The organism is Pseudoalteromonas shioyasakiensis (assembly GCF_024518675.1).
Classification (GTDB): Bacteria; Pseudomonadota; Gammaproteobacteria; order Enterobacterales; family Alteromonadaceae; genus Pseudoalteromonas; species Pseudoalteromonas shioyasakiensis_B.
The window spans coordinates 57,672-115,342 of the sequence record NZ_JANIGL010000002.1 but is presented as its reverse complement, the minus strand read 5'-3'; the positions used below and the strand labels follow the sequence as shown (position 1 = coordinate 115,342).

The following is a 57,671-nucleotide window of genomic DNA, read 5'->3' as shown; positions in this document are numbered from 1 at the left end:
TTAATAATGACCTATTTGCCAATCCAGTGAGTTCATCGTGTAGCGCTCTATACTCAAGGGCTTGTCGGGAAAGTTGTCTATCGATAGCCATACTGATTTGGCGGCTGACATAAGTTAGTAAGTCTCTATCATGTTCGCTGTAGTGGTATTGCGCTTGATAACTCTGTACCACGATGACGCCCGTGGTATGATCATTGACATTAAATGGTACACCTAACCATGACTCAGAAGGTCTGCCGACCATTTTAAAGTGGCCAGCGTCAATATGCTGTTGATACTCGGTTTTATTAAGTAATAGAGATTGCTCAGCAGTGAGTAAATAATAAGAGGCGGTATGTTTTAGCTGTTCTTTAGAAATCTTTTTGTGGGCATTTGATCGAACGCCTTCTTCAATAATGTAAACAATTTCTAAGATATCGACATTTTTATCATACAAGCCAACTAAAAAGTTATCTGTTCGTAGTAAGTTGGTCATAATATTATGTAATGACTCTAAAAATGCGTCTAAGTCATTTGCTTGGTAGGTCAAGTTGGCTATTTGTAATAGGGTTGCTTCTAATTTTTGCGCATCATTGAGTTGATTGACCGTTTTTTGTAAATTATTAACAGTTCGAACCTGATTTATTTTGGCACTCAATAAATGGGCTACTGTGGTGAGTATTTCTAGGTGAGCATCGGTAAAATAATTACGCTTGGGGTGTTCACAGTCAATAACCCCTAGCACTTTGTGTTTATAAATAAGCGGCACACATAACTCTGACATGGCAGGGCGGGCATCAGCGATATAACGCACATCAGCACTGACATCACCAATAATAACTGCTTGGCCGGTTGTGGCAACATAGCCTGTAATACCTTGATTAAATGGAATGACATTACGCTCGATAAAGTAATCAGCGGCCTGTGCAGAGACGCCCATAGACGCGACTTCATTTAAAGTAGCTTGAGTGTGATCAGCAAGATAAATAACACAATCAACAAAACCTAAGCGCTTTACCACCTGAGTTGTGACGTATTCAAACAACTCGTCAAGCTCATCCAGCTGCAATAAACTGGATGAAAACTGGTTAATAATACTTAACTGCTCAGTTTTTAATTCTAGTGCTGTGGGGATATCTACTTTATTAGACATAGAAATTAGTCAGAAAACTGCTTCGTCATCATAATTATGCATACTACGTTAACTTAATATTAACGAAGGTACAAAGAAATAAGTCAAAATTACTGCTTATGAATGTAAATGCTCGTAAACAAAGCTTGCCTAGTTAATCTGGGAAGTATGTTTAAGGGTAAGTTAGTGATAAAGAGGTTTGGCTTTGGCCACTAAGCCAGCTCCGTCAAATTAATATCGCTTTTAATGTCATCAGGAGGAGGCTAATTAGTGAGAACAAAAAATATGAATTTTTACTACCAATAGTGCTTTACTCACATCAGCCATATGCCTATGATCAACTAAATTCAGCCGTGGAACAAAGTAATGTCAAATCAAGAAACTCAAAATACACCGACCTTAACTCTTACTCGTCCAGATGATTGGCACGTACATTTACGTGATGGCGATCAGTTAAAAGATACTGTACGTGATATTAGTCGCTACATGGGGCGCGCGATTATCATGCCAAATTTAGTGCCGCCAGCTGTGTGTACAGAAACAGCATTAGCGTATCGTGACCGTATTATGGCTGCGGGGCCGCAGGGAAATTTTGAACCTTTGATGGTATTGTATCTCACCGATAACACGTCTCCTGAAGAAATTAAAAAAGCACATGCGACGGGCCAAATCGTTGCGGCTAAAGTGTACCCTGCAGGGGCGACGACTAATTCTGATTCAGGGGTGACTTCGATGAAGAACATTTACCCTGTGCTTGCAGCGATGCAAGAAGTGGGTATGTTATTACTTATTCACGGTGAAGTGACTGATTCGTCAATTGATATTTTTGATCGTGAAAAAGTATTCCTAGACACCATTTTAGGTGATGTTGTTAGTGATTTTCCTGACTTAAAAATTGTGCTTGAACATATTACCACCAAAGATGCCGTGGATTTTGTTAATAATGCGTCTGATAATGTGGCTGCGACAATCACAGCTCATCACTTGTTATACAACCGTAACCACATGCTCGCGGGCGGTATTCGTCCACATTATTATTGCTTACCAATTTTAAAGCGTAATAGCCATCAACAAGCATTGATTGAAGCGGCTACCAGTGGCAGTAAAAAATTCTTTTTAGGCACGGATTCTGCGCCACACTATAAAGACAAAAAAGAGGCCGCATGTGGATGTGCCGGTGCATACACTGCTCACGCTGCGCTTGAACTGTACGCCGAGGCATTTGAAGATGCTGGCGCATTAGATAAGCTGGAAGGGTTTGCAAGTCACTTTGGACCTGATTTTTATGGCCTAGCTCGTAATACAGATACAGTCACGTTAATTAAACAGCCATGGACTGTACCGGCTAGTTACCCGTTAGGTGGCGATCATGTAGTGCCAATAAAAGCTGAGTCTATTATTGACTGGCAAGTAAAATAATTAACTATTATTTAATCAGTTGCTGGATTTTTTAGCCTTAAAATTAATCAGTTAAGCCATGTTTTGCCTATTGCTACATGGCATATAAAATATTTTTTAATTAATAGAGCTAAAACGTTTTTATTGTGTTAACCTTATCTTGCTTTGAGTTTTTGCGTATAGAATTTACGGATATTGTGCGGCGTGTAAGGTTACCGGTTAATGGTTTTGCTTCTTCCTGTACTATACCCCAAAGATTTTTGGGCATTCACTCAGGGAGGATATAGCCAATCTGGCTGAATTTTAATTATTGACTTACAGGAAAATTTAGTATGTCAAACACGGTTACTGGTAAAGTTAAGTTCTTCAACGAAGCTAAAGGCTTTGGTTTTATTGAACAAGAAAATGGTCCTGACGTATTCGTACATTTCAGCGCTATTACAGGCTCAGGTTTTCGCACTCTAAGCGAAGGCCAACAAGTGTCTTTCGGCATCAAGCAAGGTCAAAAAGGCCCTGAAGCTGAGAACGTAGAAGTAGCATAATTTAGATTATGTGAACCTAAGTTCATCTTGGTGAAACAGTCTTCTGTTTCACCATAATTTCCCCCTCTTATATTGTCGTACTAAATCATTATTTTAAAATTTTTTATCGCGCCTTCTTACTGAAAATCTTCTGCAAACCTGTTTAATTCTGTATCAAAGTAATTAAATTCGTTATCCTTGTATGTTCAACTAAACCAATAATTTAGAGCTGTAGTATTTGCTATTGAGCTAATACCGTATTAATAATTGCTACGCCAGCGGGCTTGCGTATTATTGAATTTGTGCCTGTAGTGCAAAATTAATAGCTAATTATTAGAATGAACTATTCACAATCATGGTTTACACTAGGTTTAGATAATAAGAAAATACTAAGTAAAGGTTTACTACTGAATGAATACAGCAAATGATGTACTAATTGTTGATGATCACCCTATGGTTTGTGCCGCTATTAAAACAGCGTTAAACAAGTCATCCCTAGTGAATGATATCTATGCAGTAGCAAGTCAAAAATCAGCAATAGAGCACATAAAAAAATATCATTTTGGTCTTATTATTCTTGATATCGAACTGGAAGAGTCAGACGGGTTTAGTATTTATAAGCGGGCTTTGCTGGACGGTTATAAAGGAAGGGCATTATTTCTTTCCGCTAAACAAGATAAACACATCATTAGAACGGCTGCTAAACTCGGAGCGCAAGGTTTTATAAATAAAGCTGAAAGCCTTGAAGATATTACCTCTGCAGTCGAGCTTATCCTTCGAGGATTTACATTTTTCCCGCAAGAAGATTTACTTATTAATGAAAAAGATATAGATCAAATCTTAACTGAGCGAGAGCTCACTGTGATGAGCTACTTGGTTGAGGGGCTATCAAATAAAGATATTGGTGAAAAACTATTTATTAGTAATAAAACGGTCAGTACCTATAAAACCAAGATTTTTGAAAAACTCGGTGTCGACTCGGTTATCTCTTTGGCTAAGCTGGTCAATGACGATCCTTATTAAGTTTAACTGTAAACTTCAATTCACGTTTGCATAAAAAGTGTAATTATAGCCATTAATCTATTGATGTTGCTGCATTGATTGCTGAATAAATACGCTTTTTTACTGAATGATTACGCTTTATTTAATTTTTTTTGAACTTTTTGTCCACGCTCTATACTCATCATAAAATGTTACATTTATGTTTTTCATTTAGACTCCAGCTATAAAACCGTTACTAATAGTGGGTTTGCATAAAGCGCATATTCAGTATTGTTACAAATGTGTTAACCCTCTGTTTTTTTGAATTTTAGTTTCTATTCTCAATTGTTATTTATTTACGTTTTATTCCAAACATCAAGTTGACAGCGTGCATTGCATTTAGCATTATTGGAGGGTTGATATCTATTAAAAGATATCAGGGTTGTCTCCTTCGGGAGGTAATTAAATTATAAAAGTAACATTACTTAATTGGTTGGGAACTATGTCTGTTAAAATCAGAAAGAGTCTTGTAGCAACTGCGTTGGTTGGCGCTTTTGCATTCGCAAGCAGCAATGTGATTGCAGATCCTTTGAATGACGTGCAAAAAGCAGGTCAACAAATTCAAACGGCTGCGGTTAAGTCTCAAACTAAAATTGACAACGTATACGGTCAAACTCAAGAGCTTATCGCTGAGTACCGTGGCATTGTTGATGAAACTGAGCTTTTGAAAGTATACAACGATCACGTTGCACGTTTGGTCGCAGACCAAAACGCACAAATTGAATCGTTTGATCGCCAAATTGCGACTATCGACAACACTAAACAAAACGTTGTGCCTTTGATGTATCGCATGATCGATACGCTTGAGCAATTCATCAAAGCGGACGTTCCGTTTAACATTGAGACTCGTTTAGCGCGTGTTGAAAGATTACGTGATACTATGGTTTCTTCTTCTGTAACTACTTCAGAGAAATTCCGTCAAGTACTAGAGTCATACACTATTGAAGCTGCATATAGCTCATTAGTTGCGGCTTCTCAAGGTACGCTTGAAATCGATGGCAAAAGCATCAATGTTGATTTCGGCCAGCTAGGTCGTATTACTTATGTTGCACAGTCTTTCGACTTAAAGCATGCGTGGGTTTGGGATAACAACACTAAACAGTGGAAAGAATTAGGTGAAGAATACCTAAAACCTGTTAAAGAAGTTATTCGTATGGCGCGTAAGCAAGCGACATTAGAACTTGTTAAACTACCTATCTTTGGCGCGGAGTAATCAATAATGAAGAAACTATTTAAAGGTTTTGCTGTTGCAGCAGTACTGTCTGTTTCTGCAGGTACCGCGTTAAATGCACATGCAAATACTGATGCTCTAGATAAAATTCTTGAGCAAGTAAAGCAAGAGCGTATCTCTGAAGGCAAAATCAATAAGCAACGTGAGCAAGAATTCCTTTCTGCTCGTGCTGACAAGCAAGCGTTACTTAACAAAGCTAAAAGCCAGTTATCAGCTGAAAAAACACGTGGCGATAACTTAACTAAGCAATACGCACAAAACGAAAATACTTTAGCGGAAAAAGAGCAAGCTCTTCAAAACGCGCAAGGTACTTTAGGTGAGATGTTTGGTGTTGTACGTCGTGCAGCACAAGATGCAATCGGTTCAATCGAAGCATCACTTGTATCTGCTGAAAAGCCAGGCCGTGCTGAAATCTTACGTTCACTTGCCGCTGCTAAAGAACTTCCAACAGTTCGTGAACTTGAAGAACTTTGGATTGCCCTACAAACTGAAATGACTGAGTCAGCTAAAGTTTCTACATTTGAAACTGAAGTAGCCGGTCTTGACGGTAACTCTTCTGTGAAGAAAGTAACGCGTATCGGTAACTTCAACTTAGTTACTGACGACGGTTACCTAATTTACTCACCAGAAACTAAATCAATCCAACCTCTAGGTAAGCAACCTGATGGTTTCATCCTTGCGGGTATCGATGATTTAGCAAATACTTCTGCTGATAGCTATGCAGGCGTATACGTGGATCCAACACGTGGTGCTATCTTACGTATCAACACGCAGAAGAAAGACCTAATGGAATACTACCATCAAGGTGACGTAGTTGGTTATATCATCACTGCTTTATTAGCATTTGGTCTACTAATCTTCTTAGTTCGTTTTGTTGATTTAACTATCACTACGGGCAAGATCAAGAGCCAGCTTAAAAATGTGTCTACACCAAATGGTAACAACCCACTGGGTCGTATCCTTAAAGTGTATCAAGAGAACAAAAACCAAGACGTTGAAAACCTTGAGCTTAAACTTGACGAAGCGATTCTTCGTGAAACGCCTCGCATCGAAGCTGGTATCAACATCATTAAAATCCTTGCTGCAATCGCGCCACTACTTGGTCTACTAGGTACGGTAATCGGTATGATCTTAACGTTCCAAACAATCACATTGTTCGGTACAGGTGATCCGAAGATCATGGCAGGTAACATCTCTCTAGCACTTGTAACTACTGCGCTAGGTCTAATTGCTGCATTACCACTTATCCTTCTTCACGCTGTTGTAGCGGGTCGCAGTAAGTCGGTATTACACATCCTTGATGAGCAAAGCGCGGGTATCGTTGCTACTCACGCGGAGAAGGAGAAAGCCTAATGCTAGTCCTGATGGAGATCTGGGAATCTATCAGGGATTTTGTTGGCACAGGCGGCCAGGTATTATACGTGGTCGCGATAGCACTCTTTCTTATGTGGGTTTTAATGATTGAGCGCTATTGGTTCTTACTTTCTGAGTTTCCTCGTATGACGAAGGAAATTGTAGCAAAGTGGGATGCCCGCCAAGACACTACGTCTTGGTACGCACACAGAATCCGTGAAGCATGGATTTCTGAAGCGTCTGAAAAATTAGATCAGCGTATGTTGTTGATTAAAACATTAGTAGCTATTTGTCCTTTAATCGGCTTACTAGGTACAGTAACGGGTATGATTTCGGTTTTTGAAACCATGGCTACCCAAGGTACAGGTAATGCACGTTTAATGGCATCTGGTATTTCAATGGCAACAATCCCAACAATGGCTGGAATGGTTGCGGCACTATCTGGAGTTTTCTTTAGCTCACGCCTTGAGGCAAGAGCGAGAATGGTGAAAGCCAAACTTATAGATAGCATGCCTCATCACTAGAGAGAGAATTAAATATGGCACGTAAACAACGTTTTCGTGAAGAAGAAGAAGCAGCGGTAGATATGACGCCGATGCTTGACATCGTATTTATCATGCTTATTTTCTTTATCGTAACTACATCGTTCGTTAAAGAGGCTGGTATCGAGGTCAATAAACCAAAAGCGGCCCAAGCTACGAAGCAAAAAAATGCTAACATTTTTATTGCTATTCGTAACAACGGCGAGATCTGGATTGATAAACAGCAAGTTGATGTTGAACGTGTTTCAGCAAAGATCGAAAGTTTATTAGCAGAACAACCTACTGATGTCATCATTTTGCAAGCTGATAAAGAAGCAAAACACGGCACAGTGGTTAAAGTTATGGACCAGATCAAAGCGACGGGTGACAACCTGAGAATTTCAATAGCTGGAGATCAGTAATGATTCGTTTTCTGTTTTCACTGATTGCAGGTGGGGCAGTTACTTTCGGCTTGTTCTACTTCATGGCTTTCCTCATCTCTGGTGGGGCTGACCGTAACACGGAGCAAAAAGAGCAGATCGTAGTCGAAATTATGACGAATCCGCCTGAATCTAAGGTGCAGGAGAGGAAGCGTGTTCCGCCTCCTCCTCCACCACCGCCAAAGCAGCCGCCTAAACCGCAGCCGCCTCAGCCGGAAAACAACAACCCGAATCCGGGCGCTATGTCATTTAACATGGGTAGCATCGATGTGGGAAGTTCGGCTGGTGGCCTAAGTGGTCCAGGTGCATTCGGACGTGATGGTGATGCGACACCTATCGTTCGAATTGAACCAAAATATCCAACACAAGCGGCACGTGATGGTAAAGAAGGTTGGGTACAACTTTCATTCTCAATCGATGAGTTGGGTGGGGTTACAGACGTTGAAGTAATTGACGCAGACCCTAAACGTATTTTCGATAGAGAAGCTAAACGTGCACTGCGTAAGTGGAAATACCGTCCTAAAATCATTGACGGCAAACCACAGAAGCAAGTTGGTTTACAAGTTCAGCTAGACTTTAAACTTAACCAAGGCAACTAAGGAGGCAAGTATGAGAAATTTATCTAAAGTAACAGCACTTGCAGTACTTATGTCTCTCTCAGGTGCAGTAATTACTGCACCGGTTTTAGCCGCGCCAGATTACGCCAAGATTGAAGAGCGTAAGAAAGCAAAAACTAAAATCATGGGTGAGCGCACTGGTAAAAAAGTAGTTAAAGCATTTGAATTGTACAATGAAGAGAAGCTCGATGAAGCAATCGCTATGCTTGAAGAGCTTGATCCTTCTGATGACTTTGACAAAGCGACAGTTAACCGCTACCTAGGTAGTATGTATGGTCAAAAAGAGCAGTATAAAACTGCGATTAAACACCTTGAATTAGCTGTTGCCCCTGATGTATTAAACTTTGCTGATCAACAGCAAGCTTTAAAAACATTAGGTGATATGTATGCTGGTACTGAGCAATTCAAAAAAGCCAAAGAAGCTTACGTTAGATGGATGGATTTTACTGGTGAAGAAGATGCAACGGTTTATACCCGTATTGCTCAAGCTAACTACCAGTTAGAACAATTCCGCGACGTTTTTGAGCCGGCAGATAAGGCTATTAAACTTCAAAAAGAGCCAAATAAAGGCCCTTATCAACTTAAATTAGGTTCGTATTTTGAACTTAAAGACTATAAAAATATGGTTAAAGTTGGCGAAGAAATTGTACGTATCTGGCCTGACGATAAAAAATCGTGGGTAAGCTTAGGTAAGTACTACTTACAAACGGAAGACTATAAAAAAGGTCTTGCGACAATGGAAGTAGCTTACAAAAATGGTTATTTTGAAGCTGAAGTTGACTATAAAGTTTTATCAAACTTCTATTCTTTGAATGAAATTCCTTTCAAGGCTGCAAAAATCCTTGAAGAGTCTATGAATGATAAGATTGTGAAGCGTAATAAACAAAACGTTAGCGCAGTAGCAAGTAACTATCATCGCTCTAAAGATATCGAAAAAGCTGCTAAGTTCTATGAAGAAGCTGCTAAGTTTGATGACGACGCTGAACTTTACCGTAAAGCAGGTTCATTATTACTTCAGTCGCAAAATTATAGTGCTGCCGTTGTTCGTTTGAACAAGGCTCTGGAGTTAGGTTCTGATAAAAAAGGAACTATTTACACAGATTTAGCTGAAGCTTATTACTATCAAGAAAAGTATAAGCAAGCTTATGCAGCGATTGTAAAAGCAATGGATGACCCACGCACACGTAAGTTTGCAAAAGGTTGGTCTACATACATTAAAGATAAAGCCGCTCGCAACGGTGTTAAAATCTAGTAGACATTGCTACACAGTTTAAAAAGCCCCTATGGGGCTTTTTTTATTGCTTGGAAATAAAACAAATTTTAAATCTAATCCTTCTTAGGAAGGAAATCATTGATTGGATAAAAAATGATTAAATATCTGGTGCTCGGCTCTCTTTTATTGTTAACCACTGCTTGCAGTGAACCTGAAATGAAGCAGTTAGATAGGCAGCAAGTTGCGCAACAGCTAAAGTTACACAATGAATTTTTACAACCATGTGAGTCGCAGGTTGCCATTAATGAAGACTTACTTGTTCAGTCTTTACCATTCACTGAGTCGTATTTGATAAAGCGTCATGCGATATATAACTCATTACGTGGCCTTGATTTATCACCAACAGAGCAAAAGCTAGCTGATTACTTAACTATTGCTGAGCGATTTCCAGCGCGTTATTTTCCATGGCCGGCTCATATTGATGTGGTTGAACATATGTTACATCGCGACATCAGCCAGCCAAAAATTGCTGAGTGGGTGGATTTTACTGCTGAGCAATTAACGCTGGGTCTACAAAGTAAGCTAAAACTGAATAAGATAGAGTTAGCGGCGTTAAAAGCGCAGCTTACAGCACTTGAAGACAGAGAAGGGTTCTCTTCTGTGTTAATAGAATCCCTCGATAGTTTAACGCGTTATCTTGAAGACTATACGCCGCGAGGCAGTATAGGTTTGCACGGCTTACCTAATGGCGGGCCTTGGTACCAAAGTAAACTAAATTACTTTGCTGGAACAACCGATGCACCACTGAATTGGTTGGTTAAAGTTCAAAACCAATTTACAAAGCTCGAGGCACAAACGTTAAAACTCCCTGTTGAACTTGAGCACAACCATTCACTAGTTGAGCAGTGGCTTGGCAAGCAATCAATGTCGTTAGCCAAAGGACTCGACTGGCAGCAAGGTTATTACAATTTACCGGTTACAGCATCACGACACATAAAGCAGATGAGTGAAAGCGATAAAGCCTTTTGGCTTACGATGATGGAAACCGATTTAGGTGTTCATTACCATGCTTGGACTAGTCAGCAAGCTAAAGTAAACTTAATAAAAAGATTAAATATTTCACCTCAGCAAGCACAGTTTTTAGTGGCAGATATTATTTTTTATCCCGCTTTTAGTTTTTCCTTTGCGCCGGTTTTAAAAATGACTAATTAACCTGAACTCTGGTTAATTAATCTGGCTCACATTTGCTACAGCGTTGGTTGGCTGGATCAGCGATGAGACGCTGTGCATCAATTTTTTCTTCGCAGTCGCAACAATACCCATATTGTCCAATTTCTATTTGGCATACAGCTGCCTCAAGCTTTTCTAAACGAGTTATTAATTCGTGGTATTCGGAGCCAAGTTGTTGCTCAGTTAACTCGAGCCAGTGTTCAGGATTACTCATTTTTAGGGTATGCAGCAATGAGTGGTGGGCGAGATTATTTGATTGAGCGAGGGCTGTTATTAATGCTGTTCGTTTTAATGTTAGCTCATTGTTTAAGCGTTCTAAAGTGCGTTGCGACTGTATCATGGTTAGTTTCCTCACCGATTAATGAACGTATTATCCATAAATTCGCTGAGGCTAATTATGATATGTATCAATTTAAGGCGCGATTGCGTATTTCTTTAATACATCCGCTACGTCTTCTTTTGTTTTTAAACGCCTGATCTCATCAAATAAGGTATGAGCTTGTTGATACTCGCGTTTTAAATAACCCAGCCATTGCTTTGTACGCGATGCAAAATACTTTTCATCTTTGCTTGGATCATGATGCATAGAAGAATGAATAATATGATAAAGAATATGCTCCCATTGCAGTCCTTGGTATTGCTCAGCATTGATGTGGGCTTTTATCTTTTTAGCTAAATCTGGGTGGGATAGAGCCCCTCGTCCTAGCATGAGATCAGTACAACCACTGCGTTGTTGACATAAAAGTGCATCAGGAACTTGCCATATTTCCCCATTGGCGACGACATCTATTTCTTTACCGGCAATGAGCGGGGGAATTTTCTCCCAATAAGCCGGTGGGTTATAGCCATCCCGTTTAGTGCGTGCGTGAATAGCTATACTGTTTGCACCAGCGCTGACAACGGCATCGACAATTTCTTGACTGTTGCTATCATCATCAAAGCCTAAACGGATTTTAGCACTGACTTGGTGCTCCTTTGGCACAGCTTCACGTACGGCTTTAATGATTTCATACATGTGCTCTGGATCTTTTAAAAGCACAGCGCCGCCTTTACTGCGGTTAACGGTTTTTGCTGGGCAGCCAAAGTTTAAGTCTACGCCATGGGAGCCAAGCTCAATCACTCTAACTGCATTTTCTGCTAGGGCGCTTGCAACTTGCCCCAGTAATTGAATGCGAACGGGTGTGCCTGCACGAGTAAAGCCATTATTTTGTAATTCAGGACAGTAGCGATTAAATACTTTATCAGGTAAGCAGGCATCAATAACTCTCACAAACTCGGTTACACACAAATCAAAACCACCAATGTCTGTAAGTAGTTGACGCATTTTAAAATCGACCACGCCTTCCATTGGTGCTAAAACTAATTTCATTGCTTATAACTATATCTGTAAAATTGGAGCGGTAGTGTACCCTGTAGAGCGGAATTGATAAATCATTTATAGTGTTGTGATGAGTTATAATTAAAAAATGAATATTGATGAAAGTTTTTCCCCTGAGCTAGGTCTATATAATTACACCCGTTGAGTAAAAGAGAGAATCAGACAATGAATACAGTAAAAAATAATTCAATCGCTTTAACATTAGGTGCCGTTGTTATCACTGGGGCAAGTTTAGTATCTACTGATGCACAGGCTAATCCATTTGAGTATCAAGAACTCGTTACAGGTTATCAAGTGGATGCCACTGAAGGTAAGTGTGGTGAAGGTAAATGTGGCGGCCATGCTAAATCAAAGGATGCTAAAACAAAGAAAGAAGGCAAGTGTGGCGAAGGTAAGTGCGGTGGCGATGCTAAAACAAAAGATGGCAAAGCTAAAATGGAAGGTAAATGTGGTGAAGGTAAGTGCGGTGGCCACGCCAAAACAAACGACAGTAAAACTAAAAAAGAAGGTAAATGCGGTGAAGGAAAGTGTGGTGGAAGCCTTTAATCTTCGCTATTGATACGATTATTTTTAATTATAAAAGGGCCTAGTATGGCCCTTTTAAATAAAGGAGTTGTAATGGGTGTTTCTAATAAAAGTGAATTTGGTATGGTAGGGCTTGGCTTACGCCGTGAGATGTTGGATGAATTACTCATTCAGGTACCAAAGCAAATTGACTTTATGGAGGTGGCACCCGAAAATTGGCTTAAATTAGGTGGGCGTTATAAAAAACAATTTAAAACGCTCACAGGTGCACATGATTTTCTTTGTCATGGTCTATCGTTATCTATTGGCGCGCCTCAGCCGCTGGATATTGATTTTGTAAAAGCATTAAAAGCTTTTTTTAAAGAGCATGGTATTAAACGCTACAGTGAGCACTTAAGTTATTGCTCTGGTACAGGCCATATGTATGATTTAATGCCAATTCCTTTCACAGAACCTGCCATAGACCATGTGGTTAAACGTATTAAGCAAGTGCAAGATATTTTAGAGCAGCAAATTACCATTGAAAATGTGTCGTATTATGCAGCGCCAGGTCAGGAATTGACTGAACTTGAATTTACTAACGAGATTTTAGCTCAGGCTGATTGTAAATTGCTGCTTGATGTAAACAATATTTATGTTAACTCAGTAAATCATGGCTATGATGCGCAAGAGTTTCTACAAGGCTTACCATCTGAGCGTATTGACTATGGTCATGTGGCTGGTCACTACAATGAGGCTGATGACTTAATAGTGGACACACATGGTGCTGATGTTATTGCCTCTGTCTGGGAGCTACTCGATAAAGCCTATGAAGTGCATGGCGTATTTCCTACCTTACTCGAGCGCGATTTTAATATTCCCACTATGAGTGAATTAACAAAAGAGTTAGATATCATCATCAAGCTACAAGCTAAGCACGGTGCTAGCAAGCAACAATTGAGCCCTGTTTTATGAGTTTTCAAGCTATTCAACACGATTTTATGGCACATATTCGCGACCCTGATAGCCAATCTGCGCCTCAGGGCATTGAAGATCGCCGCATGGCTATCTATCGTGATTTATTTTTTAATAATATAGCTGGGTTTATTTCATCAGGCTTCCCGGTATTAAAAACCTTTTATTCACAGCATGACTGGCATGCTTTGATACGTCGTTTTTTTATCGAACATGATTGTCAATCACCGTATTTTTTAGATATAGCAGGTGAGTTTATCCATTATCTGGCAACGACATACACTAAAACACCGGCTGATCCAATTTTTATCATTGAATTAGCCCATTATGAGTGGGTTGAACTTGATGTATCTGTTTGCCATCATAACGAAGATGAAATAATCATTAACCCTACTGATGAGCTGGCTTCAACGGCTTTATATTTTAGTGACACAGCGCGAAACTTGAGCTACCAGTTCGCTGTGCAACAAATAAGTGTAGATCACCAACCTACAGAGCCAAGTGTACAGCCTCATTACTATGTTGTTTATAGAGACTCTTCAGATGAAGTGCAATTTATGCTAACAAACCCGATGACTGCATTATTACTCTCACTAATAGAAGCTTCACCCGGTCTTTTTTTTGCGCAGCTTTGCGAACAGGTTACTCAGCGAGCTCCCCAATTTAGTGCTGAACAAATTCGTCAAGGAGCTTATCAAACTCTCGTAGCCATGGCGGATAAAGCTGTGATCGTGACAAAAAATCAAGGTTAAAGGCTTTATTGATTATTTTACATGGACTATTATGTGCGCTTTAAAATGTCGCGCTTAATAAAGGTAGTACCATGTCAGAAGATAAAGATTTTAAAGACCCGTTTAATGCAATGTATTTCCTCGCATTTTTAGCAATTTTTGTAGGAATAGGTTGTTTAAACGCAATTTTGGGCTGGATCACAACAGTATCTTAATGCGTTGATCGGATCTTAGGCTGCTATTTGCAGCCTTATCTTTTAATTCTCTAACTTCTTACCGACAACCGATATATCTAGTGTTATAATTGCTGGCTTTGTAATATAAACAATCTAACAGCTTAAATTATGACTACTCCTTCTATTATTAAAGACAGTATTACCACAATTGCAGATTACCCTAAAGCAGGCATTATGTTTCGTGATGTCACTACCTTGATGGCGAATCCTGCTGCATTTCAAGCAACCATTAATGCATTTATTGATGCTTACAAAGACCAAGGGTTTACTAAAATCATTGGTACTGAGTCTCGTGGTTTTATTTTTGGTGCTCCACTATCATACGCGTTAGGTATCCCGTTTATTCCTGTGCGCAAGCCAGGCAAATTACCACGCGAAGTGATCTCACAAGATTATCAATTAGAATACGGTGAAGACGTATTAGAGCTTCATACTGATGCCATTGTTGCTGGTGATAAAGTGTTATTAGTTGATGACTTATTAGCTACGGGTGGTACGATTGAAGCTACAGCAAAACTAGTCAACAAACTCGGTGGGAATGCAACTGATGCTGCATTTGTTGTCTCGTTACCAGAATTGGGTGGTGAGCAACGCATTGAGAAAATGGGAATTAACATCCTTAAATTGGTTGAATTCGAAGGCGAATAATTAATGAGTTACCAAGTCCTAGCGAGAAAATGGCGACCTCAGACCTTTCATGAATTGGTCGGTCAGTCACATGTGAAACAAGCGCTTGTCAATGCGTTAACACAGAACCGACTGCACCACGCTTATTTGTTCACTGGGACTCGCGGGGTGGGTAAAACCACCATCGCCCGTATTTTTGCAAAAAGCTTAAACTGTGATGAAGGCATCTCAGCGCAACCATGTGGCCAATGTAGCAGCTGTAAAGATATCGAGTCCGGTCGATACATCGATCTGTTAGAAATAGATGCTGCCTCGCGGACAAAAGTTGAAGATACCCGTGAAATTCTTGATAACGTTCAATATGCACCTACGCGCGGCCGTTACAAAGTATACCTTATCGATGAAGTCCATATGCTTTCTAAGCACAGCTTTAATGCACTATTAAAGACTTTAGAAGAGCCGCCAGAACATGTTAAATTTTTACTAGCCACCACAGATCCGCAAAAACTACCGGTGACTATTTTATCGCGTTGTTTACAGTTTAATTTAAATGCATTATCTCAAACCGAAATTTTACAACAGCTTGAATATGTATTAAATGAAGAGCAGTTGAGCTTTGACACCCAAGCATTACAGATAATAGCTAAAGCCGCAGATGGCAGTATGCGTGATGCGCTTAGTTTGACCGATCAAGCGATTGCCCAGACCAACGGCAATATACAGCATCAGTCAGTGCAAAATATGTTGGGTTTAATGGATAACCATTACAGTCAACATTTATTAGCGGCATTACTTGCGCAAGATGGGGCCTCGTTATTGGCTCAAATAGAACAAATTGCCAGCCAAAACCCGCAATATACAGCCTTGCTTGATGATCTAATTGCTTTAACGCACTTAATACAGTTAACACAATTAGTGCCGGATGCTGCCAAACTAGACGACTATAACAGCGAGTTTGTTCGAGAAGTAGCTCAAGCCAGTAATAGCAAACAAATTCAAATTTATTACCAGTTATTACTCAACGGTAAAAAAGATTTGCAATGGGCTCCAGAGCCGCGTTTAGGATTTGAAATGATTATGCTCAGGCTGCTTGCATTTGAACCGACAGGCACCACAGCAGAGCCAATGCCAAGCACTAATACACAGCCCGTGCAAAATAATCAGGGCCGTGCTAGTGCTTTGCGCGATATTATCAATAAAAATAAGCCAGTGCCTAACAGCTCGGTTAGCGCAAATACCGTGCAACCTGTGAAAAACGATGCTAAACCAGCTGAAAACACCCATGTTGAAAGCTCCAGTGCAGCATCGACTGAAGTAGCGAATAACCCCGCGGATGATGGGCTTGAGCAACCAGTACAACCCATCCCCACTGCTGAGGTTTCAGCAAAGTCGCATAACACTGAGCAAGTAAATATCGACGAGGCTCAACAACAAAGCCAAGACGACGCGTATCAGCAGTACAGTGACACAGAGCAAACGTTAGCGACTCAGTTTGATGATGTGATGAGCAGTGCGATAGAGCAAGGTTTTAGCGCTGAAGCCGCGAATACAAGTGAGCCAGAGGCACACAATTTAGCAACGGATGCGACAGTATCAATAGCTGAGCAAGAGTCACAAGCGCAGTCGGCGATAGCACGTATTTTACGTGACAGAAATATATCTGGCGCGGGCAAGTTATCGGGAGCTAATATCTCAGCCGAGCCAACGCCTAATCAGTCTGTGTCTCAGCCTGATGAAAATGAATCTAAGTCTGACACTTCACATACAACAACGACGCAAACATCGCCTGTAAGCATGGTTGAGCCACAGCAAATTGATGCGCCACCTTGGTCCAGTGAAACAGGCCAAAGTGCAAAAAAGCCAGCGCTCCCAGCGACGGGGAGCGAAACACGCGCAAATAGTCAGTTAGAGACAAAAAAGGTCGACTTTAAAGAAAAACATCAAACAATTACCGAAAATTTGGCCCCTGAGTTACTTGAGCAAATTAACCCACAAAAAAAGCCTGAAGTAATTGAACAAGAACCAAGTGTTCCGGTTCCTGATGACTTTCAAAGCCCGATTAGTGAGATCCGCTTTGCTCATCAGCAAGATGAATGGGCTTATTTAATTAAGCGAATGGGGCTAGGAGGCAGAATGCGCCAGTTTGCCTTACATTCTATTTTTAGCAAACAAGGCAATAATTTACACATCGATGTGGATGAGTCACAAAAGCATCTCGATACACCCATGCTAAGACAAAAACTCGATGCTGCACTGTCCAGCATTTATGAGCATAATGTCACACTCAGTATTAACTTTGCACAAGGTGTCATTGATTCACCTTATTTAATTCAGCAGAAAATCGATGCCGGGCGTCATCAGCAAGCAATTGATGTGATCACCAGTGATGAAAATATTGTGCAATTTCAGCAATTATTTTCTGCGATTATCGATGAAAACAGTATCCAGGCATTGTAATTAGTTACAATAGCCCTTATCTTCATGACAATTAAAGATTACACAAAGAGAGAGAATTATGTTTAAAGGTGGAATGGGTAATATGATGAAGCAAGCGCAGCAAATGCAAGAGCGCATGCAAAAAGCCCAAGATGAAATCGCTACTATGGAAGTAGTCGGTGAAGCCGGAGCAGGTCTTGTAAAAGTAACCATGCTTGGTAATCACAATGTTCGCCGTGTTGAGCTTGATGAAAGCCTAATGGAAGACGACAAAGACATGATTGAAGATTTACTTGCAGCAGCATGTAACGATGCAGTTCGCCGTGTAGCAGAAGAAACACAAGAGCGCATGAGCAAAGTAACTGGTGGCATGCAATTACCACCAGGTATGAAAATGCCGTTCTAAGGTAAATAATGCAACTTTCACAAAGTTTAAGCCAACTTATCGAAGCACTGCGCTGCCAGCCGGGTATTGGCCCAAAGTCCGCGCAGCGCATTGCGTTTCATTTACTTGAGCGCGACCGCAAGGGAGGGGCTCAACTTGGCAATGCGCTTACAAAAGCCATGAGTGCTGTAGGGCATTGTCAGTCATGCCGCACCTTTGCTGAACAACCGCAATGCGAAATTTGTTTAAGCCCTAAACGTCAAGATAGCGGCATTTTATGTGTGGTTGAATCGCCCACTGATGTGCTTGCCATTGAGCAAACAGGGCAATACAAAGGTTTATACTTTGTGTTAATGGGACACTTATCACCGATTGATGGTATTGGCCCCAATGAAATTGGCTTAGATATTCTAGAAAATAAGTTGAGCCAAGGTGGTATTAATGAAGTTATTTTAGCCACCAACCCAACAGTAGAAGGTGAGACCACAGCTCACTATATTGCACAGTTGTGCCATCGTTATAAAGTGGATGCCTCGCGAATCGCGCATGGCATTCCAGTTGGAGGCGAGCTTGATTTACTCGATGGCATGACCCTAATGCATGCATTTTCTGGTCGAAAAGCAGTTAGCCAAGAATAGAACTATTGCTTAACTAAAAAAGCCCGTGCTTATTAATTATGAGCGCGGGCTTTTTTATTTGCATTGTTTTGGTTTATTAAGAAACCTTTTTTAGTTTATCCCTTGAAGTTCTAACTGCGCGCCCCATATTAAGTGCATAACGCAGACAATTTGCTAATTGGAGATTTACACAATGACTGCAGCACAAAAAGAAACATTAGGCTTTCAAACAGAAGTTAAACAACTATTAAACCTAATGATCCATTCCATTTAATTTATCTCCACTATAAACTGATATATTCGGAAAATAACTTTTATTAATTCAAAATCAATGTCTTAATGTGTTTGTAATGCGCTGTGTCACCTTCTATCACCGAATAAGAAAGGCTGTTATCCGTGACAAATGTGTACCAAGCTGTGTACCATAGTTGTTTTACTTGATTGTTTGGTACACACTTGGAGCGCAAGGCCAATGAAAATAACAGCGGCTAAATTAAAAAGTCTTAATGGCAAGCCCTACAATGGCAAGCCTGAAATATCGGACGGCGACAACTTATCATTAAGGATCTCGCCAAAAGGGAAAATAACATTTCAGATCAGGTATAGGCTAAATGGTAAACCGGCGCGATATAAGATCGGCACTTACCCAGCAATGACACTTGCCAAAGCTAGAGAAGAATGCGAACGGCAAATGATCCAGATAAGGAAAAACTTAGATCCTAGAAAGATGAAGGCGGTAAACAACGTCAATTTATTAGGTAACGATAATCCTACTTTGATGGACGCTATAAATTTTTGGTATACGCAATATTGCTTGTTGAAGCGTGAGAGGCCAGATGAGATATTAAAAAGGATAACGTCTTGTATCACTGATGAATGGAAAGAACAGTATATCTCTGAAATTAGTCAGCACCACTTTTCAGCACTGTTTAAATCAATGAATGACGAGAGCATTAATTCAGGCAATGGCGTTGGCTTTTCATTTAACTCAATTATCGAGCTGCGTTCTGCGCTTAGGTTCTGTCTTAGGCTGGGTTATATAGCAAATTCAGATTTTGAAGCGCTGAGACCTAGCGACTTTGCGAGTGACTACGAGGAAAGAGAGCACTTTTTGTCTATTAAAGAATGTCGGTTAATCTGGAGTAGGATTGACCATCTAGCTTTGACAGATAGAAACAAAACTATTTTGCGTTGCGCTATGGTCTTTGGTTGCCGTATTAGAGAGCTATACACTGCACACAAAACTGATTTTGACTTAGATAATGCGTTATTTACGGTTAGAAGAGAAAATACAAAAGGTAAGACTCACTCGATAGTAAGGCCAATACCAAGCATATTGATTAATGATCTTTATCATTTAATGAAGCAAAGCCCAGGCTTTGTACACATGTTTCATAATCGAGGTGGTGATAAGCCAGCTAGCGGATCAAGTGTGAGTTTAATTGCCAAGGCATGTTATGAAAATATTGAAGATGTCAGGCCATTTAGAATGCACGATTTAAGACGGACGCTTTCAACTAATTTAACGGATGCTGGCTGCCCTTTGCAATTCACTGAAAAATTGCTAGGGCATAAAATGAAAGGCGTACTTGCGATATATAACAAGTCGCCCATGCTCGACGAACTCACTGAATGGCTTGATAAGTGGGTGAACATGCTGAATGGAGAGTAGCTTGCTCGTTTAATTTCTCATAGTAGCTATCTATAGTAGACTTTAACCAACGGTTTGGCTTCCCATAATGGGCTGGTGACATAAATTTCCCATTGGAGACTTGTTCTAGCAAATACCCTGGGGTAACGCCTTCCATAGCGGCTACTTCTTTTGTTGTGTAATACATACTGGATGGAAGGCTCATTTTTTTTCCTTAATAAACATGTAAGTTGTACTCTTTACTATCGGGTTATGGCCTATATTAAATTTTTTCTTTCATTTACCAAAGTAGTTTGTAGATTTGTGAAAATTTAAGAACAATTATCTATTATATATGCTTAATTTCGATTTGAAGGAGTCAATGTTTTTTCCTGTGGTTCTTTCTAATAAATTAAATAACTTTATAATCAACCTCTTATTAAATCCAATAAAAGAAAAGCTTCATATTAAGTTTTTAGTGTTCTTTAATTATTTATATTAATAAATGCTATTTATAGGCTACAAAATTTTTTCTTAAACCGAAAAAATTTGTGTTTGATGTTCCTAGTTAGTTCTGAGGTCAAAACTAACTAGGAAAAATATGAACGAGAAAAAATCACTATTCATTCGCCAATACGTACGAGCTAGCAAATCGCCATGGGATGATAGCTCAACACTATTGCTACTCGCTGATGTAATAGAGCAAAAAACATTAGAATTTTCATTCACCCGTTATATATATTGTCATCGTGATGCTGTAGGTAATGTGCTCGGGGTAAGTATCTCGAAAGCGCTGTTAGACGATAACCCAGAGTTTTCAGGGCGTTATTTAGAGGGGGTGGAGATGTTCGCATTTTTGATTTTGTATTTGGATGAAATAGCGAAATTTTGTGAATTGTTTGCAGAGGAGTTTGCATTAATTTTCATGTTACCACCGGCTGAGTTTTTTTCACTCGCAGAAGTCATGTGGTTAAAAATGATAGAATAAAAACACTGAGCGGCCCATTGGGTCGCTCTAATTTGCATTATGCGTGACTAATTAATATATGACATATTTTCGCTCATTCATTACTCCAAAAAATGCCACCCAACTTAGTCCTAGCTGAGTTAAAACGACTGAATGGCCTTATGGTTTTTCACTACACTATTATTGTTGTCAGGGTAGGGAGTGGACTGCCTAGAGAGCGGCTCCAGAGCAGGGAGATACGAATGCGATATTACCCCTCTAATGTACGGTAGAGCTTGTTAGGTCACATAGTCAAAACGATGTGTTTAACGTCGTTTTGGCTATGTCATTTTTATTGTTTAGTTATATCGTTCTCATTATGAATAAAATAGAGCGGTGATGTCATGGCAAAATTTAGTGCGGTATATAATAGACTCACGTAATAGCTCCACATCATCTATCGTTAACTGTGGCTGCTGTTTTCGCTTATTAAATTTAGACGGTAATTCGCCAAACAACTGGTTATGTAGCCGCTGAATATCATCAAATATGCGTTGTGATTGTGAAAACATGAATATTTTTTGGTAGTGGCCAGCTTGCAGAGACGCCAAGTATTTTAATAATACGGTTTCTCTGACCGCTTTTGTTTTAAATGAATTTTCAACCTCTATTGCCGCTGTGGTGCCATCGGCGAGTAAAACGACACCATCCACAGCACGCGTACTACTTTTAGTGTGCAATCGCTGAAATTCAGGCTCTGTGACAAATGCAGACCATAACTGTGCAGGTTTACCATCTCGATTGCTGTTGTGCACTCCACGCAACAGAATATATGCGTTAATGAGGTTGTGCATAATGTGGTTTTGATTCACCAGCAGGCTAGGATTTGATTGAGAGCGATAATGGACATTAATGCTCATCAGCTCTTCGGCATAGTGTATACCCGCACGAGTCGGGACATACACCCGATTATCGGGGCTGCGATGAGTGTGTACCATGGTTAGCAAACCTGCACTCACCAGTTTATTTAGATGCACAAGTGATTGATGCTGGCTCACCTGGTAGAGCCATCGGATAATAACCGGAGAGACGATTGAAAATCGTGTCGCTATAAGCACAGTTAAACGCGTTCTATTCACCGACTTTTGGAAATTATTCGCGCCTAACGTGTATTTCATATTAATATCAAAATACCGCTCATAATGAGTGGGTTCATTTGTCATTCTGCGAGCTATCCTTGTAGAAATATGGTGATGTATTACTAACTACCACCATACGAGACAAACTATCCGCATTAGAGACGATATTGCATAGAAAACCCGCCGTCATATCGCAAATCTCCAAAGGTGATTGACATAAAAGTCTCGCGACTCGGAGCATTACGGCTTTTTGTTTTTTTTAAATCGATAACAGTTTTATTGTGGGTACTCAGTGTCGTATCTTTTTTGGCAATAATGACATTATCTACTGCACGGGCAATTTCAGAATGGCCTCGGTATGAAATCCCATTTTTATCGGTATGATGCAATATCAGCACAGCTTTTCCTGCATGTCGCATTGTATCGATTGTGTGATTATAAATATTCCATGCATTTTGGGTCATCTCATCGGCAGATGGGCACAACGCTGAGAGGTTATCGATAATGACCACGTCAGCATTGTTAATATCAGTCGCAATCGATGAAAACCCATTGGCAGTTGCTAGGTCTGGTAGTGCACCGACTTGTTGCAGATGCTGTTTATGCATGATTTGTAATGTGTGAGTAGGGGTGGCGTATCCTAAATCTGAAAAAATAGCTCTAAACCGTTGTTGAATCTGATATGCCGATAGTTCTCCATCGATATATAAAACATTCAGCGGGCTAGAAGGGGGGGCACCGAAACATCCAGAGCCCGTAGAAACACATGCTGCAATATATTGCGAAATGAATGTTTTGGCCCCGCCAGCGTGGGCAGCTAGCATCGTTGCCTCGCCCTCGATTAACATATTGGGGATAATTACTTTTGGCGGCTCAATGTCTGCGTACAGAATATCAAAAACGCTTTCTGATAATGAAACACTGTAAGGCGGTGAGGTGTGTTGTGACTGGTTGTCTAATAGTGTGTCGTTCATTACTAACTCCTTTTATTATTTGAATTAGTAACTAAAAACAGCGGTGGCGAAGAGCCGCGATTATTAGTCTATTTTTTTATATATTTTTTATTTCTAATAAAAATGCGCACAGTTCGTATCCAGTATTCATATAAAAACAGAGGTCGCCCTAAAAAAGGGCGACCTCTGTTTTTATATGAATAAGCTAATGCTGCTAATAAATGCCAACAAAGATAAGAAGATTGTTTGAACAAACCCTCATCATGAAAAGTGCAATGATGAGCATAAACAAGCCGCTTTCAGCGGATGGCCTCGCCGCTGCGCAGCTTAACCATTGGGTCTAAAACGCCCGTCAGCTCTGGTGTTGCTCTGCAACGAGCTGACTCAACGCGCTATCGCGCTAGCGTTTTAGACCCAGCGCGAATGCACGAGCTACGCTGCGTACCAACCGCCATGATGCCGCGTCTGACAATGCAATGGGTGCCCCATAGTTTGCATTTTTCAGCGCTGTAATTTTCTAGCGAAAATAAGGGTTCGATGTCAATTTGTGCCAAATTCACACCGAATTTCGCTGAAGCGAAACATCATGGCGGTTGGTACGCAGCTGCGGTACATTCGCGCTGCTCCATACATTTACGGCTGCGCCTACAATGCATTACGCGAGCTATTGGTCTCATTCTGAGACGCTTTTTATGGCAGTTTTTCGTGCCGAAAAATGCGTTTTTAAGGTTCTTTCAGACGAGCAGAATTCAACTTTAGCGTTAAAAGAGTGTAATAAAATAAACTTGATTTCTTACCTTGAATCATTAATGTCAAATAGACTAATGAATATTCACTACGGTGATTACAAATTAAGGACAAAACTTCTGATGGGGTTTTATTTTGCAAAGTTGTGGAAAGTACGCGTGGAAATCATGTACAGCTCAATATCTATTTTTGCTGTGGGGTTTCTCGTTAGGCAATACTCAATAACAACCGATCATTTTTGGTTTGTGTGTCTGTTGTTTTGCTGTACAAAATTGATTACAGGGATTTATTTATATGAGGTATCACGCGCGAATGGCATACATAGCATTCGGAAAATGCTGCCGTTTCTGTTATTTCGATTTATTTAATTGTCAATGGCAAGGATAGACAACTATTTATAGGTTGCTGTTGCTTTATGAAAACGTTGATTTTACAGTGATAAAGGTCCTGCTAATAATGAAAAATCGCAATAATTGAATATACTGTTTGCTCAGCTAAACCAGAGGGAATGAAAAAATTGGTTATAGAACAAAAACTTCTAAATTAAGAATACTCCCCCGTCATAATAACGGAAGAAGCACCTAAACTTGGAGGATAAGTAACGATACTAACTTATAAGCGCAAGGTACTTCTTAAAAAATTTAATAAATTATTATTTACTGATTGTATAACATTAATACCTAACTATTTCTACTTACTCGTGCGATATAAATAAGTAGTAACGCAGCGATTAAAGCCATTCCGGTGTTAACTAAATATACGTTTCTGTACCCTAATAGTTGAGCAAAGAAAGTGATAGTTATAGCCCCTAAAATATTTCCCACATTAGTTGTATTCCAAAATAGAGCTGAAGCTGCTCCCGCTCTATCTGGCATAAGATCTTGAAACCAGGTCATACCTAGCCCTGCGACAAATCCAATCATTAATGCGTTGCAGATTTGAAGTGGAAACAAAACCCACAATTCAGTAGCATGCCAAAAGCCAAAATATAAAGTTATAGAGGCTACAGACCCTATACATATTAACGAAGGCAGAGAAAAGCGTGTGCCTAACCACCCAGCGAAGATCATGATAGGAATCTCTATAGCCGCTGCAGTTCCCATAAGCCAACCAGACCAACTAACATCAAGGTTCAGTACTTGAGTTATGTATAATGGTAAAGAAATTAAATACGATTGGTTGCATCCAAAAATAAGTGAAAAACCAATAAAAGCAATTGTAATTTGTTTATTTCGAGAGTTGTCTGATTTATGATTTTTTTTAGCTAATTTTTGTACTTTTGGTAGAGTCAAAAGGGTAGAGGTAGCACAAGCTAGATACATTAAAGCAACAATTAAATAATACTGCTTAAAATTAAAATAATCTATTAAGAGAAAGCCAATTGCAGGGCCGCCAACCCATGAAAAAGCTGAGCAAGCACGCAAAATAGTATTGAACATAATAAGGTTTTTTCGGTTGAATTTGTGTTCAGCATAGTCACGAGCATGTGCAAATGTTTGAGGTATACTTGCAAAAGATAAGCTAAAAAACGATACCCCTGAAATTAATGCTATTTCATAGCTAGATGATATTGAGAATAAATAACAGCTTGTTGAACCACATAGTATTCCTAAAAGAATCAAAGGGCGTCGATCATTTAACCTGTCTGAAAAATGTCCCATAAGCTGAGAAAACAAGATACTCGATAGTGATATCAAAATAAAAAAAAGACCAATATAAAATGCATCAGCTGAGAATTTTTCTGCTATGAAGTAGCTCAATGTAGGTAGTGTTAGCGCGAAAAGAAATGCCTGTAAACTTGAATTAAAGTAAATAAAAAAGATGGGGAAAGTTAAAATTTTTTGATTCTTCATTTCTTATACCGTTTTATCCGTTTTTAGTAAACGCTAAAAACATAGTGGAGATTAGAATATAAAGATTGTACAATTTAAATGAACCGGTTCACAGTGTTTTATCTTGATGATTATGGGCCTATTAAAAATCTGCAATTTAAGAACATTTAAATGCGATTGAATATAGATAATTAAAGTAGGAGAATTTAATATGCTTAATAATAAATTGCTTATCATTTTTTTGATACAGGCTACATTTATCAGTGGTTGTGCGCATCTTGATAAAAAGAATATAGAAGTTAGCTCCATTAAAGAAGATTTAGATGCGAAGCCAAACATACTACTAATACAGGTCGATGACTTTGGTTATGATGATTTAGGAGTTCATGGTAATAAATTACTCCAAACCCCAAAATTAGATGAATTGGCACAACAATCTATTAGGTTTGATAATTTTTATGTTTCTTCATTGTGCGCGCCAAGCCGTGCATCTTTGCTGACAGGAAGAAACTTTTTGAAAACGGGTGTGTCTGGTGTCCATGGAGGGCGTGATTATATAAACTTATCAGAAACCCTCCTTCCAGAAAAATTACAAAAAAATGGCTACGCTACGGGGATGTGGGGTAAGTGGCATAGTGGAAAAACCAATGGCTACTTCCCTTGGGATCGTGGTTTTGATCAAGCCTATTACGCAAGTTTATATAATTACTTTGATAATGTTGGTTTATTAAATGGGTATGAAGTTAAAACTAAAGGTTCGGCTACTCAAGTGATTACCGATTTTGCAATTGATTTTATTGAAGACAATAAGGATAAGCCGTTTTTTGCTTATGTGCCTTATATGGCACCGCATAACCCTTGGAGAGCCCCAGAGAATATTATTGAAAAATATAGAGAAAAAGGTTTGTCAAAAGCAATGGCATCTTTATATGCAATGATAGATAACCTAGATCAAAATATAGGACGATTACTAGCGTCACTCGAAAAAGCTAACCTAAGTGAAAATACTATAGTTGTTTTTATAAGTGATAATGGCCCTTGGATAAAGAGTTACCGGTTTGGTTTATCCGAAGATGAATGGGCCTTGAGAAACCCTAATAATAAAAAAGGTATGAAAGGGGATAACTGGGAAAATGGTATTCATTCGCCGCTATTTATCCGGTGGCCAGAAAAGTATGTAGCTAAAAACACAGAGCAACTTAGCCAAATTGAAGACTTATACCCTACAATTCTTACTTGGGCAGGGATTGAATTTGAGAGTGAAAAATTAGATGGTTCATCATTAGTCAACGTTTTAAATGGTGGCGAGTTGGATGAACGCTACATTGTGAGTGCTTACGCTTCACCTTCTACCCAAAAGGTGGATTATCACGAATTAGATCCTACAGGGTTCTACTATCCACTGTCTTCTGATTATCGAATAGATATATCTGATGCTACTGAGCAGAGACTTGCGGTTAGGCATGGTGATTTCAAATTAGTACAAAATGAAGGTAATCAAGAGAAGGTTGTGCTTTATAACCTAGCTAAAGACCCACTAGAAACAACAAATGTATTCGCTGAACATAAAGATATAGCTAAGGAAATGCAAGAATATCTAACTAAATGGTATAAAAAAGTATTAGATGAACCTAACTCTCTGAAAATGCCTACATTTCAAATTGGTTATAAAAATAGAAAATTTAGTCAAATTTATGCATCATCGCCTTCGGATATTAGCGGTGACTTAATGAATACAAATCACTTTCTAGCTAATTGGACTAACGAAGGCGCATGGGCTAAATATAATGTGAATGTTAATTCTAGTGGTACTTATCAAGCTAGATTAATTACAAGCATGCAAGATCCCACATCAAGAGCATTTACTCTTAGCTGCGGCGAGAACGTTATATCATCGAGCCTTAAAGTAAGTGACACTATCAATGAGTTTGGAACGTTGATCCAAAATGAAAGTGCTTACTGGAGCGACTTTGATAAACCGGAAACCTTTAAAGCAGAAATACATAATTTTATTCTTGGGGATATAAAGCTAGATGCCACTTGTTCAACACTAAAGTTAGAGCTTACAGACGTAAGCCTCGGGAGCAAAATTAATAAGCTCGATCAAGTTATAGCGATACAGTTAATAAAGCACTAGAACGCGAAGTAGGAGTTGGCCTATAAAAGTAGCTTTTAATAGGCCATATTTATTGAAATTCGTTGTAAGCCTTGTGTAATAAGAGGAATATTAAGCTTCATTTTATGAGCTAATTATCAAGTTGATTAAGGTAGATTTTTAATGCTTTTGCTAATGATTCAAAGCCAATCATGTCAAAATCTATTTTGCTTATTTCTATCCATTTAGCTTCTGATATTTCGCTTTTTTGTAGTTTGAAGTAAGGGTTACTTTTTAATTCATAATAAAAAACACTGTCTAAAGTATGGTAAGTGATATCGTTATACTTATAAGTGTTTGGGTATGATACAAGATATTGCCAAAGAGCACTGTCTATCTCTAAACCTAGCTCTTCTTGTATTTCTCGACTCAAAGCTTTTTCAAGACTTTCGTTGTGATCAACGAACCCCCCTGGTAAGTCTAACATTCCTTTACATGGGTGCTTTGCCCTAGTCGTAAATAGTATCTGATCTTTAAATTTAATTATTCCTGCAACTGCAGAGGCGGTATTATGATAATAAAGAAAATCACAATCTTTGCATTGCCAGTAGTGCTGGTTTATAAATTCAATATTAATGCTTTTACAATTAGGGCAAAATTTAAACATAACAGGGCCTATATACTCTTAATGAAATTCACTATTTCAGAGGTTTTTTGATTAAGTAAATTAATATCACCTCTTGTTTCTACGTTTACCCTAAGTAGCGGCTCTGTATTAGAGCACCGAACGTTAAAACGCCATGTATCAAAGGTAACTCCTAGGCCATCAATATGCTCGGTTTCAATAGCATCATGAGCGTATTCTGTATAAAGAGCCTCTAGTACAGTCGTTGCGTTACCAACAGTTAAGTTAATTTCGCCACTGCATGGGTATTGTTGTTGGTAATGCTCTACTAGAGAAGATAGCGGGGTGTCTATACTACTCAAAAATTGACATATTAATAACCAAGGAATTGTCCCATTATCACAATAGTAAAAGTCTCTAAAATAATGATGTGCACTCATTTCACCGCCATATAAAGCATGTTCTTCGCGCATGCGTTCCTTTATAAAGGCATGTCCCGTTTTACTTTTTATCCCTAGTGCATTCGTATCATTAATGATGGATTCTGTATTCCAATAAAGGCGAGGATCAAAAATAACTTTACCCTCAGGTTCTTTATCCAGCATCATTTTTGCAAAGAGTCCTACTAAGTAATAACCTTCAATAAAATCACCTTTTTCGTCAAAGAAAAAGCAACGGTCAAAATCACCATCCCAAGCAACCCCTAAATCAGCTTTATGCTGTTTAATAGCACTCTGGGTAGCAGCTCTATTTTCAATTAATAGGGGGTTTGGTACGCCATTTGGAAAGTGACCATCAGGCTCAAAATTTACTTTGATAAACTCAAAAGGTAAGTGTTTTTCAAGTGCATTTACCACTTCCCCAGCTCCACCATTGCCCGGATTGACAACTATTTTTAGTGGTTTCAGCTTATCAATATCAATAAACTCGAGTAATTTTTGCGTATATGCACTTCTTGGGTTTTGAAATGATAAGCTACCTTTTTCTTTAACGGGAGCAGGGAAGTTATTGTCTTCAATTATAGCTTTTATTTGAGCTAACCCCGTTTTTTCGCTTACAGGAACTGACTCTTTTCCAACAATTTTCATGCCGTTATAGTTTGCAGGGTTATGGCTAGCAGTAACACAAACTCCTCCGGCTGCATTAAAGTGTGGGACCGCAAAATAAATCTCTTCCGTACCACATTGGCCTATATGAATTACATCTTTACCGCTATCCATCAAACCTTGAGCCAGGGCTTCACAAATATCAGGGCCAGATAAACGTATATCATGACCAATTACCACTTTATTTCCAATAAGTATCTGTGCATAAGCTTGCCCAATTTTATAAGCAAGTAATGGATTTAATTGCTCTGGCACTATGCCGCGTATATCGTAAGCTTTAAAACAGTCGAGTGAATACATAGTGTTCTCCATTATTGTGGCATCTGTAATTCATTGTTTGAGATTTTGTAACCTTTAGGAACAAAGATAAGTCGTCGAAATCCTGATATTTCAGCCCAAGGCTTATAACTATTATTTTTAAGAACATTAAATAGAATTTTCTGGATGCCAGTTTTTAAACTAACACTGCCGATTTTCTGTAAGCTCAACTCTTCTAACTGATAAGTTATAGAGTTATCACCAATACTAAAATTTATTAATATACCTGCAGAATCGGTGTTATCTTGTTTAAAATATATATCGTAATTATCAGCTCTTTTTACATCTATCAGATAGCTAGCATTATCACCTTCTATTTTCATATTAGTCATGTGGTGCGCTTTACTGATAGTATTTCCGCTGGTAGAAGCTGCACCAAAACCGTTCACAACAGAAATGTTATCTCTCCCCCCGATAATGAATATAGGTGGGGCATAGCTTGTTTCAGATTTAAGTAGTTGGTGAAATTTTTCTTTTAGCTTCATCTTCATTTTGTTAGCAATAATAGGATGTTTTGAAATGACATTATGACGCTCCAATGGATCAGCGAGCATATCAATAAGAATGTACCTTTTTTCTGGTTGCGGGTAGCCGTCGCGGTCATTGGCTGGGTTTAAAATAAGCTTATATTGCTCATTTCTTAGACCTATTACTTGAGAGTGATAAGTCATTTGTGATCGAGCTTCATCGTCGATAGGCGTCCATTGATTAAAATGCTCTTTATTAGATTTAACGCTGTGTGATGCAATGTATGTTTCGCGATTGTTTGATCCTTCGGTATTACCATATAAATAATCGACAAAAGACTGCCCATCTATAGGCTTGTTTGCTTTTGGTAATTCAGTATCGGTTAATGACAAAAGAGTAGGGAAAATATCTTTCACGTCGACATAACGATTAACAATATTAGCTTTGAATTGCTCAGGCCAACGAATAAATAATGGTGACCTTATGCCATTCTGCCAACTTTGACCTTTGTTGCCATTCATTTTCGTTGGGTTACGTTCTTCCCATTCACTTTTTGTCATAGCACCTAAGTTAGTCGAATCCCACCAAGGTCCATTATCACTCATAAAAATAACGACAGTATTTTCAGCTAAGCCTTGCGTTTCTAAGTTTTGTAAAAGTCTGCCAATATGAAAGTCCATTTCTTCAATCATGCCATATAAGTTAGCAACTGCAGGTCGCATTCCTTGCTCTAAGAATCTTTTAGTGTAACGTTCTGGAGCAAGCCATGGTTCATGTGGTGCTAAATAACTAGTGTATGCGAAGAAAGGCTGGCTTTTGTTCTTTTTAATAAAGTTAATAGTATAGTCAGTAATAACTTTTGAAACCCAATTGTTATGTTTTACTGGCTTGCCATTTAGGAAACCAAAACTGTTCTCATGTTGATAAAGTTCAGCGTAATAAGCTTCATCAAAGCCTCTATCTGTAGGCATGTAGCCTTCTGTTTTTCCTAAGTGCCACTTTCCCCAAAGACCTGTAGTATAGCCATTATCGCTCAAAATATTAGAGATAAGAGTTTCAGATTTATTCATGTAATCACGACCACCATGAACACCTGAAACCCCTGTTTTGTAAAAATCTCTTCCTGTCAATAATGCAGCACGAGTTGTAGAGCAAACTGGAGTGACTGAGAAATCAGAAAACTGGACAGATTGCTTTGCTAAAGCATCTATATTTGGTGTTCTCAATTGTGGATGGCCATGTAATGATAAGTCATCAAACCCCAAGTCATCAGCTGTAATCAAAAGAATATTCGGGGGTTGGTTTGCCCATAGTGGAAAACTGAACAAAAAAATGAATAATAAACTAAGACGCATTGGTAAATTCCTTAATTAAGGGAGCAATTTCAACGCCTGCCATTACTAAATGGTAGAGTGTACTTGCTGGAGCACTATGGTTAATTATATGGTTATCTATATCGAGTTGGTCTATGTAACCCCCTTGTTCTTTGGAGCGAATGAAGTGCGTTAATAAACCTTTAGCTGCAAAATCAGCATCTTTAAGGTAGTTATAATCAGTGCATCGAGTGTATTCGGCTTGTGCTAAACTTGCTTTAAGCCACTCGGTCATTGGCCAGCAACGTTTAGTGCCGGAAGAGGTGTTTGTTTCTATGTTAATCTCATCAAGGAGAAGTTCATTGCGTGGATCTAAGCCAAACTTGAGTGCATTGTGATAAAATGTATCGCAAATTTTATCAACAGGTGCTTGGGTATACTTTTGATATTGGCGAAGTAGCCAAACCCACTCCATCATGTGACCAGGCTCGATAATATTTCCTTTTTCACCAGTCAACCTTTTCCAATCGTTACTAAAATATTCAAATAACACACCTTGTTTATGATCGACAAAGCAAGTCTCAAATAAACAAAATATTTCCCCCGCTTTTGCCAACCATTTTGCATTATTTGTGAATTTATATAAGGTTAAAAATGCTTCAAATAGGTGCATGTGAGGGTTCTGTCTACGGTATTCACTTTGATAGTCACCTTCTCGCCAACCACCTGGATGCTCTTTCAGTTGATTATCAATTTGGTTAAGTAGTTCGTTTGCAGAATTTAAAGCATTTAAATCATTAAATACATGGTATCGCCAACCGTACGCTAAAAGTAAAAATGCGACGTCATACAAGTCTTGATGTGCATTAATAATTTGGTGTTCGTGGTTAAGCAAATGCACATGTTGGTTAGTATTCGGATTTATTGCATGTTTTATGATGTATTGATCTAATTTCGCAACTAACGGAAATCCATTTGTTATCCACCCCATTTTTTGTGCGGCCGAAAAAACAAACATTTGCCTTGTTTGAACTCTTACGCGTCGGTTTGATTCATAATCAGGTCGTCCATCGCTGAGGATTTTTTCAAAGCTAGCACCTTTGTCATCTATACAAGAAGTACTCCAATAAGGAATAGCTACTTGTTTTAACCAGTCCACATATTCATATAAATTATTAGTCATTATTTTATACCTTAATTGTTTTATAAATAATTAAACTCACTGTGAACCGGTTCATTTTTTTGTAATTTTTTTTTACTTTGGAGGTCTAGTACTTTCACGAATTACAAATTCATAAGGTAATATATGTTCAGTAATTTTAGGTGTAGTATTTGAGAGTAGTTCGAAAAGTAGTTCAGCTGATTTCTCACCTATTTTTTCAGCAGGCTGTGCTACAGTCGTTAGTGTTGGAGTACAATAACGAGATACATTCATATCATCGAATCCTGTAACTGATATATCATCTGGTACCTTGAACCCATTATTGCTAAACCCTTTTATTGCAGCGATTGCCATTTGATCATTCATAGAAAATATGGCCGTAGGGACATTTTCCATACGCGTAAAGCTTTCTGCAGCATTAAGACCTGACCAGTAGTTAAAATCCCCTTCTATTACAAGGTTAGGGTCAAATACAATGCCCGCTTTTTCAAGTGCTTGTTTGTAACCACTCAATCGATCTATAGTATGTGGGTTATCAATCAGGCCACTGATCACACCAATTCGTTTATGACCTAGGTTGATTAGGTAATCTACTACTTTTTCTGCTGCTTGAACATTGTCTATTCGTACTGATGGCCCAGGTGTGTTTTCGCAACTACTAGCGTTAACTGAAACAATACCTTCTTTCGGTAAAAGTGCATCACCAGCCTTATAAGGCCGTAAGTTGATGATACCGTCCGCTAGTTTTGTTTCTACCATGGATACAAACTCTTTTTCCCTTTCAATAGTATCTTTTGTATCGCCTAGTAAAACACTAAATCCTTCTTTTTGTGCTACAGTTTCAATTCCCGAAATCACTTTAGCAAAAAATAAATTTGCAATATCTGGGACTAATACGACAATTGTATTTGAAGTTTTCTTCCTGAATTTTTGAGATAACATATTCGGCTTATAGTTAAGCTTTTTTATTGCAGCATTAACACGTGCTAAATTTTTTGGTGAGACCTTATCTGGCGTACTCAAAGCCTTAGAAATAGTACCGGTGCTAAGCCCAGATTCTCTTGAAACATCTCTAATTGTAGCCATAGGTTTTCCCCAAATAAAATATTAATCAACTGATAATAAAACAGTTAGAGTAATATTCACAGAAATTTTAAGATATCACTGGCAATCTTTATTGTTTAACGTTATCTTGTAAAATATGAACCGGTTCATTTGGTTCATTGTTAGATTAACACAAAAAAATAAATTATCCACAATCACGTGGTAAAAATTCGCAAAGTTAGGTTGTATATAAATGATCATGACAACATTAGACTTGGTAATTATTCTTAGTTATTTAGTAGGGATTGTCCTGCTAGGTCTTTGGATTTCAAGCCGAGCAAAAAAAAGCACGCAAGGCTATTTCTTAGGTGGAAATAGTCTCAAATGGCAGTATTTGGGGCTTTCAAATGCTTCAGGTATGTTTGATATTAGCGGAACTATGTGGATGGTATATTTATTGTTCATTTACGGAGCTAAAAGTATTTTTATTCCTTGGCTATGGCCTGCATTTAATCAAATATTTTTAATGGTTTTTCTTTCAATTTGGCTTAGGCGGTCTGGAGTTATGACTGGAGCTGAATGGATTCGCTTTAGATTTGGTGATAACCAAGGTGCGAAGTTAAGTCACTTAATCGTTGTTGGTTTTGCTTTGCTAAGTGTTCTTGGCTTCCTAGCTTATAGTTTTATCGGCATAGGTAAATTTGCTGTTGCATTTTTACCTTGGCAGCTGTCAGTAGATCCTCATACAAACGAAGTACTTTATGGATTAATATTAACCGCTTTTACAACTGCTTATGTTGTCAAAGGGGGAATGACTAGTGTGGTGTTTACTGAAGTTTTGCAGTTTATATTGATGACGATTGTATGCGTTGCAATTGGTGTTATTGCGATGAATCAAGTTTCAGCTGAAATGCTAGCAAAAGTGACGCCTGATGGCTGGGCTGAAATTGGCTTTGGATGGCACTTAGATATTGATTGGTCTGGTATTTTAGACAGCGCCAACCAAAAAATAATCGATGATGGCTGGTCGATGTTTTCAGTTTTTATCATGTTAGTCTTATTCAAAGGGATTTTACAAAGCCTAGCTGGGCCTGCTCCTAATTTTGACATGCAACGTGTTCTTTCGGCGAAAACTCCGACAGATGCAGCTAAAATGAGCTGGCTTGTTAATGTTGTTCTGTTATTTCCACGTTACATGATGATAGCTGGTCTAACAGTCTTAGCATTAGTATTTTATATGGATGATTTAAATGGCATGGGAGAAGCCGTTGATTTTGAAAAAATACTACCTTTTGCATTAGCTAACTATGTGCCAGCCGGTTTACTTGGATTAATGATTGCAGGCTTACTTGCAACATTTATGTCTACTTTTGCTGCAACGACAAATGCTGCTCCCGCATATGTAGTGAATGATATTTATCGTCGCTACATAAACCCTGAAGCATCTGAATCAACCTCGCTGAAATTAAGTTATTTTGTCTCAATTCTGTTTGTTGTTTTAGGTACAGCGATTGGCTTATTTGTTCCTTCATTAAATGACATTGTATTGTGGCTTGTATCAGCTCTATATGGTGGTTATACAGCGTCTAATGTTCTTAAGTGGTATTGGTGGCGCTTTAACGGAATGGGTTATTTTGCAGGTATGGCTGTTGGTATTCTTGCGGCAATTCCTATGATGTTTACGACTGTATCTCCATTATATGCCTTTCCATTTATGTTTGCTTTTTGTTTGTTGGCATGTGTTGTTGTGAGCTTAAAGACTAAGCCAGATGATATGGAAATTCTTAAAGCGTTTTACCTAAAAACACGTCCTTGGGGTTTTTGGAAACCTGTTTTAGAAGAAATTCACAAAGATAATTCATCTGTTTTACCTAACCAAGACTTTAAGCGTGACGCATTAAATGTGGTACTGGGTATTATTTGGCACACATCACTCACTGCTGCTCCTATCTTTATGGTTATCAAACATTGGGTTCCATTCACTATTGCGTTAACTGTTGCTGCTATTACCTCACTGATTCTCAAGTTTAATTGGTGGGATAAATTGGTTGATTACCCAGAGCATGCGCAAATAGCAAACGAAAAAATTTATAAATAAGTAAATCGATAAATATTAAGAGAATGATGATGAGTAAATTAACAATCACAGAATTTGAAGCAAAGCTTACAAAGTTACAGTCAGAGCACAAAGCATTAATTACTAAAAAAAATTCAGAAGTACATAAAAGTAATGGTATTTATACTCGCTGGTGCAATCCTATAGTGACCAATGAGCATACTCCATTAAATTGGCGTTATGACTTTAATCACAAAACAAATCCATTTTTAATGGAACGGATAGGAGTTAATGCTGCACTTAATTCGGGAGCAATAAAGTTTAATGGTAAATATACAATTGTTGTTCGGGTAGAAGGCATTGATAGAAAGTCTTATTTCGCAGTTGCTCAAAGCGATAATGGAGTTGATAACTTCGAATTTTGGGAACGTCCAATTACGATGCCTGAAACAAAAATCCCAGATACGAACATCTATGATATGCGCTTAGTAAAGCATGAAGATGGTTATATTTATGGTTTATTTTGTACTGAGAGAAAAGATAAGTCGAACCTTAAAGATACTAGTGCTGCAGAAGCACAGTGTGGTATTGCAAGAACAAAAGATTTAGTTAATTGGGAGCGTCTGCCCGACTTAGTTACATTTTCAGGTCAACAACGTAATGTAGTACTGCATCCTGAGTTTATTGATGGTAGATATGGACTTTACACAAGGCCTCAAGATGGTTTTATAAGTGTTGGAGGAGGCGGAGGTATTGGCTTTGGGTTATGTGACTCAATGGAGAAAGCAATAATTCATGAAGAAGTTATTATTGATGAAAAAGTCTACCACACAATAACCGAAGTGAAGAACGGGCAAGGTCCTGCGCCGATTAAGACGCCTCAAGGCTGGTTGCATTTAGCGCATGGTGTCCGCAACACAGCAGCAGGTTTACGCTATGTGTTGTACACATTCTTAACAGATCTAGAAAAGCCTTGGATTATTACCCACAAGCCTGCGGGTCACTTAATCGCACCTGAAGGTGAAGAGCGCGTCGGGGATGTATCTAACGTGGTATTTAGTAATGGTTGGATTGCTGATAGTAATGGTGATTTATTTATCTATTATGCGTCATCAGATACTCGTATGCATGTTGCAACCAGCACAATTGATAAACTAGTCGACCATTGCCTTAACTCTCCAAAAGATTGGCTGCGATCAGCAACATCAGTTGAATCAATTAATAAGTTAATTGATAGCAATTTAGCTCTTTAGTGTGAGGATTAAAGGATATGACTAAATTTAATCACTCTAGCATTTCACAAGAGCTTGAAAACATTGCTTCATGGTGGATCGATAATTCTATAGACAAAACCAATGGTGGTTTTATTGGTGAAATAGATGACAAAGGCAATCAAGTACATCAGGCAAGCAAAGGGATCGTTTTAAATAGTCGTATCCTTTGGTTTTTCAGTAAATTGGCTTTAAATACTCAAAAAGACACTCACATAGACGCTGCAAAGCGAGCCTTCAATTACATTATTAATTTTTTTGATGACTCTGAATTCGGAGGAGCTGTTTGGGAGCTTGATTACCAAGGTAACGTTCTCAACCCTAAAAAACAAACATATGCACAGTGTTTTTGTATTTATGCGTTTTCTGCTTATTTCGAGTTAACTGGCTCAAAATTAGCTTTAAGTAAGGCTGAGCAATATTTTCAGCTTGTTGAGACTCATGCATTAGATAAAAAGCACGGTGGTTATATTGAAGCCATGACTCAACACTGGGACTTAATCGAAGATTTTAGACTAAGTGAAAAAGATTTAAATTCGCCAAAATCGATGAATACCCACTTACATGTGCTTGAAGCCTATACTGCTTTCTATCAAATAAAAAAAGATGCAGTGACCAAGCAAGCTTTAACAGGTGTACTTGATACTTTCGCAGACAATATTGTTGATGCTGACAGAGGGCATCAAAAATTATTTTTCGATATGGAGTGGAATGACTTATCAGAAGCATTTTCCTATGGTCATGATATTGAGGCTAGCTGGTTATTAAATGAAGCTATTGAAGTGTTGGATAATCAAAGAATTAACGCAAAGATTTACCCAATAGTTATTAAGCTTGCCTCTTCATGTCTATCTGAAGCTATCGGTAATAAAGGGCAAGTTTGCGATGAGTTTGTTTTTTCAACTGAAACAAGGTTGGAACATAGTGATTGGTGGGTGCAGGCTGAAGCGCTAGTAGGCTTTTTAAATGCTTACACACTCACAAAAGATCAAAAGTATTATGATGCATGTATCCGGATATGGGATTACATAGATAAATATCATTTAGATAAAGAGTGCGGAGAATGGCATTGGGTATCTAAGAATGATCTCAATTTTGTTCAGCAACGCTATAAAGTCGGTTTTTGGAAAGCCCCTTATCATAATGGTAGAGCGATGATGGAGTTATCTCGATTGTTCACCGAATTAGATGAAGGAGATAAATAATGCGCTTATTGACACTTCTTACGGCAATTATCGCTACCCCTACATTGGCTTTTGATAATTATATTACAAGAACAGGTAGTGAGTTATACGATGGTAATACGCCTTTTCGTTTCGCAAGTTTAAATGCTCCAGAGTTACATCGAATTGAGGATGATGCATTAGGGGTTTGCAAGAATGATAGTCGAAGTTGGGGGCAATATTTTAAATGGCCAACGTCAGATGAACAAAAAAATTGGGTACAATCTTTTGTTAAATCAGGTCTAAATGTTACTCGCACATACGTCTTTTCAGTTGCGCAAAAAGATGATGAAAAATGTGCGAGGGAGACACATATATTACCTCCCGAAGAAAAAGATGGTATGCCAAGGCTTAATGAGAAAGCTATGCGAATCTTCGATCAACTTATCGCACATTCTGATAATGAAGGGTTACGCTTAATAATTCCATTCATTGACCACTGGGAGTGGTGGGGGGGACGTAAGCAGTTAGCCGCATTTTATGCAGAAACGGAAGATGACTTTTATAATACTAATTCAAAAACATATGCCGCTTACAAAAGTATTATTAAACAGGTGATTACCCGAAAAAATACGATTACAGGTCGATACTATTATGAAGAAAAAAGTATCATGGCATGGGAAACAGGTAATGAACTAGTAAAAAGTACAACAGACTTTGTTTCACAGACTGCAGCGTATATTAAGTCTTTAGCCACTAATCAATTGGTTATAGATGGTAACTATTTGTCAATTTTAGATTCTTCTTTGGAGGATCCGAATATAGACATCATTAGTAATCATTTTTATACGGTAAATGGTAATAATAAACCTCAAACAGTTAAAAATGACTTAAAAAAAATCGCAGGGAAAAAACCTTATATTGTAGGTGAATTTGGTTTACAGCCCATAGAGGGGCTTCGAGATATCATGGAGACGGTTGTAAATTATTCTTACAATGGAGTTAAAGCATCTGGCGCTATGATTTGGGGTTTCCGTGGGCGCAGACATAACGGTGGCTTTTATTGGCACGCAGAGGGCGATAGTGGTTACTATAGTTACCATTTACCAGGCTTTGATGCAGGCAAGGCTAATGAAGAGAAAAAAGTGATTCAATTAGTCAGAGAGTCACAGGCTAAAATGAATGGCCTAGAAAGTGCTCCTACTCTTCCTGTTCCACAAGCACCTATATTAAGAAATGTGACCAAAGATCTAAAGTTATCATGGCTAGGTTCCCCAGTTGGTGAACATTATTCAATAGAGCGTAAACTGTCAAACAGTGCAGACTGGGAACGAGTTGCTAGTGAAGTAACTGACGGTAAAAATAAGTTTAATCCTCAAAAAGATACATTGTTTCAAGATACTTGGCCAGCTGGATACTCAGGTGAAATAAGCTATAGGGTAATTGCTGAGAACGAGGCGGGGAAATCCGCGCCAAGTAATGTTGTGAATACAAATTCAAATAACAAAAATACTTTTATCAAGGTTGAAGGCTCCCAGTTCATAAAAAATGGAAAGCCTTATTACTATGTAGGTACAAACTATTGGTACGGCCCTCTTTTAGCCGCTCCCGATGGGGATAGGAAAAGGCTTATTAAGGAACTCGATAATTTAGCTAGTAATGGAATTAAAAACTTACGAATACTAGCTGGAGCAGATGGCGGGATAACAGACTCCTCAGTAAAACCAGCATTACAAATTAAACCTAATGAATATAATGAGAATTTATTAATTGGGTTAGATTATTTACTTGCCGAAATGTCAAAGCGAGACATGGAAGCGGTTTTATATCTAAATAATAATTGGATCTGGTCTGGGGGGATGTCACAGTACTTACAATGGATGGGGTATGGAGATGTGCCTAATCCATTTGAAGAGGGAGTGTCTTGGCAAGAATATATGGATTACACAGAACAGTTTTATAGCTGTGAGCCATGTAAGGCAAGCTACTATAAACACGTTAAATTTTTACTTGAGCGCACAAATAGTATTACAGGTGTGCTTTATAAAAATGATCCAACCATAATGAGTTGGCAGCTTGCTAATGAACCTCGTGTATTTTCAGAAAAGTCCAAAATACCATTCAGGCAGTGGGTTAATGAATCGGTCAACCTTATCAATGTTTTGGCACCAAATCAGTTAATAAGTACCGGTAATGAGGGCGCTGCTGGGAGTATGGGTAGTCTAGAGCTGTTTAGAGAAAACCATACCAATAAGCATATAGATTACTTAACTATGCATATGTGGCCAAAAAATTGGTCTTGGTACGATGTTAATAATGAAGCTGAGTCATTAGAAACAGCAATAGATGAAGCAAACCAATATATGAGCCAACATATTGAAATTGCCCAATCTATGAAAAAGCCAATCGTTATGTCTGAGTTTGGCTTCCCGCGTAATAAGGAAAGTAATTCACCTAAATCTCACACTGATTACCGCGATAAGTTTTACAAGGCGATGTTTAAAAACATAACTCATAGTCGTAATCATGATGGTGAGCTTGCGGGGTTTAACTTTTGGGCTTATGCCGGCTATGGCGTTGCTAATTCCAAGAACAATTATATTTGGCAAGAAGGGGATGACTACCTAGGCGATCCCGCACAAGAGCCCCAAGGTTTGAATAGTGTATTTGCAACCGATGTTAGTACCTTAAAAATCATCAAAAAAGTAAATGAGAATTTACGAGGAGTGAATCAATGAGAGCTATATTTTTACTAATTTTTTTAATGTGCTCTACAGCATTTGCTAGTGATAAAAGTTTCGATAATTTTATCACTGTTGATGGCACAAAGCTTATGGATGGCGATGAAGAGTTCAGATTTTTATCTTTTAATGTTCCTACATTAAATTATGTTGAAGATGAAATGGCATTTGAAAATGCAAATCCATATGCACTACCTTCAGAATTTGAATTACATGACTTATTTAAAACAGTGAATCAATTAGGGGGCAGAGTTATTCGCTCGTACACCATTCCTGTTAGGAATAATAATTTTCCGGACGAATCCATTACGTTTGTTGAGTCGCCTAGTGTTTTTAATGAAGAAGCATTTAAGGCTATGGATATGGCTATAGCTTTAGCAGGGGAATATAAAGTACGACTTGTTGTACCATTATTAAATAATTGGCCTTGGATGGGAGGACGTCCTAACTATGCTGATTTTAGAGGGAAAAAGTCTGAAGAGTTTTGGACAGACCGACAACTTATTGAAGACTTTAAAGCGACAGTTAATTATGTGCTTAACCGAACCAACACGATTACCGGAATAAAATACAAAGATGATCCAACCATCATGGCTTGGGAAACTGGAAATGAGTTAGAAAACCCAGCATCGTGGGCGATTGAAATTTCTAGGTATATAAAGAGTATTGACGATAATCACTTATTAATTGATGGTTTTAATGCAATTCACTTAGAAGAAGAAGATGTATGGGTGCAGCAATATTCAATTGATGAGCCAACTATCGACATGGTGAATACTCATCATTATGAAGGTAGCCCTGATAAAATGCTCAAAAATATTAAAAAAACAGTTGAGATGATTGGTGGTAAAAAGCCTGTTTTTTTGGGTGAGTTTGGTTTTATAAGTACTACAGGTGTTGAGAAGGTACTCGACTACGTAATATCTGAGCCCGCTATACCTGGGACTTTTTTATGGAGTCTTCGACGTCATCATCCTGAAGGTGGCTTCTACCAGCATTCTGAACCTGTTGGTTATGGGCTATACAGAGCTTATCACTGGCCTGGTTTTGATGATGGGCACATATACGATGAAAGAAATCTATTAAAGCTCTACCGAGAGAAGGCATTTGAAATTCAGGGCAAACAGACTCCGAATATAGTGGTTCCTGAGGCGCCAAAGCTACTACCATTTAAGGAATCTCCAAAGTTTAGCTGGCAGGGCTCAGCTGGCGCTTCAGGATATAATATACAAAGAAGTCCGTCAGGAAAAGGTGCATGGAGAACAATTGCATATAATGTAGAGGATTTAGATACTCCTGGCTTTGATTTATACAGTGATACAACAGCTGAGATTGGCAAAAGTTATTATTACCGAGTTGTTGCACTGAATCAGGCCGGAAACTCTGAACCTTCAAATATTGTAGGTCCCGTCGAAATTAAGTATTTAACCCAAGTGGATAAGGCGAGAAACTTTGCTGTATTGGATGAATCCAAAGGTATTGAGCTGCAAACTGGTGATTACAGGTCTTATAAAGAAGCATTTAGTCGCTTGTCAGGTAAGAAAGGCTCTTGGATAAAGTACGATGTTTCTGCACCAATTAAAAAGATAGAAGTGTTCACTTATGAGCGTTCTCGAGAAAATGCACTGAGCTTTGAATATGCTGATAACTCTTTAAGCTACCGCTCTGTTGAAGCAAAAGTGAGTGATTTTGGTTCAAAAGAGAAAAACTATGATTATTTAATACCTAAAAAATATACTTTATCAGCATTTGATACTGGGCGTATCAAAGTCATTTTTGCAAACAGTTCAGAAATTGTTCGTACAGAAATTGAATATATATCGGAAAATAATTAAATAATAGGCTTATTTTTATAATTATTTGTTAATAAATGATTGCAACTGGATAATATTTGTTATAACTTTTAATGCACCGGTTCATTTCTTGAAGTTGGAATGTGAACCGGTTTTTTATAAACAATAAAATGAACCGGTTCATTTGCCTTTGAGATAGTAGGCATTCGTTTTCGGCGTGGGGGAAAAGATGAAAAAGACAACATACACACACAAACATTCGAAATTAGCTATTTTGATAGCTTCTATTATGCTGGGTGGTTTAACTGGATGCGTAGAAGGGGAAACACTAAATACTGAAACTGCACAATACACACCAGAATCAAGGCCATTAGGTGTAATAGCTGGTAGTGATGGTGAGTTCGCACCTGGAACTGAAGTAGTCATTGAGGGTCGTTTAGTTGGTACTATAACCGATGAAAGTATACTTTGGAAACAAACTGAAGGTGCGCCAATTCAGATTGATGATCCTAAAAAGCCGACTTTAAGTTTTACTGCTCCACAAGTACAAGCAATTGAAGCATATACTTTTGAGATTACAGCAGTTGATAGCAATGGGAATATCATTGAAGATCAAGATGGCAATCAATTAACAGATGATGTAACTATTACAGTATTTGATCCCGAAAAATTGATAACATTAGAGGCCGAGGACAGCAACGTTGCAACATTAAATGGTACTGTAGTTATAGTGGATGAAACTGATGATATGTATATATCAGGCCACTCTGGCAGTGGGCATACATCAGATATCAACCCTGGTGACTCTGTGGTGTTTAATATCAGCCTTGAAGAAGCTGGTTACTATACAGTATATCTAAATTATGCAATAGGCACGGGTTATGGTGGGAAAGTTGGCCAAGTCAAGGTCAATGGCGTTGCAGCCGAGCTATCTTTATCTGAAACAGGTAAATTTGAGCAAATTCGTGTTGATGTTTTTAATATGAGTGAAGGTGAAAATACAATTGAAGTTGGTGGGGGTTGGAGTTACTATCGCGTTGATAGCATTCAACTACTTCCTGCTGCTGCACCAGCAGGCCCGCTAAGTGTAGAACCATCATTGGTTAACCCTGATGCAACAACCTCTGCTATAAATTTGATGGAATTCTTAACTCAAAATTATGGTTCATCTACCTTATCAGGGCAAACTGAGTTTCCCGCGAAAGTCGGTAATGAATTTCCTTTAACAAATTTTGACGCAATTGTGGATGCAACAGCAGATGATGCACCGGCAATCGTAGCATTCGATTACATGAATTACTCTGCCAGTTATAATGGTAGTGATATAGCTGGATTAACCGACTCAATCATAAAAGCCCACAAAGATAAAAATATAATTGTATCAGCATTATTTCATTGGCGCGCCCCAAGCGGTAACGAAACTGAACAAGGGTGTTTTTACAGTGATTGTACCTCATTTGATTTAACAGCTGCTCTATCTGATGAACAAAGTGATGACTATAAAGCGCTAATCAATGATATCGATACCGTAGCTCTAGAGTTAACTAAGCTTGCAAATGCTGACATCCCTGTTTTATGGCGCCCATTGCACGAAGCCGAAGGTGAGTGGTTTTGGTGGGGGGCTCATGGCTCTGATGCACTAAAACAATTATGGAAAATCATGTATGAGCGCATGACTAACCATCACCAACTGAATAATTTAATCTGGGTATTCACTCATACACAATCACTGAGTGCAGATTGGTATCCAGGTGATGAGTACGTAGATATTGTTGGCTATGATGGTTATGCAGAGCCGAAGAATGATGATGAAGTGACATTCAAGAGTCAATATTCAACATTAAAGGAAAGGCATAACGGTAAAAAATTAGTTGCACTGACTGAAACAGGTACCATTCCAAATGTTCAAACTATGCATGAACAGAATGCTTGGTGGTCTTTCTTTATTACTTGGAATAGCGAAACTTGGGATAGTAGTTCAGTTATAGGGCCCCAAGGTGCGGACAATTCAACCATCGATTCAAACTATGAATATGATGGAGTTATTAACTTACTTGATATACCAAATGTAGTTGAAAAAGTCGAAGCCGGTCTTTATGAAAACTTTGAAGCAAGCAGTAATGACTTTGATATTACTACTTGGGAGTTCCAAAATAATTGGTCACCAGTGGATGGTATTAATCTAAGCACGACATGGTTTGCTGATGGTATGCAGTCACTCGGAGGTGATGTTCAGTTAGTCGAGGGCGATGATAATGTAATTTTGCAAACTTATCCTGCTAACGGTCTTCAATTAGGTTCTGTTAGCACATTAAAAGTTACAGCCCATTCAATTAATGCTGGAAGTAATGTGCAAGTACAGCTATTCGCTAAAGACCAAGATGATGACTGGCGTGATAGTGGTGCCTTTGACATCGAAGAAGGAGGCGTTCAACTGTCTTTAGATATATCCGATTTAAGTGAATTGAGTGGTTTTGGTGTGCGCTTCATCGGAGCGCAAGGTGAACAAAACAGCCCAAGCCAATTTTTTATCGATTCAGTGATTTTTGAATAGTTTTCTTAATTGTTTTTGGCTGTTTTTCGCAGCCATTACAGCACACACTTATTACAGGATATGTTATGAATAATAATACTTTTAAATATAGCTTAGTTACGTCAGGTATCATTCTTAGCCTTTTAGCATCTACTCCTTTATATGCTCAAGAAGAATTAAATGAAGAGTCATCTGATGATATAGAAGTTATATATGTACGTGGCATTAAAAGCTCAATAGTTAAATCCATTAATAATAAACGTTTCTCTGACTCTGTCGTTGATTCAATTACAGCTACAGATATTGGTAAACTGCCAGATGTCACAATTGCTGACTCGTTACAACGAATAACTGGTGTTCAAATTTCTCGTTCAGGTGGCGAAGGGGCCCAGGTAAATATCCGCGGTTTACCACAAGTGTCTACAATGCTTAACGGCGAGCAAATGCTATCTGCTGGAGCTATTACAACCGTACAACCGAACTTCTCTGATATTCCTTCAACAATGGTTTCAGGTATTGATGTAATCAAATCTGCACAAGCAAAAAATGTAGTTAGTGGATTATCCGGTACTATTGATTTACAAACAGTCAGGCCGTTATTTTTAGATGATGGTGCAACTTTTGTTGCAAAAGCTGAAGCTGCGCAAGGCTCTATGGGAGATGATACAGATAGTAAATTTTCGTTATTTGGTGCTTATAATCTAGATGCTAAAACGGGGATTTCAGTTAACTTGAGTCATGATAATGTTAATTTGGCTGACTATTTAATCGGTTCTACAGGGAGTGATTGGGGCTTTAATGCGACGGAAGCTTCAAACTTTGTTACAAACGACGTTGATGCAAACTCTAACGGTACGACTGATGACGCTTATTATGCATTCCAAGGACATCAAGCATCAAATAGGTTTATCGAACGTGAGCGCACAGGTGCAAGTGTAACTATTCAGCACCAATTGACAGATAATTTTTTAGTCACAGGTGATGTATTTTATACACAGTTAGACGAGCAGCAATACCAAGCTGGCTTCGTTGCAAGTCAAGCCTGGCAAGGTGAAACTGGTTGGTTTACGCCTTCCGCTGATGGTTTCACAGCCCATGAGAATATTATCGATGGCTCAGTGGTTGGTGGTTCTTATAACTCGTTTAATGCAGGGACGTTACAAGCTCGCCGAACAATGGTCCATTCAGAGACTTATAAAGTAGAAAAAGAAGCTTTAAATACGAACCTTGAAATAGAATATGAGGGTGATGGCCCTTTTAGTGCAAAATTTAGATGGGTTCATGGTGAAGCAAAGAATGATCGAGCTGTAAGTTATGTTGACGCTTATGTTAACAGTGGTTCCCAAGTAGGTGCGACTCATAAAGGTGCTAATGGTGTTCCTACGGGAGACGTTAACCCATGGGGATATGATGGGAGTTTAGCGACTCTTCCAGATGGAACACCTGTAGATGGTTCATATACGCAAATACCAATAGGTATCGCGTATACAGGCGATAACCAACAATGGTCTTTACCAACAATGTCAGTAACAGAAGCTGATGGTAGTATTACAACAGAGCAGTTTGGTACAAATATTGATCGTTATAGCTTGACCTCTACTAACCTAGACGGCATTAATCAAAACGCTGATCTCGATGTTATTAGATTTGATGGTAAATGGTTGTTAGATGGTGACCATTTTGTTTCAGTAGACTTTGGTGCGCGTGTTGGTGTTAGAAATGTAGAGCAAGAAACATGGCGTGGGACAGTTGCTAGAACTAATGCGTATGGAGACCCATTTTTAGCACATTGGAAAGATGCTGCTTCTCAGTCACCTGAAACTCTAGAGTCTTATATTGATCTTATTCCATTTACAGATTCTAGACTCGATGGAAAAGTCACGCAAATTAGCGATTTTCAGGGGGCTTCAGGGTTGGGGTCACTTTATTTCATAGATCCTCGAGCGATGAAAGATCCTGTCGGATTCCATCAAGATACTTATGGAACAATAGTTCAAGTACCAAGATCTGAAGGAACATATGACCTTGAAGAAACCACTTCAACTTTATACGCACAAGCAAATTTTATCGGTGAAATAAGTGACTTTTCGTACTCAGCAAATATAGGCTTACGTTACGTAAAAACTGAGTATGATATTAATCAAACAGAGTCAGGCTCCGCTACAACAGCTATTTATAATGGTGTCGAATATATTGTAGAGGGAGCCTTGGGAACTCCTTCACCAGCAGCTGGAACAATTAATACGAAGCGAGAATATGAGGACTTTCTGCCTGCAGTAAATGTCAAAGTTGAGCTTAACGAAGATATGATCATGCGTTTTGCTTATACCAAAACATTAACTGTACACGATACTAATAATTTAGCTGGCGGAGTAACGGTTACACGTACTTTAGCTTGTGACGTACAAAAACCAAATGGCGCTGATGTTTTCTGTGCGACAGGGGGAAGCCAAACGGGTAGTCCATATTTAGACCCATGGCGTTCAAGTAATTTTGATGCATCTTATGAATGGTACTTTAGTGAAACAGGCATGTTTTCACTTGGAGCGTTCTATTTAGATATTGAGTCCTTCATTTCAAGGGAAACGGTTTACCTCCCAATTGCAGATAGTGACGGTGAAGTTCGTGGTTATGATTTAAATACTAATGAGTTTACAGGAACAACCCCAATCCAATCAATTACTAACAGCGATGGGGGAAGTATTAAAGGTCTGGAAGTTAGCTATCAACAAGGTCTAGGTGTACTTAGTGATATTCTGGATGGATTTGGCTTGACAGCTAATTACACTTATTCACCGAGTGAAAGTGGTTCAAAAGACTACTATGGCAAAGATACCCCAATGGCTGATAACTCTGAGCATCAATCAAACTTAGCGCTATGGTATGAGAAAGATGGTTTGCAAGCCCGTATTGCTCACAATTACCGTAGTAAAAAGTTTATGTGGATTGTTAATAAAGCGCCTTATCAATTTGCTAGGTATCAAGCGCCAACAAACTACATTGATGCCTCTGTAAGTTATGACTTGAATGAAAATATGAATGTTACGTTCCAAGCAACTAACCTTACCGAAGAGTCACAAGAGCAATACCTGCAGTGGGAAGACCTTGTTGATAAACGTTATATAAACGAACGTCGCTTATCATTAAGTTTCCAATACCGTTTATAAGTCTTAAGGGCAGGGGAAACCTGCCCTACCTTTTTATTTATGATATTTAAGTAGGTTATATGAAAAAAGTATTATTGCTATGTGCACTATTTTTCATCCCTTTTATAAGCTTTGCTGATGGGTTTGATTACTTTATTACAGCAGATAATGGCCGATTAAAAAATGGTGACGAAGATTATCGTTTTATTTCCTTTAATGTTCCCACATTAAATTTTCAAGAAGATGAAATGGCTTTTACGGTAAAGAACCCCTACCGTTTACCTAACGAATTTGAAATGCGAGATATCTTTTCTACTGTAAAAGAAATGGGTGGTCAAGTAATTCGTATTTATACAATTCCTGTTAAAAACAATAATTTCCCTAAAGATGCACCTACGTATGTTGAAGCACCTGGTAAATTTAATGAGGAGGCATTTAAAGTAACAGATATGATGTTAGCTTTAGCTAACGAATATGAAATTCGTATTATTTTTCCATTATTAAATAATCGTCAATGGATGGGTGGAAGACCTAATTATGCTGAATTTCGAGGTAAAACAGCTGAAGACTTTTGGGTCGATAAGCAGTTACGAGATGACTTTAAAAAAACCATTAAATACACGTTGAACAGAAAAAACACAATTACTGGTGAAAAGTACAAAGATGACAAAGCTATTTTGGCATGGGAAACAGGTAATGAACTAACAAGTCCAATTGAATGGACTGTTGATATTACACGTTATATTAAATCATTAGATAAAAATCACTTAGTAATGGATGGATGGTTCAGTGATGATCTTGATGAGCCAGTAGTGAGAGAAGAGTCATTAACAGAATGGTCTATAGATATTGTATCGTCTCACCATTATGAGCGCGATGCTTCTTTAATACCTCAAAATATTCAAAAAAATATCGATTTAGTCAAAGGCCGTAAAGTCTACATGGTTGGTGAATTTGGTTTTGCCAGTAGTTCTGCAATTGAATCTGCACTTGATAAAGTAATTGATGAGCCCTCGGTTGCTGGCGCGTTAATTTGGAGCCTAAGGCACAGAAGACGAGAAGGTGGGTTTTATTGGCATTCAGAGCCACTCGGTGCTGGCTTATTTAAAGCATTCAGATGGCCAGGGTTTGAGTCAGGTTTAGCTTATGATGAGCAACGCTTGATGACTATGTATCGAAATAAAGCATTCGAAATTCAAAACGCTAAACCAGCTGAAATATCAATACCTGCAGCACCAAAGTTATTACCAATTGAAAACTTACATTCAATTAATTGGCAGGGCTCTATGGGAGCGACTGGTTATAATGTTGAAAGGGCTAAAAGTGATAAGGGGCCTTGGACATTAGTTGGCTATAATGTATCTGATGCTGACGTGCCATATTTCCCTCTTTTTCATGATGAAACCGCCCAATTAAATACACCTTATTTTTACAGAGTTGCAGCCATTAATAGCGCTGGTAAATCAACTTATTCAAACGTAGTAGGGCCTGTTGAATCTCGTTACTATGCAAAAATAGATACAATGAAAAACCTGGGTGTTGTAGAAACCAGTAAAGCACTTTTTCCTACCACTGGTAATGATCGCAGCTTTAAAGAGATCCGCAATAGACTATTTGGTGATTATGGTTCAGAAGCTATCTATAAAGTGCCTGGAAAGTTAGCTGAATTTAAATTATTTGCGTTTGAAAAAACTCGCTTCAGTTATTTATCTTTAGAAGGTTCTAACGATAAAAAGAAATGGCTCGATTTAAATGTAAAACCAAGTGTTTATGCAAATAGTGAATCTAATTATGGCTATTGGAAACCTAAAATATATGCGTACAAAGCAGGTACCCCTTTTAAATATATCAAAGTTATATTTAAAGGTGGTGAGGCACATTTGGCACGCACTGAAATTTTATACACTGATAAATAGGCTTACATGTTGTTTAAAACACACTACACCAACATGATAGCACTAATTATTAGCTGTCTTTTATTATCCGTGGCGCCTGTTTGCGCTGCGGATAATAAAAGCAATATTTTAAATATTATTGTTGGCACTTATTCAAATACTTCTTTAGCAAAAGAAGAGCAAGGTGTTTTTTTACTGCAGTACGATACTGATAAGCATACTTTTAAAGAACCTATGCTTGTATCCAATGCGCAAAACACGTCTTACACGAATTACGATAAAACCACGAAAATTCTTTATAGTGTTATAGAGGAGGATGCTGGCAGAATTGTTAGTCACCAATGGTCCAAAAACACCTTGTCATTGGAACCGATTGATAGTATCTCAAGTTTTGGGGCTTACCCATGTTTTATAAATATAAATCCTTCCTTTAATCAGCTAGCCGTTGCAAACTACAATAGCGGTAATATCGCAATCGTTGATTATGATGCCCAAACTGGAAAGTTTAAACGCAATACACAAAACTATACATTTTTTGGTAATAGTGTTGATTTAAAAAGACAGCGTCGCTCCCACGCTCACTGGGTTAAATGGAGTAAAGATAATAAATATTTATACACTGTGAATTTAGGTATAGACAAAATCTTTATTAAATCAGTTGATGACACCAAACACACTCTCTCTGACTCAAAGGTGGCGCTCAGCCTTCCTCCAGGCTCAGGCCCAAGACACATGGCTTTTCATCCAAATATGAAAGTGGCCTATGTTATTAATGAGCTCAATAACACATTAACTGTTACAAAAGTTGAAAAATCAGGAAAGCTTAATCACACACAAACAGTTAGCACTTTACCCAAAGGATCTCAAAGTATTAGTCAAGCTGGCCATATGCAAATAAGCGAAGATGGTAAGTTCTTGTATGTAACTAATCGCGGGGACAACAGTATTGGCGTTTATGCAATAAAAAGCCAAGGCAACGTGGAGCTTATACAGCATATAGATACACAAGGAGAATGGCCCCGCTTTTTCCTTATAACGCCTGACGGAAAGTCTTTGTTAGTTGCTAACCAGCATACCAATAATATTAGCGCCTTTAGTATTAATAATGACGGGCTGCTTAGTTTCACCGGAAATGATGTATTAATTTCGCATCCGGTTTCTTTAATACCTGTAAATTAATTGGAATAGTCATGATATCAAGACGAAATATGCTCAAATTACTAGCATGTAGCGGAGTTGCTGCATGCACGCCTGCATTTTCAAGTAATAACACAGCAAATGATAAACGATTCGACATCTCTTTATCTCAATGGTCTTTTCATAGAGAGATTTTAGGGGGAAGTAAAAAAGATTACTCTCAATTTATAAAAACACTTCACTCAACTCCTGATGATGTACTTCAAGGAACAATGGATACCACAGACATAGTTATTGCTGCCCGCAAGCTTGGGGTTAGCCATGTCGACTTGGTCAATGTTTTATTCTTCGGCCACGCACAAGATAAAAAGTGGCTTAACGCATTTAAATCCAAAGCGAGAAATGAAGGCGTAGGTTTTAACTTATTAATGTGTGATGAGACAGGTAAAATTGGCCACGAAACTATATTAGGAAGAAAGCAAGCGATAGATAACCACTTACCTTGGCTCGAATGCGCTTCAGAGCTAGGTTGCAAACAGCTCCGTGTAAATGCCTATGGGGATGGGAATTATTTAGAGCAATTGCAGCGTTGTAGTGAGTCATTAAATAAATTAGCGGACATTTCTGCGCAATATAATATTGAATTGCTGGTAGAGAATCATGGCAATGCCTCTAACAATGGGGCGTGGCTTGCCATGCTAATGCAAATGACTGCCCATAAGAATGTTGGCGTTTTTACAGATTTAGACAATTTCTTTATGGGTGGGTGGAACCTGTCTCCAAAAAGACTTTACGATAGAACACAAGGGTTAATTGATTTGGCACCCTACACCAAAGGTATCAGCGCTAAAACACATAATTTTACTCTTGATGGAGAAGAAGTATCTATAAACTACCAGCATTGTTTAAACTTACTGGTGGATGAGGGTTTTAATGGTTTTGTAAGTGCTGAATATGAAGGCGACTCTAAAACTGAAATAGAAGGAAGTGACTTAACAGTGAAATTACTTAAAAAGTATCAATATCAGTCTAAGTATGAATAATAAATATTCGCTATTGCAGTATTAAAAATTTGAGAAAATATAATTTTTGGCTGCTAACATCTCTGAGTTAAGCCACTCATTTAGCCTTTATGTGTTAACGGCAGGTCTCTTCCTACCGCCTGAAAGTTGAGCTGCAATAGGTTTTCTAGTGACTATCTGTGATGCTTAAGTTTAGTGTAAAATGTTTAATCTATCGCAAGCTAAGTGCTATTTAGGCTAGGGCTTACTAAGAAAATTTTAAAAGGTTGAGAAACATGAATATAAAGGTAATAAACCAAGGTTTGTTGGTTACCGCTATAGCCGCGCTTTTTTCTGTTAATGCGGTAGCAAAAAACGTATTAACTTCTCAGGTTGAATTGGTTGGAGAAATTAAAGGAACGCAAATTACCGGTGTAACCGTTAGTGCCAACGGCCGAGTGTTCGTTAATGCGCCGAATTGGCGCGACGGTGTGCGTTTTTCTGTAGCGAATATCACTAGTAATGGTGAATTTGTAGCCTATCCTAATGAGCAAGTAAACGCATGTGTAGCACAAAGTGAGGTACGAAAAGACTGTTTTCTAGCGGTGCAGTCGGTAGTGGCGCACAAAGACAAGCTTTATGTACTTGATACTCGAAACCCGAAGTTTCAAGGTGTTGTAGATGCCCCGCGTTTATTTGTCATAGATTTAGAGTCAAACAAAATCGACGAGACACTGGTACTTAGCGATGATGCCTACCACCGAGATTCTTACATCAATGATTTACGCGTAGATGAAAAAACCAATCGTATCTTCATGACAGATTCGGGCCATGCTGGGCTTGTGGTGTATAATCTTGATGATAATACAAGTTATCGAATTCTAGATAACCATGAAACAACAAAAGCGGAAGTTGACTCATTAAGCGTTAAGGGTAAGCCATTCAACAATGTTGTTCACTCTGACGGTATAGCATTGGATAGATTAAACGGCACCCTCTATTTTCACGCTTTATCGGGTTATTCTCTTTACGCTATCGATACATCTGACATTAAGAAAGCGTCTAACGAGACGCTTTCCAAAGCTGTGCGTAAGGTTGCTACAACGGGCGCACCTGATGGCATGGTTTACCATCAAGGTAATGTCTATCTAGCAAACCTTGAAACGCAAGAAGTGCAGTATCTCACGCCAAGTCTTGACTTACGCACGCTTGTAAAAGGAGATGCTGTAAACTGGGCGGACACGTTTAGTATTCATAACAACACGCTTTACTATACCAATAGCAAAATACAGGACGCCGGAAGCGATGTAAGTAATATGACTTTCGAAGTTTACAAAACAATAATTTCAAGTCATTAGAATGCTAATCATAGGGTTTAATAGATTAGGCTGCCCACGTTTAGAGATAATAAAGTTAACTGAAAAAACTAAAATGACATACCGTAAAAAATATTCTACATAATTTAAACTGGAGGCCATCGCACTAATTGTTGAATAAAGCTAATGCGATGGCAGCAGGCCTTGAAATCTAGGGGTAAATTCGAATAAGACAGGTTGATGGAGAAAAGAATTTGTAAATGATGGCGGCACGCTCTCGGGAATGGCAATTTCTCCTCGAATAAGAAAAGGTAAGAGTGTAAGTTAAACGCTTTGAAATGGAGCATTGATTTAAAAAAGCTATGGTACCAATGTTTGCTAATAGCACTGAGCCGAACTGCTCAAAGAGCGGCAATTACTAAACTCGTTTTTGGACAGAAACGTGTTAGCGACGAAGGATAGCTTTGTGCCAACAGCAGACATAAAGCACCGTAGTCACGTGTATATTTTTATTGCTCAGGTCCCAGCTGAACTGCCTCTTCGTGGCCACAAGCATTACACCGCATAACTATAACTAATTCATTGTCTGTTCCATGAAACTCATAGTCTAGGCTTTTGCATTCACTACATTTAGGTTCTGAATCAAAACCTAGATGTTTTAAATACAAATTTTGGAAAATAGAAACTACCGAGCAGGTAAATAACAAACAAATCTTTGCATCTGGAACATTCCTGTTTGGTGAATGTACTATTTCAGATGAATGATCCCATGCTGCTTCAGAAATGGCGCGACATCTTTTTCTTAATTTAGCATTACTGCTACCTTTGGCATAAATGGCAATTACGGCATTAGAAATACCTTTAAAGTCGCTAGCTTTTAGAGCATTGTCTGTGAGAACAGTGGCATTATCATTTACCAAGACTCCTGCCAACTCAATTAGACTCTCTCTGCATGTAAGGCCTATACTTTGAATATCTTCGGGGCCATTAACATTATTTAGTTCTTGTGACGCAAGATTTAGACGACGACTAATTGATTTAACATGATCAATATCTAATGGAAGTTCATCAATGATATGCTTAAATTCTTGGTGGTGCTTAGCTTGCAGCCTCTGGGTGATTCCCATATGAAATGAATAAGCTTCATCAGCCGAAAAATAATTTGCATCTTGTGAGTATAAATTCATTGGCGCACCTTCACCTTCTACCACCCACCATGAACTATCAGCAAACTTAACGTTCCAAACATTGATTTCTAGACCGAGGTCATCAAAAGTCTGTTCAACCTGCATATATTTAATATTTTCTAAATCGTTATCCTTTAGATATTCCGTGATTTGTTTTTCAGTTTCGATTCTATACTCTGGAGTCATTGAAAATGCCTAAAATTGATGATGGTTCGGCGAAAAAATATAACGCTGCATTAAGGTGTGAACAACGCTACCACGAAACCTAACTTTACCACCGTAAATACAAAACCCAACCTTAAACTGAAAATGCCAAGCGTTAGGAATCACTCTTAAATGCTTTGTTATGACTTGGTTTTATGCAGCGATGCTAGCGGTGGCGGTGGTATTATTCGTTGCTGACTTGTAAAGTGCACTTCTTTCAAATGCTGACACAAACCATCAAAGTCTGGGAACAAAGTCATGTCATTTATTCCCATAGAATTAAGCTCTCGCATTACCATCGTTCGCTCACTAGCTGGCATATCATAACGCCATAAATATGTTTGATTGCTTTCAGTGCCTTTGCTTATGATGAAGCCCTCAATATCGACGACATTCGTTGAAGTAGTAACACCCATCTGCCTAACCATTCGTTGATTACCTGTTGCGTATGGGACGAAGTTACTTACAAAATACTCTGCACCTAAAAAATTAGTTTGTGAGCCAAATGCTTTATTCCAACCTTCAATATCGAAGATATACACTGTGACTTTATCTGTTGGTTCTGGCTCTAATGGAGCATTTTTAAATGCGAAATATGCTGCGACATACCCGGAAAGAGTCCAATCTAATAATGGAGTCGGGAATCCATGATGCTGCAACTTTCCTAACAAAGAGCAATATTCGATGCTGTTTTCAAGATTGACCGGAGATTCAAAAGCAGCCAGTTGGTAGTTAACGTCATTAATTATCGACCCAAAATAGTCGGAAAGAGAAATACTCTTGAACTTAGCACTGCGATGGAATGTAGTTTCAAGCCTCCACTTACTATCGCTTTGGCCCCTATAATAATGCTTTAGATTGTTACGAGTTGCCTCGGCAATCCATTGTTTATAAGAAGCCCAATTCTGTTGCATATAATCTCCGAATATACCGAATTAAAGAGGCATAACATTTTAGTATTTATGCGACACGCAGTTTGTGTTGCATAATCGCTTGTTGGACTGAGCCGCTACCTGCTCGGTGTGTCAGAGTTGGTGTTGTTTATGCTATGGGAGTTTACTTTTTGGAGTCTCTCACTTTCCTAGCTAATTTAATCAGCCTAGCTAGTGTAATTTAAGCTTCCCTGCATTGCACAGCGTTTATTATGTATTCATTACACCTAAATTTGCTTTAATAAGCAATTATATTTTTACACACACAGAGGCAGCTAGCCCGAGTAATTAAGCAGGTTAAATAATTGATTTAAGCAGCTACCTAGCAGCTCACCTGTTCTGCTTTGGGTAACTACAGTAGTTCGGTAAAAGTCGACTCTAGGGCTATTACTTTAACTTGTTTTGGGGCAGAAACGAGTTATGCTTGAATACTCGCTCATTGCACTTTCTAGCCACTCGATAACATAAAGTGTTGATAATAATTGGCAAGGTATTTTACTGTGTCGGATGTCGCTTAGCTTATCCGACCTACACTGCTACAAAAGTGACGACCAAGCATGATGAAGCCAATTCATCACACTCAGCCATTTTAAATAAACCTTATATATTTTGCCTATTTAGGCTATTAGCACTTACTTTTTCAATTCTTTTAGTATCTCTTTTGCTAAAAGTGATGATGATTGAGGGTTCTGGCCTGTAATGATATTGCCGTCTACTTTGACAAAAGCAGTGAAATTTTCGCCAGAATCGTACTTAGCACCTTGTGTTTCGAGTGCATCTTGCAACATGAATGGAACCGTTTTTTCTAGGTTAATCGCGCGCTCTTCACTGTTACTAAAACCCGCTATCTCTTTTCCTTTTATAATAGGGTTGTTTTCTAAATTTTTAATGCTTAACAACGCTGATACACCATGACATACAGCTGCAATTACTCCATTATTTATCTGCATTTGCGTGCCAATACGTGCAATATCTGTATTCGGGTAAAAGTCCCATACGCTGCCATGTCCACCACTAAAGATTACACCTATGTAATCATTAGCAGATACATCTTTTAATGCTAAAGAGTTACTCAGTTTATTCGCAGACTCAGGTGTATTTAAAAATGACTGGTTAATCTCGTCATGTTCTTTTGTGCTATTTGGATCTATAGGAATTCTACCTCCCTTAACACTCGCAATATCAACTTCGTATCCTGCATCAGTTAAAATAGTATACGGATGTGAAGCCTCTGAAAGCCAGAGCCCTGTTTTCTCACCGGTATTTCCTAGTTTTGAGTAACTTGTACTTACAATTAAAATCTTATCGGCAGCAACTGCCAGTGAACTCCATGTAAAAAATAGAAATATCCAA

General features: G+C 38.5%; 47 protein-coding genes (2 of these 47 cut by a window edge). 32 read left to right on the top strand and 15 right to left on the bottom strand.

The window, feature by feature from the left end:
* Window positions 1-1,132, bottom strand: the 5' end (the start) of a protein-coding gene (locus NQT69_RS06220; protein WP_256826830.1) for a GGDEF domain-containing protein. Its footprint begins 1,238 nt before the window's first position; the window shows 1,132 of its 2,370 coding nt (coding positions 1-1,132); the start codon lies at window positions 1,130-1,132; its stop codon lies beyond the left edge, outside the window.
* A 345-nt stretch (window positions 1,133-1,477) separates the two neighbouring features.
* Between NQT69_RS06220 and pyrC the strand changes: the two genes are divergently transcribed.
* From pyrC to NQT69_RS06170, 10 genes are all read left to right on the top strand, one after another.
* Window positions 1,478-2,530 carry a dihydroorotase gene (gene pyrC, locus NQT69_RS06215; protein ID WP_256826829.1) on the top strand — a complete coding sequence of 351 codons (1,053 nt, stop codon included), beginning with the start codon at window positions 1,478-1,480 and terminating at the stop codon, window positions 2,528-2,530.
* Between the two features lie 311 nt (window positions 2,531-2,841).
* Window positions 2,842-3,051, top strand: coding sequence for a cold-shock protein (locus tag NQT69_RS06210; protein ID WP_016707789.1), 210 nt, complete (start codon window positions 2,842-2,844; stop codon window positions 3,049-3,051).
* 390 nt (window positions 3,052-3,441) lie between these two features.
* The gene (locus NQT69_RS06205; protein WP_256826828.1) at window positions 3,442-4,053 is read left to right on the top strand and encodes a response regulator transcription factor; all 612 of its coding nucleotides are present in this window, start codon (window positions 3,442-3,444) and stop codon (window positions 4,051-4,053) included.
* A gap of 460 nt (window positions 4,054-4,513) precedes the next feature.
* Window positions 4,514-5,284, top strand: a complete 771-nt coding sequence (locus tag NQT69_RS06200; RefSeq protein WP_256826827.1) for a DUF3450 domain-containing protein — start codon at window positions 4,514-4,516, stop codon at window positions 5,282-5,284.
* A 6-nt stretch (window positions 5,285-5,290) separates the two neighbouring features.
* Window positions 5,291-6,655 carry a MotA/TolQ/ExbB proton channel family protein gene (locus NQT69_RS06195; protein WP_256826826.1) on the top strand — a complete coding sequence of 455 codons (1,365 nt, stop codon included), beginning with the start codon at window positions 5,291-5,293 and terminating at the stop codon, window positions 6,653-6,655.
* Complete coding sequence (locus NQT69_RS06190; protein ID WP_256826825.1) at window positions 6,655-7,179, top strand: MotA/TolQ/ExbB proton channel family protein; 525 nt, start codon at window positions 6,655-6,657, stop codon at window positions 7,177-7,179. The genes NQT69_RS06195 and NQT69_RS06190 overlap by 1 nt, the downstream gene beginning before the upstream one ends.
* Before the next feature lie 14 nt (window positions 7,180-7,193).
* Window positions 7,194-7,598, top strand: a complete 405-nt coding sequence (locus NQT69_RS06185; protein ID WP_256826824.1) for an ExbD/TolR family protein — start codon at window positions 7,194-7,196, stop codon at window positions 7,596-7,598.
* Window positions 7,598-8,215: an energy transducer TonB gene (locus NQT69_RS06180; RefSeq protein WP_087531728.1), complete on the top strand. Its 618-nt coding sequence runs from the start codon at window positions 7,598-7,600 to the stop codon at window positions 8,213-8,215. The genes NQT69_RS06185 and NQT69_RS06180 overlap by 1 nt, the downstream gene beginning before the upstream one ends.
* 10 nt (window positions 8,216-8,225) lie before the next feature.
* The gene (locus tag NQT69_RS06175; protein WP_256826823.1) at window positions 8,226-9,485 is read left to right on the top strand and encodes a tetratricopeptide repeat protein; all 1,260 of its coding nucleotides are present in this window, start codon (window positions 8,226-8,228) and stop codon (window positions 9,483-9,485) included.
* 114 nt (window positions 9,486-9,599) lie between these two features.
* Window positions 9,600-10,658 carry a hypothetical protein gene (locus tag NQT69_RS06170; RefSeq protein ID WP_256826822.1) on the top strand — a complete coding sequence of 353 codons (1,059 nt, stop codon included), beginning with the start codon at window positions 9,600-9,602 and terminating at the stop codon, window positions 10,656-10,658.
* A 16-nt stretch (window positions 10,659-10,674) separates the two neighbouring features.
* On the opposite strand, the gene NQT69_RS06165 is transcribed toward NQT69_RS06170, so the two are convergent.
* Complete coding sequence (locus NQT69_RS06165; RefSeq protein WP_256826821.1) at window positions 10,675-11,016, bottom strand: TraR/DksA C4-type zinc finger protein; 342 nt, start codon at window positions 11,014-11,016, stop codon at window positions 10,675-10,677.
* 72 nt (window positions 11,017-11,088) lie between these two features.
* Entirely contained in the window at window positions 11,089-12,045 is a 957-nt protein-coding gene (locus NQT69_RS06160) for a tRNA-dihydrouridine synthase (RefSeq protein ID WP_256826820.1), read from the bottom strand.
* A gap of 174 nt (window positions 12,046-12,219) precedes the next feature.
* Here NQT69_RS06160 and NQT69_RS06155 point away from each other — a divergent pair, with 174 nt between their 5' ends.
* From NQT69_RS06155 to NQT69_RS06115, 9 genes are all read left to right on the top strand, one after another.
* Window positions 12,220-12,600, top strand: a complete 381-nt coding sequence (locus NQT69_RS06155) for an HvfA family oxazolone/thioamide-modified RiPP metallophore (protein WP_256826819.1) — start codon at window positions 12,220-12,222, stop codon at window positions 12,598-12,600.
* A gap of 72 nt (window positions 12,601-12,672) precedes the next feature.
* The gene (locus NQT69_RS06150) at window positions 12,673-13,533 is read left to right on the top strand and encodes an HvfB family MNIO-type RiPP peptide maturase (protein ID WP_444860508.1); all 861 of its coding nucleotides are present in this window, start codon (window positions 12,673-12,675) and stop codon (window positions 13,531-13,533) included.
* Window positions 13,530-14,285: an HvfC family RiPP maturation protein gene (locus NQT69_RS06145; protein ID WP_256826818.1), complete on the top strand. Its 756-nt coding sequence runs from the start codon at window positions 13,530-13,532 to the stop codon at window positions 14,283-14,285. Before NQT69_RS06150 ends, NQT69_RS06145 begins: the two co-directional genes overlap by 4 nt.
* Window positions 14,286-14,356: 71 nt before the next feature.
* A complete protein-coding gene (locus tag NQT69_RS06140) occupies window positions 14,357-14,479 on the top strand; it encodes a hypothetical protein (RefSeq protein ID WP_254911145.1) in 123 nt (40 codons plus the stop codon).
* Between the two features lie 129 nt (window positions 14,480-14,608).
* Window positions 14,609-15,148, top strand: coding sequence for an adenine phosphoribosyltransferase (apt, locus tag NQT69_RS06135; RefSeq protein WP_256826817.1), 540 nt, complete (start codon window positions 14,609-14,611; stop codon window positions 15,146-15,148).
* Between the two features lie 3 nt (window positions 15,149-15,151).
* Window positions 15,152-17,584, top strand: a complete 2,433-nt coding sequence (gene dnaX / locus NQT69_RS06130; RefSeq protein ID WP_256826816.1) for a DNA polymerase III subunit gamma/tau — start codon at window positions 15,152-15,154, stop codon at window positions 17,582-17,584.
* Between the two features lie 58 nt (window positions 17,585-17,642).
* Complete coding sequence (locus tag NQT69_RS06125; protein ID WP_006792396.1) at window positions 17,643-17,969, top strand: YbaB/EbfC family nucleoid-associated protein; 327 nt, start codon at window positions 17,643-17,645, stop codon at window positions 17,967-17,969.
* A gap of 8 nt (window positions 17,970-17,977) precedes the next feature.
* Window positions 17,978-18,586 (top strand): recombination mediator RecR, encoded by a 609-nt coding sequence (gene recR, locus NQT69_RS06120; protein WP_256826815.1) that lies wholly within the window; start codon window positions 17,978-17,980, stop codon window positions 18,584-18,586.
* A 451-nt stretch (window positions 18,587-19,037) separates the two neighbouring features.
* Window positions 19,038-20,237, top strand: coding sequence for a tyrosine-type recombinase/integrase (locus NQT69_RS06115; protein ID WP_256826814.1), 1,200 nt, complete (start codon window positions 19,038-19,040; stop codon window positions 20,235-20,237).
* On the opposite strand, the gene NQT69_RS06110 is transcribed toward NQT69_RS06115, so the two are convergent.
* Window positions 20,191-20,421 (bottom strand): helix-turn-helix transcriptional regulator, encoded by a 231-nt coding sequence (locus NQT69_RS06110; RefSeq protein WP_256826813.1) that lies wholly within the window; start codon window positions 20,419-20,421, stop codon window positions 20,191-20,193. The two genes, NQT69_RS06115 and NQT69_RS06110, sit on opposite strands and share 47 nt — an antisense overlap.
* 375 nt (window positions 20,422-20,796) lie before the next feature.
* On the opposite strand from NQT69_RS06110, the gene NQT69_RS06105 reads away from it, so the two are divergent.
* Complete coding sequence (locus NQT69_RS06105) at window positions 20,797-21,183, top strand: hypothetical protein (RefSeq protein WP_256826812.1); 387 nt, start codon at window positions 20,797-20,799, stop codon at window positions 21,181-21,183.
* Window positions 21,184-21,518: 335 nt separating this feature from the next.
* On the opposite strand, the gene NQT69_RS06100 is transcribed toward NQT69_RS06105, so the two are convergent.
* The 3 genes from NQT69_RS06100 to NQT69_RS06090 form a co-directional block, all read right to left on the bottom strand.
* Window positions 21,519-22,364 carry a hypothetical protein gene (locus tag NQT69_RS06100; protein WP_256826811.1) on the bottom strand — a complete coding sequence of 282 codons (846 nt, stop codon included), beginning with the start codon at window positions 22,362-22,364 and terminating at the stop codon, window positions 21,519-21,521.
* Between the two features lie 71 nt (window positions 22,365-22,435).
* Window positions 22,436-23,254, bottom strand: a complete 819-nt coding sequence (locus NQT69_RS06095) for an AAA family ATPase (protein ID WP_256826810.1) — start codon at window positions 23,252-23,254, stop codon at window positions 22,436-22,438.
* 1,406 nt (window positions 23,255-24,660) lie between these two features.
* The gene (locus NQT69_RS06090; RefSeq protein ID WP_256826809.1) at window positions 24,661-25,833 is read right to left on the bottom strand and encodes a sugar efflux transporter; all 1,173 of its coding nucleotides are present in this window, start codon (window positions 25,831-25,833) and stop codon (window positions 24,661-24,663) included.
* Window positions 25,834-26,023: 190 nt separating this feature from the next.
* Between NQT69_RS06090 and NQT69_RS06085 the strand changes: the two genes are divergently transcribed.
* A complete protein-coding gene (locus NQT69_RS06085) occupies window positions 26,024-27,949 on the top strand; it encodes a sulfatase-like hydrolase/transferase (RefSeq protein WP_256826808.1) in 1,926 nt (641 codons plus the stop codon).
* A 109-nt stretch (window positions 27,950-28,058) separates the two neighbouring features.
* Here the strand turns inward: NQT69_RS06085 and NQT69_RS06080 are convergent, their stop codons facing one another.
* The 5 genes from NQT69_RS06080 to NQT69_RS06060 all read right to left on the bottom strand — a co-directional run bounded on the left by NQT69_RS06080 (window position 28,059) and on the right by NQT69_RS06060 (window position 33,985).
* Window positions 28,059-28,574, bottom strand: coding sequence for an NUDIX hydrolase (locus NQT69_RS06080; RefSeq protein ID WP_256826807.1), 516 nt, complete (start codon window positions 28,572-28,574; stop codon window positions 28,059-28,061).
* An 8-nt stretch (window positions 28,575-28,582) separates the two neighbouring features.
* Complete coding sequence (locus NQT69_RS06075) at window positions 28,583-29,938, bottom strand: phosphomannomutase (protein ID WP_256826806.1); 1,356 nt, start codon at window positions 29,936-29,938, stop codon at window positions 28,583-28,585.
* Between the two features lie 11 nt (window positions 29,939-29,949).
* Window positions 29,950-31,779 carry a sulfatase-like hydrolase/transferase gene (locus tag NQT69_RS06070; protein WP_256826805.1) on the bottom strand — a complete coding sequence of 610 codons (1,830 nt, stop codon included), beginning with the start codon at window positions 31,777-31,779 and terminating at the stop codon, window positions 29,950-29,952.
* Window positions 31,769-32,920 carry an AGE family epimerase/isomerase gene (locus tag NQT69_RS06065; protein ID WP_256826804.1) on the bottom strand — a complete coding sequence of 384 codons (1,152 nt, stop codon included), beginning with the start codon at window positions 32,918-32,920 and terminating at the stop codon, window positions 31,769-31,771. The genes NQT69_RS06070 and NQT69_RS06065 overlap by 11 nt, the downstream gene beginning before the upstream one ends.
* Before the next feature lie 72 nt (window positions 32,921-32,992).
* Window positions 32,993-33,985 (bottom strand): LacI family DNA-binding transcriptional regulator, encoded by a 993-nt coding sequence (locus tag NQT69_RS06060; RefSeq protein ID WP_256826803.1) that lies wholly within the window; start codon window positions 33,983-33,985, stop codon window positions 32,993-32,995.
* A gap of 211 nt (window positions 33,986-34,196) precedes the next feature.
* Between NQT69_RS06060 and NQT69_RS06055 the strand changes: the two genes are divergently transcribed.
* The 11 genes from NQT69_RS06055 to NQT69_RS06005 all read left to right on the top strand — a co-directional run bounded on the left by NQT69_RS06055 (window position 34,197) and on the right by NQT69_RS06005 (window position 54,037).
* Window positions 34,197-36,041, top strand: a complete 1,845-nt coding sequence (locus NQT69_RS06055) for a sodium:solute symporter family protein (RefSeq protein WP_256826802.1) — start codon at window positions 34,197-34,199, stop codon at window positions 36,039-36,041.
* A gap of 29 nt (window positions 36,042-36,070) precedes the next feature.
* Entirely contained in the window at window positions 36,071-37,252 is a 1,182-nt protein-coding gene (locus tag NQT69_RS06050) for a glycoside hydrolase family 130 protein (RefSeq protein WP_306173989.1), read from the top strand.
* A gap of 17 nt (window positions 37,253-37,269) precedes the next feature.
* Window positions 37,270-38,475 carry an AGE family epimerase/isomerase gene (locus tag NQT69_RS06045; RefSeq protein WP_256826801.1) on the top strand — a complete coding sequence of 402 codons (1,206 nt, stop codon included), beginning with the start codon at window positions 37,270-37,272 and terminating at the stop codon, window positions 38,473-38,475.
* Window positions 38,475-41,171, top strand: a complete 2,697-nt coding sequence (locus tag NQT69_RS06040) for a hypothetical protein (RefSeq protein WP_256826800.1) — start codon at window positions 38,475-38,477, stop codon at window positions 41,169-41,171. The genes NQT69_RS06045 and NQT69_RS06040 overlap by 1 nt, the downstream gene beginning before the upstream one ends.
* Complete coding sequence (locus tag NQT69_RS06035) at window positions 41,168-43,009, top strand: hypothetical protein (protein WP_256826799.1); 1,842 nt, start codon at window positions 41,168-41,170, stop codon at window positions 43,007-43,009. Before NQT69_RS06040 ends, NQT69_RS06035 begins: the two co-directional genes overlap by 4 nt.
* A 187-nt stretch (window positions 43,010-43,196) precedes the next feature.
* Complete coding sequence (locus NQT69_RS06030) at window positions 43,197-45,521, top strand: glycosyl hydrolase (RefSeq protein ID WP_256826798.1); 2,325 nt, start codon at window positions 43,197-43,199, stop codon at window positions 45,519-45,521.
* A gap of 65 nt (window positions 45,522-45,586) precedes the next feature.
* Entirely contained in the window at window positions 45,587-48,667 is a 3,081-nt protein-coding gene (locus NQT69_RS06025; protein WP_256826797.1) for a TonB-dependent receptor, read from the top strand.
* 59 nt (window positions 48,668-48,726) lie between these two features.
* Window positions 48,727-50,562 (top strand): cellulase family glycosylhydrolase, encoded by a 1,836-nt coding sequence (locus NQT69_RS06020; RefSeq protein WP_256826796.1) that lies wholly within the window; start codon window positions 48,727-48,729, stop codon window positions 50,560-50,562.
* 6 nt (window positions 50,563-50,568) lie between these two features.
* Window positions 50,569-51,720, top strand: a complete 1,152-nt coding sequence (locus NQT69_RS06015) for a lactonase family protein (protein WP_256826795.1) — start codon at window positions 50,569-50,571, stop codon at window positions 51,718-51,720.
* A gap of 29 nt (window positions 51,721-51,749) precedes the next feature.
* Window positions 51,750-52,721, top strand: a complete 972-nt coding sequence (locus NQT69_RS06010) for a sugar phosphate isomerase/epimerase family protein (protein WP_256826794.1) — start codon at window positions 51,750-51,752, stop codon at window positions 52,719-52,721.
* A 254-nt stretch (window positions 52,722-52,975) separates the two neighbouring features.
* Complete coding sequence (locus NQT69_RS06005; RefSeq protein WP_256826793.1) at window positions 52,976-54,037, top strand: major royal jelly family protein; 1,062 nt, start codon at window positions 52,976-52,978, stop codon at window positions 54,035-54,037.
* Window positions 54,038-54,504: 467 nt separating this feature from the next.
* On the opposite strand, the gene NQT69_RS06000 is transcribed toward NQT69_RS06005, so the two are convergent.
* From NQT69_RS06000 to NQT69_RS05990, 3 genes are all read right to left on the bottom strand, one after another.
* Entirely contained in the window at window positions 54,505-55,368 is an 864-nt protein-coding gene (locus tag NQT69_RS06000; protein WP_256826792.1) for a hypothetical protein, read from the bottom strand.
* Between the two features lie 158 nt (window positions 55,369-55,526).
* The gene (locus NQT69_RS05995; RefSeq protein WP_256826791.1) at window positions 55,527-56,300 is read right to left on the bottom strand and encodes an FRG domain-containing protein; all 774 of its coding nucleotides are present in this window, start codon (window positions 56,298-56,300) and stop codon (window positions 55,527-55,529) included.
* Between the two features lie 650 nt (window positions 56,301-56,950).
* Window positions 56,951-57,671: the 3' portion of a type 1 glutamine amidotransferase domain-containing protein gene (locus NQT69_RS05990; protein ID WP_256826790.1), read on the bottom strand. It continues 14 nt past the right edge of the window; 721 of the gene's 735 nt are visible here — the last part of the coding sequence; its start codon lies beyond the right edge, outside the window; its stop codon occupies window positions 56,951-56,953.

Bases quoted from the DNA above. Each gene is read 5' to 3' on its own strand.
- NQT69_RS06180 (WP_087531728.1), top strand. From the start codon at position 7,598: ATGATTCGTTTTCTGTTTTCACTGATTGCAGGTGGGGCAGTTACTTTC.
- NQT69_RS06035 (WP_256826799.1), top strand. From the start codon at position 41,168: ATGAGAGCTATATTTTTACTAATTTTTTTAATGTGCTCTACAGCATTT.
- NQT69_RS06025 (WP_256826797.1), top strand. From the start codon at position 45,587: ATGAATAATAATACTTTTAAATATAGCTTAGTTACGTCAGGTATCATT.
- NQT69_RS05995 (WP_256826791.1), bottom strand. From the start codon at position 56,300: ATGCAACAGAATTGGGCTTCTTATAAACAATGGATTGCCGAGGCAACT.
- apt (WP_256826817.1), top strand. From the start codon at position 14,609: ATGACTACTCCTTCTATTATTAAAGACAGTATTACCACAATTGCAGAT.
- NQT69_RS06115 (WP_256826814.1), top strand. From the start codon at position 19,038: ATGAAAATAACAGCGGCTAAATTAAAAAGTCTTAATGGCAAGCCCTAC.
- NQT69_RS06055 (WP_256826802.1), top strand. From the start codon at position 34,197: ATGATCATGACAACATTAGACTTGGTAATTATTCTTAGTTATTTAGTA.
- NQT69_RS06150 (WP_444860508.1), top strand. From the start codon at position 12,673: ATGGGTGTTTCTAATAAAAGTGAATTTGGTATGGTAGGGCTTGGCTTA.
- NQT69_RS06195 (WP_256826826.1), top strand. From the start codon at position 5,291: ATGAAGAAACTATTTAAAGGTTTTGCTGTTGCAGCAGTACTGTCTGTT.
- NQT69_RS06110 (WP_256826813.1), bottom strand. From the start codon at position 20,421: ATGAGCCTTCCATCCAGTATGTATTACACAACAAAAGAAGTAGCCGCT.
- NQT69_RS06060 (WP_256826803.1), bottom strand. From the start codon at position 33,985: ATGGCTACAATTAGAGATGTTTCAAGAGAATCTGGGCTTAGCACCGGT.
- NQT69_RS06125 (WP_006792396.1), top strand. From the start codon at position 17,643: ATGTTTAAAGGTGGAATGGGTAATATGATGAAGCAAGCGCAGCAAATG.
- NQT69_RS06020 (WP_256826796.1), top strand. From the start codon at position 48,727: ATGAAAAAAGTATTATTGCTATGTGCACTATTTTTCATCCCTTTTATA.
- NQT69_RS06090 (WP_256826809.1), bottom strand. From the start codon at position 25,833: ATGAAGAATCAAAAAATTTTAACTTTCCCCATCTTTTTTATTTACTTT.
- NQT69_RS06190 (WP_256826825.1), top strand. From the start codon at position 6,655: ATGCTAGTCCTGATGGAGATCTGGGAATCTATCAGGGATTTTGTTGGC.
- NQT69_RS06065 (WP_256826804.1), bottom strand. From the start codon at position 32,920: ATGACTAATAATTTATATGAATATGTGGACTGGTTAAAACAAGTAGCT.
- NQT69_RS06100 (WP_256826811.1), bottom strand. From the start codon at position 22,364: ATGACAAATGAACCCACTCATTATGAGCGGTATTTTGATATTAATATG.
- NQT69_RS06210 (WP_016707789.1), top strand. From the start codon at position 2,842: ATGTCAAACACGGTTACTGGTAAAGTTAAGTTCTTCAACGAAGCTAAA.
- NQT69_RS06170 (WP_256826822.1), top strand. From the start codon at position 9,600: ATGATTAAATATCTGGTGCTCGGCTCTCTTTTATTGTTAACCACTGCT.
- NQT69_RS06005 (WP_256826793.1), top strand. From the start codon at position 52,976: ATGAATATAAAGGTAATAAACCAAGGTTTGTTGGTTACCGCTATAGCC.
- NQT69_RS06205 (WP_256826828.1), top strand. From the start codon at position 3,442: ATGAATACAGCAAATGATGTACTAATTGTTGATGATCACCCTATGGTT.
- NQT69_RS06040 (WP_256826800.1), top strand. From the start codon at position 38,475: ATGCGCTTATTGACACTTCTTACGGCAATTATCGCTACCCCTACATTG.
- NQT69_RS06045 (WP_256826801.1), top strand. From the start codon at position 37,270: ATGACTAAATTTAATCACTCTAGCATTTCACAAGAGCTTGAAAACATT.
- NQT69_RS06010 (WP_256826794.1), top strand. From the start codon at position 51,750: ATGCTCAAATTACTAGCATGTAGCGGAGTTGCTGCATGCACGCCTGCA.
- NQT69_RS06160 (WP_256826820.1), bottom strand. From the start codon at position 12,045: ATGAAATTAGTTTTAGCACCAATGGAAGGCGTGGTCGATTTTAAAATG.
- NQT69_RS06145 (WP_256826818.1), top strand. From the start codon at position 13,530: ATGAGTTTTCAAGCTATTCAACACGATTTTATGGCACATATTCGCGAC.
- NQT69_RS06030 (WP_256826798.1), top strand. From the start codon at position 43,197: ATGAAAAAGACAACATACACACACAAACATTCGAAATTAGCTATTTTG.
- NQT69_RS06070 (WP_256826805.1), bottom strand. From the start codon at position 31,779: ATGCGTCTTAGTTTATTATTCATTTTTTTGTTCAGTTTTCCACTATGG.
- NQT69_RS06015 (WP_256826795.1), top strand. From the start codon at position 50,569: ATGTTGTTTAAAACACACTACACCAACATGATAGCACTAATTATTAGC.
- NQT69_RS06075 (WP_256826806.1), bottom strand. From the start codon at position 29,938: ATGTATTCACTCGACTGTTTTAAAGCTTACGATATACGCGGCATAGTG.
- NQT69_RS06085 (WP_256826808.1), top strand. From the start codon at position 26,024: ATGCTTAATAATAAATTGCTTATCATTTTTTTGATACAGGCTACATTT.
- NQT69_RS06140 (WP_254911145.1), top strand. From the start codon at position 14,357: ATGTCAGAAGATAAAGATTTTAAAGACCCGTTTAATGCAATGTATTTC.
- NQT69_RS06095 (WP_256826810.1), bottom strand. From the start codon at position 23,254: ATGAACGACACACTATTAGACAACCAGTCACAACACACCTCACCGCCT.
- NQT69_RS06105 (WP_256826812.1), top strand. From the start codon at position 20,797: ATGAACGAGAAAAAATCACTATTCATTCGCCAATACGTACGAGCTAGC.
- NQT69_RS06155 (WP_256826819.1), top strand. From the start codon at position 12,220: ATGAATACAGTAAAAAATAATTCAATCGCTTTAACATTAGGTGCCGTT.
- NQT69_RS06185 (WP_256826824.1), top strand. From the start codon at position 7,194: ATGGCACGTAAACAACGTTTTCGTGAAGAAGAAGAAGCAGCGGTAGAT.
- pyrC (WP_256826829.1), top strand. From the start codon at position 1,478: ATGTCAAATCAAGAAACTCAAAATACACCGACCTTAACTCTTACTCGT.
- NQT69_RS06080 (WP_256826807.1), bottom strand. From the start codon at position 28,574: ATGTTTAAATTTTGCCCTAATTGTAAAAGCATTAATATTGAATTTATA.
- NQT69_RS06000 (WP_256826792.1), bottom strand. From the start codon at position 55,368: ATGACTCCAGAGTATAGAATCGAAACTGAAAAACAAATCACGGAATAT.
- NQT69_RS06175 (WP_256826823.1), top strand. From the start codon at position 8,226: ATGAGAAATTTATCTAAAGTAACAGCACTTGCAGTACTTATGTCTCTC.
- NQT69_RS06165 (WP_256826821.1), bottom strand. From the start codon at position 11,016: ATGATACAGTCGCAACGCACTTTAGAACGCTTAAACAATGAGCTAACA.
- dnaX (WP_256826816.1), top strand. From the start codon at position 15,152: ATGAGTTACCAAGTCCTAGCGAGAAAATGGCGACCTCAGACCTTTCAT.
- NQT69_RS06200 (WP_256826827.1), top strand. From the start codon at position 4,514: ATGTCTGTTAAAATCAGAAAGAGTCTTGTAGCAACTGCGTTGGTTGGC.
- NQT69_RS06050 (WP_306173989.1), top strand. From the start codon at position 36,071: ATGAGTAAATTAACAATCACAGAATTTGAAGCAAAGCTTACAAAGTTA.
- recR (WP_256826815.1), top strand. From the start codon at position 17,978: ATGCAACTTTCACAAAGTTTAAGCCAACTTATCGAAGCACTGCGCTGC.